At 38.6% G+C, this 57671-nt stretch carries 59 protein-coding genes, 2 tRNA genes and 2 pseudogenes (1 of these 63 running past the window's edge); 29 read left to right on the forward strand and 34 right to left on the reverse strand.

The genetic code is table 11. The features are described 5' to 3' along the window. Positions 1-33: 33 nt before the first annotated feature. From QE382_RS14050 to QE382_RS14070, 5 genes are all read right to left on the reverse strand, one after another. On the reverse strand, positions 34-261 hold the full coding sequence (locus QE382_RS14050; protein ID WP_307186454.1) for a hypothetical protein: 228 nt from the start codon (positions 259-261) through the stop codon (positions 34-36). Between the two features lie 35 nt (positions 262-296). Beyond that, positions 297-806, reverse strand: a complete 510-nt coding sequence (locus QE382_RS14055; protein ID WP_307188030.1) for a PepSY-associated TM helix domain-containing protein — start codon at positions 804-806, stop codon at positions 297-299. Positions 807-867: 61 nt separating this feature from the next. Further along, positions 868-1503, reverse strand: a complete 636-nt coding sequence (locus QE382_RS14060; protein WP_307186455.1) for a flavin reductase — start codon at positions 1501-1503, stop codon at positions 868-870. A 311-nt stretch (positions 1504-1814) separates the two neighbouring features. Then, positions 1815-2228: an MBL fold metallo-hydrolase gene (locus tag QE382_RS14065; RefSeq protein ID WP_307186456.1), complete on the reverse strand. Its 414-nt coding sequence runs from the start codon at positions 2226-2228 to the stop codon at positions 1815-1817. Then, positions 2225-2491 (reverse strand): MBL fold metallo-hydrolase, encoded by a 267-nt coding sequence (locus QE382_RS14070; RefSeq protein ID WP_307186457.1) that lies wholly within the window; start codon positions 2489-2491, stop codon positions 2225-2227. Before QE382_RS14070 ends, QE382_RS14065 begins: the two co-directional genes overlap by 4 nt. 605 nt (positions 2492-3096) lie before the next feature. On the opposite strand from QE382_RS14070, the gene QE382_RS14075 reads away from it, so the two are divergent. Together QE382_RS14075 and QE382_RS14080 are read left to right on the forward strand one after the other, a co-directional pair. Beyond that, positions 3097-3504 carry a winged helix-turn-helix transcriptional regulator gene (locus tag QE382_RS14075; protein WP_307186458.1) on the forward strand — a complete coding sequence of 136 codons (408 nt, stop codon included), beginning with the start codon at positions 3097-3099 and terminating at the stop codon, positions 3502-3504. Positions 3505-3912: 408 nt separating this feature from the next. Beyond that, entirely contained in the window at positions 3913-5490 is a 1578-nt protein-coding gene (locus QE382_RS14080; protein ID WP_307186459.1) for a Na+/H+ antiporter, read from the forward strand. A gap of 235 nt (positions 5491-5725) precedes the next feature. On the opposite strand, the gene QE382_RS14085 is transcribed toward QE382_RS14080, so the two are convergent. The 3 genes from QE382_RS14085 to QE382_RS14095 are packed head-to-tail and all read right to left on the reverse strand — an operon-like array spanning position 5726 to position 7584. Beyond that, positions 5726-6631 carry an oxidoreductase gene (locus QE382_RS14085; RefSeq protein WP_307186460.1) on the reverse strand — a complete coding sequence of 302 codons (906 nt, stop codon included), beginning with the start codon at positions 6629-6631 and terminating at the stop codon, positions 5726-5728. Between the two features lie 44 nt (positions 6632-6675). Next, a complete protein-coding gene (locus tag QE382_RS14090) occupies positions 6676-7191 on the reverse strand; it encodes a helix-turn-helix domain-containing protein (protein WP_307186461.1) in 516 nt (171 codons plus the stop codon). Between the two features lie 15 nt (positions 7192-7206). After that, positions 7207-7584 (reverse strand): hypothetical protein, encoded by a 378-nt coding sequence (locus QE382_RS14095; RefSeq protein WP_307186462.1) that lies wholly within the window; start codon positions 7582-7584, stop codon positions 7207-7209. Positions 7585-8066: 482 nt separating this feature from the next. Between QE382_RS14095 and QE382_RS23580 the strand changes: the two are divergent. After that, positions 8067-8165, forward strand: a pseudogene (locus QE382_RS23580) (GNAT family N-acetyltransferase); the annotation flags it as partial. A gap of 214 nt (positions 8166-8379) precedes the next feature. On the opposite strand, the gene cuyB reads toward QE382_RS23580, so the two are convergent. Beyond that, positions 8380-9252: a cysteate racemase gene (cuyB, locus tag QE382_RS14100; RefSeq protein WP_307186463.1), complete on the reverse strand. Its 873-nt coding sequence runs from the start codon at positions 9250-9252 to the stop codon at positions 8380-8382. A gap of 125 nt (positions 9253-9377) precedes the next feature. Between cuyB and QE382_RS14105 the strand changes: the two genes are divergently transcribed. After that, on the forward strand, positions 9378-9746 hold the full coding sequence (locus QE382_RS14105) for a hypothetical protein (RefSeq protein ID WP_307186464.1): 369 nt from the start codon (positions 9378-9380) through the stop codon (positions 9744-9746). Between the two features lie 594 nt (positions 9747-10340). On the opposite strand, the gene QE382_RS14110 is transcribed toward QE382_RS14105, so the two are convergent. Continuing rightward, positions 10341-12773: an outer membrane beta-barrel family protein gene (locus QE382_RS14110; RefSeq protein ID WP_307186465.1), complete on the reverse strand. Its 2433-nt coding sequence runs from the start codon at positions 12771-12773 to the stop codon at positions 10341-10343. 425 nt (positions 12774-13198) lie between these two features. On the opposite strand from QE382_RS14110, the gene QE382_RS14115 reads away from it, so the two are divergent. Next, positions 13199-13948, forward strand: coding sequence for a sensor histidine kinase (locus QE382_RS14115; RefSeq protein WP_307186466.1), 750 nt, complete (start codon positions 13199-13201; stop codon positions 13946-13948). 1 nt (position 13949) lies between these two features. After that, positions 13950-14666, forward strand: coding sequence for a LytR/AlgR family response regulator transcription factor (locus QE382_RS14120; RefSeq protein WP_307186467.1), 717 nt, complete (start codon positions 13950-13952; stop codon positions 14664-14666). A 198-nt stretch (positions 14667-14864) separates the two neighbouring features. On the opposite strand, the pseudogene QE382_RS14125 reads toward QE382_RS14120, so the two are convergent. Together QE382_RS14125 and QE382_RS14130 are read right to left on the reverse strand one after the other, a co-directional pair. Next, positions 14865-15023: pseudogene (locus QE382_RS14125) on the reverse strand (IS66 family transposase); the annotation flags it as partial. 250 nt (positions 15024-15273) lie between these two features. Continuing rightward, on the reverse strand, positions 15274-15786 hold the full coding sequence (locus tag QE382_RS14130) for a ClbS/DfsB family four-helix bundle protein (RefSeq protein ID WP_209579653.1): 513 nt from the start codon (positions 15784-15786) through the stop codon (positions 15274-15276). A gap of 552 nt (positions 15787-16338) precedes the next feature. On the opposite strand from QE382_RS14130, the gene QE382_RS14135 reads away from it, so the two are divergent. From QE382_RS14135 to QE382_RS14150, 4 genes are all read left to right on the forward strand, one after another. Next, a complete protein-coding gene (locus QE382_RS14135) occupies positions 16339-16764 on the forward strand; it encodes a DUF1810 domain-containing protein (protein WP_307186468.1) in 426 nt (141 codons plus the stop codon). A gap of 257 nt (positions 16765-17021) precedes the next feature. Then, positions 17022-17618, forward strand: coding sequence for a TetR/AcrR family transcriptional regulator (locus tag QE382_RS14140; protein ID WP_307186469.1), 597 nt, complete (start codon positions 17022-17024; stop codon positions 17616-17618). Positions 17619-17680: 62 nt separating this feature from the next. Continuing rightward, the gene (gene lpdA / locus QE382_RS14145) at positions 17681-19084 is read left to right on the forward strand and encodes a dihydrolipoyl dehydrogenase (RefSeq protein ID WP_307186470.1); all 1404 of its coding nucleotides are present in this window, start codon (positions 17681-17683) and stop codon (positions 19082-19084) included. Positions 19085-19281: 197 nt separating this feature from the next. After that, positions 19282-20088, forward strand: a complete 807-nt coding sequence (locus tag QE382_RS14150; protein ID WP_307186471.1) for a class I SAM-dependent methyltransferase — start codon at positions 19282-19284, stop codon at positions 20086-20088. A 49-nt stretch (positions 20089-20137) separates the two neighbouring features. Here the strand turns inward: QE382_RS14150 and QE382_RS14155 are convergent, their stop codons facing one another. The 3 genes from QE382_RS14155 to QE382_RS14165 all read right to left on the reverse strand — a co-directional run bounded on the left by QE382_RS14155 (position 20138) and on the right by QE382_RS14165 (position 21958). Further along, positions 20138-21031, reverse strand: coding sequence for an alpha/beta fold hydrolase (locus QE382_RS14155; protein ID WP_307186472.1), 894 nt, complete (start codon positions 21029-21031; stop codon positions 20138-20140). Between the two features lie 7 nt (positions 21032-21038). Beyond that, positions 21039-21464, reverse strand: coding sequence for a hypothetical protein (locus QE382_RS14160; protein WP_307186473.1), 426 nt, complete (start codon positions 21462-21464; stop codon positions 21039-21041). Between the two features lie 80 nt (positions 21465-21544). Continuing rightward, positions 21545-21958 (reverse strand): MarR family winged helix-turn-helix transcriptional regulator, encoded by a 414-nt coding sequence (locus QE382_RS14165; RefSeq protein WP_209579637.1) that lies wholly within the window; start codon positions 21956-21958, stop codon positions 21545-21547. A 402-nt stretch (positions 21959-22360) separates the two neighbouring features. Between QE382_RS14165 and QE382_RS14170 the strand changes: the two genes are divergently transcribed. Then, positions 22361-22975, forward strand: a complete 615-nt coding sequence (locus QE382_RS14170) for a hypothetical protein (RefSeq protein ID WP_307186474.1) — start codon at positions 22361-22363, stop codon at positions 22973-22975. Here the strand turns inward: QE382_RS14170 and QE382_RS14175 are convergent. Both QE382_RS14175 and QE382_RS14180 read right to left on the reverse strand, forming a co-directional pair. Beyond that, positions 22972-23904 carry a helix-turn-helix domain-containing protein gene (locus tag QE382_RS14175; RefSeq protein ID WP_307186475.1) on the reverse strand — a complete coding sequence of 311 codons (933 nt, stop codon included), beginning with the start codon at positions 23902-23904 and terminating at the stop codon, positions 22972-22974. The two genes, QE382_RS14170 and QE382_RS14175, sit on opposite strands and share 4 nt — an antisense overlap. 50 nt (positions 23905-23954) lie before the next feature. Further along, on the reverse strand, positions 23955-24854 hold the full coding sequence (locus tag QE382_RS14180; protein ID WP_307186476.1) for an SDR family oxidoreductase: 900 nt from the start codon (positions 24852-24854) through the stop codon (positions 23955-23957). Positions 24855-25038: 184 nt separating this feature from the next. Here QE382_RS14180 and QE382_RS14185 point away from each other — a divergent pair, with 184 nt between their 5' ends. The 3 genes from QE382_RS14185 (at position 25039) to QE382_RS14195 (ending at position 26587) form a co-directional block, all read left to right on the forward strand. Further along, positions 25039-25767, forward strand: a complete 729-nt coding sequence (locus tag QE382_RS14185) for a DUF3267 domain-containing protein (protein WP_307186477.1) — start codon at positions 25039-25041, stop codon at positions 25765-25767. Between the two features lie 194 nt (positions 25768-25961). Further along, positions 25962-26360, forward strand: a complete 399-nt coding sequence (locus tag QE382_RS14190) for a hypothetical protein (RefSeq protein ID WP_307186478.1) — start codon at positions 25962-25964, stop codon at positions 26358-26360. Between the two features lie 5 nt (positions 26361-26365). Beyond that, positions 26366-26587 carry an SDR family oxidoreductase gene (locus tag QE382_RS14195; RefSeq protein ID WP_307186479.1) on the forward strand — a complete coding sequence of 74 codons (222 nt, stop codon included), beginning with the start codon at positions 26366-26368 and terminating at the stop codon, positions 26585-26587. Between the two features lie 40 nt (positions 26588-26627). Here QE382_RS14195 and QE382_RS14200 read toward each other — a convergent pair. Beyond that, positions 26628-26707, reverse strand: a tRNA-Leu gene (locus QE382_RS14200). 182 nt (positions 26708-26889) lie between these two features. Here QE382_RS14200 and QE382_RS14205 point away from each other — a divergent pair. Then, positions 26890-27840 carry an aldo/keto reductase gene (locus QE382_RS14205; RefSeq protein ID WP_307186480.1) on the forward strand — a complete coding sequence of 317 codons (951 nt, stop codon included), beginning with the start codon at positions 26890-26892 and terminating at the stop codon, positions 27838-27840. 243 nt (positions 27841-28083) lie between these two features. Here QE382_RS14205 and coaD read toward each other — a convergent pair whose 3' ends face one another. Genes coaD through QE382_RS14220 form a run of 3 tightly spaced genes read right to left on the reverse strand, consistent with a single transcriptional unit; the run spans position 28084 to position 29886 of the window. Next, positions 28084-28557 carry a pantetheine-phosphate adenylyltransferase gene (coaD, locus tag QE382_RS14210; RefSeq protein WP_307186481.1) on the reverse strand — a complete coding sequence of 158 codons (474 nt, stop codon included), beginning with the start codon at positions 28555-28557 and terminating at the stop codon, positions 28084-28086. A gap of 1 nt (position 28558) precedes the next feature. Further along, positions 28559-29098, reverse strand: coding sequence for a 16S rRNA (guanine(966)-N(2))-methyltransferase RsmD (rsmD, locus tag QE382_RS14215; protein WP_307186482.1), 540 nt, complete (start codon positions 29096-29098; stop codon positions 28559-28561). Then, on the reverse strand, positions 29089-29886 hold the full coding sequence (locus QE382_RS14220; RefSeq protein WP_307186483.1) for a DUF3822 family protein: 798 nt from the start codon (positions 29884-29886) through the stop codon (positions 29089-29091). Before QE382_RS14220 ends, rsmD begins: the two co-directional genes overlap by 10 nt. 85 nt (positions 29887-29971) lie before the next feature. Between QE382_RS14220 and QE382_RS14225 the strand changes: the two genes are divergently transcribed. From QE382_RS14225 to QE382_RS14245, 5 genes are all read left to right on the forward strand, one after another. Continuing rightward, on the forward strand, positions 29972-31396 hold the full coding sequence (locus QE382_RS14225) for an ATP-dependent DNA helicase (protein WP_307186484.1): 1425 nt from the start codon (positions 29972-29974) through the stop codon (positions 31394-31396). A 91-nt stretch (positions 31397-31487) separates the two neighbouring features. Continuing rightward, positions 31488-32117, forward strand: a complete 630-nt coding sequence (locus tag QE382_RS14230) for a hypothetical protein (RefSeq protein ID WP_307186485.1) — start codon at positions 31488-31490, stop codon at positions 32115-32117. Continuing rightward, positions 32095-33150, forward strand: a complete 1056-nt coding sequence (locus QE382_RS14235; RefSeq protein ID WP_307186486.1) for a DPP IV N-terminal domain-containing protein — start codon at positions 32095-32097, stop codon at positions 33148-33150. The genes QE382_RS14230 and QE382_RS14235 overlap by 23 nt, the downstream gene beginning before the upstream one ends. Next, positions 33068-33976, forward strand: a complete 909-nt coding sequence (locus tag QE382_RS14240) for an alpha/beta hydrolase family protein (RefSeq protein WP_307186487.1) — start codon at positions 33068-33070, stop codon at positions 33974-33976. Before QE382_RS14235 ends, QE382_RS14240 begins: the two co-directional genes overlap by 83 nt. Positions 33977-33983: 7 nt before the next feature. Beyond that, positions 33984-34526, forward strand: coding sequence for a HEAT-like fold family protein (locus QE382_RS14245; RefSeq protein ID WP_307186488.1), 543 nt, complete (start codon positions 33984-33986; stop codon positions 34524-34526). A 20-nt stretch (positions 34527-34546) separates the two neighbouring features. On the opposite strand, the gene ruvB is transcribed toward QE382_RS14245, so the two are convergent. The 5 genes from ruvB to pdxH form a co-directional block, all read right to left on the reverse strand. After that, positions 34547-35569: a Holliday junction branch migration DNA helicase RuvB gene (ruvB, locus tag QE382_RS14250; RefSeq protein ID WP_209580257.1), complete on the reverse strand. Its 1023-nt coding sequence runs from the start codon at positions 35567-35569 to the stop codon at positions 34547-34549. Positions 35570-35582: 13 nt separating this feature from the next. Further along, the gene (locus QE382_RS14255) at positions 35583-36320 is read right to left on the reverse strand and encodes a polyprenol monophosphomannose synthase (protein ID WP_307188031.1); all 738 of its coding nucleotides are present in this window, start codon (positions 36318-36320) and stop codon (positions 35583-35585) included. A 365-nt stretch (positions 36321-36685) separates the two neighbouring features. Further along, the gene (locus QE382_RS14260; RefSeq protein WP_370877877.1) at positions 36686-37882 is read right to left on the reverse strand and encodes an NADH-quinone oxidoreductase subunit D; all 1197 of its coding nucleotides are present in this window, start codon (positions 37880-37882) and stop codon (positions 36686-36688) included. A gap of 5 nt (positions 37883-37887) precedes the next feature. Next, positions 37888-38376, reverse strand: coding sequence for an NADH-quinone oxidoreductase subunit C (locus QE382_RS14265; protein ID WP_307186489.1), 489 nt, complete (start codon positions 38374-38376; stop codon positions 37888-37890). Between the two features lie 2 nt (positions 38377-38378). Beyond that, positions 38379-39032 carry a pyridoxamine 5'-phosphate oxidase gene (gene pdxH / locus QE382_RS14270; RefSeq protein WP_307186490.1) on the reverse strand — a complete coding sequence of 218 codons (654 nt, stop codon included), beginning with the start codon at positions 39030-39032 and terminating at the stop codon, positions 38379-38381. A gap of 153 nt (positions 39033-39185) precedes the next feature. On the opposite strand from pdxH, the gene QE382_RS14275 reads away from it, so the two are divergent. The 3 genes from QE382_RS14275 to QE382_RS14285 all read left to right on the forward strand — a co-directional run bounded on the left by QE382_RS14275 (position 39186) and on the right by QE382_RS14285 (position 42132). Continuing rightward, the gene (locus tag QE382_RS14275) at positions 39186-39749 is read left to right on the forward strand and encodes a YqgE/AlgH family protein (protein WP_307186491.1); all 564 of its coding nucleotides are present in this window, start codon (positions 39186-39188) and stop codon (positions 39747-39749) included. A gap of 171 nt (positions 39750-39920) precedes the next feature. Next, entirely contained in the window at positions 39921-41810 is a 1890-nt protein-coding gene (gene htpG, locus QE382_RS14280) for a molecular chaperone HtpG (RefSeq protein WP_307186492.1), read from the forward strand. Between the two features lie 248 nt (positions 41811-42058). Then, positions 42059-42132 (forward strand) — tRNA-His (locus tag QE382_RS14285). A 112-nt stretch (positions 42133-42244) separates the two neighbouring features. On the opposite strand, the gene QE382_RS14290 is transcribed toward QE382_RS14285, so the two are convergent. Further along, positions 42245-43405: a beta-1,2-mannosidase gene (locus tag QE382_RS14290; protein ID WP_307186493.1), complete on the reverse strand. Its 1161-nt coding sequence runs from the start codon at positions 43403-43405 to the stop codon at positions 42245-42247. Positions 43406-43786: 381 nt separating this feature from the next. On the opposite strand from QE382_RS14290, the gene QE382_RS14295 reads away from it, so the two are divergent. Beyond that, the gene (locus QE382_RS14295; protein ID WP_307186494.1) at positions 43787-44815 is read left to right on the forward strand and encodes a Gfo/Idh/MocA family protein; all 1029 of its coding nucleotides are present in this window, start codon (positions 43787-43789) and stop codon (positions 44813-44815) included. Between the two features lie 57 nt (positions 44816-44872). Here QE382_RS14295 and QE382_RS14300 read toward each other — a convergent pair whose 3' ends face one another. The 5 genes from QE382_RS14300 to QE382_RS14320 form a co-directional block, all read right to left on the reverse strand. After that, the gene (locus tag QE382_RS14300) at positions 44873-45766 is read right to left on the reverse strand and encodes a cation diffusion facilitator family transporter (protein ID WP_307186495.1); all 894 of its coding nucleotides are present in this window, start codon (positions 45764-45766) and stop codon (positions 44873-44875) included. Between the two features lie 93 nt (positions 45767-45859). After that, positions 45860-46435, reverse strand: coding sequence for a TlpA family protein disulfide reductase (locus QE382_RS14305; protein WP_307186496.1), 576 nt, complete (start codon positions 46433-46435; stop codon positions 45860-45862). Between the two features lie 326 nt (positions 46436-46761). Continuing rightward, positions 46762-46983, reverse strand: a complete 222-nt coding sequence (locus QE382_RS14310; protein WP_307186497.1) for a cation transporter — start codon at positions 46981-46983, stop codon at positions 46762-46764. A 142-nt stretch (positions 46984-47125) separates the two neighbouring features. Continuing rightward, positions 47126-49543: a heavy metal translocating P-type ATPase gene (locus QE382_RS14315; protein ID WP_307186498.1), complete on the reverse strand. Its 2418-nt coding sequence runs from the start codon at positions 49541-49543 to the stop codon at positions 47126-47128. 149 nt (positions 49544-49692) lie between these two features. After that, positions 49693-49953, reverse strand: coding sequence for a hypothetical protein (locus tag QE382_RS14320; protein ID WP_307186499.1), 261 nt, complete (start codon positions 49951-49953; stop codon positions 49693-49695). Between the two features lie 693 nt (positions 49954-50646). Between QE382_RS14320 and QE382_RS14325 the strand changes: the two genes are divergently transcribed. Together QE382_RS14325 and QE382_RS14330 are read left to right on the forward strand one after the other, a co-directional pair. Further along, complete coding sequence (locus QE382_RS14325) at positions 50647-51015, forward strand: response regulator (RefSeq protein WP_293883619.1); 369 nt, start codon at positions 50647-50649, stop codon at positions 51013-51015. A 12-nt stretch (positions 51016-51027) separates the two neighbouring features. After that, on the forward strand, positions 51028-54123 hold the full coding sequence (locus tag QE382_RS14330; RefSeq protein ID WP_307186500.1) for a lantibiotic dehydratase: 3096 nt from the start codon (positions 51028-51030) through the stop codon (positions 54121-54123). Here QE382_RS14330 and QE382_RS14335 read toward each other — a convergent pair. Both QE382_RS14335 and QE382_RS14340 read right to left on the reverse strand, forming a co-directional pair. After that, the gene (locus tag QE382_RS14335) at positions 54116-54820 is read right to left on the reverse strand and encodes a LytR/AlgR family response regulator transcription factor (RefSeq protein WP_293883621.1); all 705 of its coding nucleotides are present in this window, start codon (positions 54818-54820) and stop codon (positions 54116-54118) included. The two genes, QE382_RS14330 and QE382_RS14335, sit on opposite strands and share 8 nt — an antisense overlap. A gap of 28 nt (positions 54821-54848) precedes the next feature. Beyond that, the gene (locus tag QE382_RS14340) at positions 54849-55958 is read right to left on the reverse strand and encodes a sensor histidine kinase (protein ID WP_307186501.1); all 1110 of its coding nucleotides are present in this window, start codon (positions 55956-55958) and stop codon (positions 54849-54851) included. A gap of 273 nt (positions 55959-56231) precedes the next feature. Here QE382_RS14340 and QE382_RS23585 point away from each other — a divergent pair, with 273 nt between their 5' ends. The 3 genes from QE382_RS23585 to QE382_RS14350 all read left to right on the forward strand — a co-directional run. Continuing rightward, positions 56232-56411: a DinB family protein gene (locus QE382_RS23585; protein WP_370877878.1), complete on the forward strand. Its 180-nt coding sequence runs from the start codon at positions 56232-56234 to the stop codon at positions 56409-56411. After that, positions 56389-56871 (forward strand): OsmC family protein, encoded by a 483-nt coding sequence (locus QE382_RS14345; RefSeq protein WP_307186502.1) that lies wholly within the window; start codon positions 56389-56391, stop codon positions 56869-56871. The genes QE382_RS23585 and QE382_RS14345 overlap by 23 nt, the downstream gene beginning before the upstream one ends. Before the next feature lie 84 nt (positions 56872-56955). Continuing rightward, a protein-coding gene (locus QE382_RS14350) for a TCR/Tet family MFS transporter (RefSeq protein WP_307186503.1) crosses the window boundary here: on the forward strand, positions 56956-57671 show its 5' portion. It continues 520 nt past the right edge of the window; 716 of the gene's 1236 nt are visible here — the first part of the coding sequence; it begins with the start codon at positions 56956-56958; its stop codon lies beyond the right edge, outside the window.

The raw sequence follows: 57671 nt of genomic DNA on the forward strand, positions 1-57671 counted from the left end.
AATAAAATATATTCGGCATCTACTGCCGAATATTTATTCTCCGTGATGTGCGGTACTATTGATGTTTCTTGTTTTAATCAAAATAACACCAAATAAAATATAGACTAGAAATCCCAATGCCGCTATCAGTAATATAATGGGCCAAGTAGGATCAACAGGGCCCCCTATCTGCAGCAAGATAATATGGATAGCAAACAGTATCTTTGCGGAGATCGCTGTAAGGTTACCAGTATGTATTACATATATTAATGCTTCAATCATCTTTTTGTATAAGGTTAATATCTGCTGCTTTTTTATTAAAAAATTAAAAACAGCAGTGGAATAATAATGCCTAAGGCGAATTCTATACCACAAATACCGAATAAACCTCGATCCCCCTTGTTCATAATTAATCCGGTAATGATGACAATGATGATGCTAATCGCAAAGGAATCGGAAAAATATCTCCAATATTTACCTGGATTATAGTGCAAAAAGGATAACTGGAAAAGAAACGGACGTCTTTTGATCCCTTGATATTCCACTTTTCCACTTAAGGTGTTAACGGTAAACGAGGAACCAGTAGAAAGGAATACTTTTAGCGTCTGGGAATTGGGATAAAAATGCTTTTTGTAATGATGATGTTCGGACACAGGTTCAAGTAGTTTTAAAATTTCTTCTTTCGTAAAATTTGCACCGTGCGGAAATTGTCCTTCAGCTCTGTACTGTTGGACGGAAACGTCATACTGCGGGTTAAAAAGGTTCTGGTGGTTCATCGCCACTCCAGAGAGGATGTAAATGAAAAGTACTCCAGAAAAAAAAAGGATAAGTGACCATGAAGATCACGGCTGTATTTACGTAAACTATTTCCCCAGGTTGAATTATTTATTATTTCTTTAGCCATATATTTGTAATTTCAGAGATAAACATATTGTGGTGCGAGTTGGGTGAATTTTTGTACATATCAGCAATTTGATAAGACGGAGACGCCTTATTATAGTCTAAATCCTGGATCATTATATTTTTACATTCGATAATCATCCTCGCTTCTTTGTATGCCATGAGGCCTGACGGTGTTTTTATGGGTATAAGACCTGCTTCTTTCACTTTGTCATTAGATTTTCCGGATTTATTACCTAAAATTCGTAATGATCGCCGGTATTTTTCAGAGAAGACACTCAGTGTGTAACTATTCTCCTGCAGTAAAAATTGATAAGTATATCTGCTGCTGTTTATAAAAGTAAAAGCTACTGGTTTTTCCCATATAAAACCTAATCCTCCCCAGCTGATCACCATGCTATTAAATACGTTTTCTTTGCCTGCCGTGACTACCATCCATTGTTCACTGAAAAGCTCGATAACATTGTCAGGCAAATCTTTAGGATCTATATGATCGTACTGTGATTGCCATCCAGAATTTCGCTTGATGCTGTTCGTTGGCTTGATAGGCGGCTTTATACCATTTCCACAGCTTGATAATACCAAAATTAATGGTAAAAGACGCCATAGCATTTTTATCTTCATTTTTATCATATTTTTAAGGGCTAAGCCCGTCTATTGGTAGATTTCAATGCTACTTCTATTGATAAGCACTAGATGCTAAGATTAGAGGTCTACGCTATTTTTCAGCAATCTATGGCAATATTTAAGTGGTACTTGTGAATAACAGCCGCAGCATTATTCAGAGATCGAATTTCTTTATAAGGAAAGTAATTTAATAAGTCAAAACTAATTGTTTTGACTTATCGTATGTATAGAAATGAATAGCAGAATGCCTATTTGCAGAAAATGTACTGACAAAAAGCGTGCTGCTTGAGTGAAGGATCTAAGTATTGTCAAATTTCTAAAACATCACCAACATTTAATAGTATCAGCTCTTTTCCTCTATCCGCAAATTTTTTAATAGATTCTTCATGATTGATTTTAATGTACGGATTACTATCATAATGGTATCCCAAAATTTTATTGCATTCTACAAAATCCGAAGCAGTCATAGCGTCTTCTACGTCCATTGTAAAATTGCTCCCAATCGGAAAAATGGATAGATCCAGTTTGGTACGCAGAGGAATCAATTTCATATCGTAAGTTAATGCAGTATCACCTGCAATGTAGATATTCGCGGAATCTGTTTCTATCACGAAACCTCCGGGGTTACCTCCATAGCTTCCATCTACAAAACTGCTCGAATGGGCGGCATTAACATATTTTACTTTTCCGAAATCGAAATTCCAGCTTCCGCCATGATTCATAAAGTGCGATTTAAACCTTTTTTATCGTAATAGGTAGTAATCTCAGCATTTGAAACAATCACTGCATCCGTATTTTTAGCAATAGCTTCCACGTCTAAAACATGGTCGGGATGAGCATGGGTTAAAAGAATATAATCTGCTTTAAGAATATTGATGTCAATTGCATCTGCAAGAGGGTTTCCAGTGATGAATGGATCCACTATAATATGCTTTCCTCCTACTTCAATTTCTAACGAAGCGTGACCGTAAAATGTAATTTTCATCTTTATGAATTTAATATCGTAATTATTATATCAGCCATAATGAACTTACAATAAGTTTTGAAAGTTTATTTTCCTGAAGTTTTCGATATCAAAATTACAGCCTCTAAAAATTAAAAACAATAACGTATTTGTGAGTTCGTTAGTCACTTAAAGGTTAGTTTTTTAATATTAAGGTTATTAAATTAGGGCTATTTATTAATAAACATAATTTGGTTTTTTTAATGATAATCCTTTTAATTTAATTTTAATCCTCACTTCCATAGGTACAGATCTACAATAATTTCAAGAAGATAGCCTTGATAATAATAGCTTACCTATCTCAAAGTCAAAAACAACCTTCAAAACTTAGCAGTTTGACAGCAGCTTTATCCAACTTATTAATACATTCACAACTATTTATTAATTTTATCAAAGGTGATTCGCCGTGATGCAATCTACTCTTTTTCAATTGTTGATTGACTGGGAATATGCGTTTGATCGTCAATTTATTTATGTATATTAAATATCCTTTTGTGTAAGCAAATTTTAAAGAATGGTACTTAAGGTTTAACTTTGCGGCAGAGATGAACTTCATGGGTTTCATCTTGAGATAACAAAAATAATATATGGAGAGAGATATGACTGATGATCAAATTTTAACCGCATGGGATGACATCTGTAAAGTTTTAAATAAGGATAACGATCAGCTTAAAACTGACATCCTAAATCATGTGGGCAATAAATGGTCGTTATTTGTTATACAAGCTTTAGGTGTTAAAGGAAAGATGAGATTTTCTTTTCTTCAGAAGCATATTAAGGGAATAAGTCAGAAAATGTTAACAAAATGTCTAAGGGAGCTTGAGCGGGATGGACTAATTTCCAGGACTATTTATCCTGAAGTGCCTCCGAGAGTAGAGTATCAGTTAACTCCTTTAGGTCGCGGTTTATTAGTTGAGGTTACACCGCTATGGTTTTGGATTGCAAAATCTATTGATGAGTTTAAAGAAGCAAGGACAAATTTCGAAAAAACGTAGTGACTATGAAAGGACTTATAAGGATGAATAATAATTGCACAAAAGTCTTTACAAGCTATTAAATTATATTAAGTCTTCTAGCGTTATCAAGCTCCTGCCTATGTTGCGCAATCCATAGCCAAATTTACAATTAATGCTAAATATAAATGTTTTAAAACATAATATTTCAGTCATTTACAATAAAAGTTGGTTGCAGACAACAGTAAATCTCTATTATGTAATACGTTATAAAAAAATAATCTACTGGAGATCATAAAACTAACATGCATGTTAGTAAGTTACATCGAAGTACGATATTGTTTACAGCATGTATATAATTTAAATTTGTTTGCTTATTATGAATTAACTGAAGGATTATCAGTTAATTTATACCTCAGCTACGTAGAATAAAAAACAAAAAAACTGTATATGCTAGAAAACTTCGAATTTTATCTGTTTTTGGTATTTGTCATTTCCGTGCTGATCATGTTGGCTAAGAAAATTAAAGTAGCGTATCCGGTTTTACTGGTAGTAGCTGGACTGTTAATTAGCTTTATCCCTGGTACCCCAAAAATTAAAATTGAGCCTGATTTAATATTTATTATTTTCTTGCCTCCTCTACTTTATGAAGCTGCATGGTCATCATCATGGAAAGAACTTTGGAGGTGGCGTCGTATCATTTTCAGTTTTGCTTTTGTAGTCGTATTTTTTACGGCTTTATCGGTCGCTATCTTTGCAAATTATTTTATTCCGGGATTTTCCTTGGCCCTCGGTTTTTTACTGGGCGGTATCGTTTCTCCACCAGACGCAGTAAGTGCAGGAGCAATCTTAAAATTTGTAAAAGTACCTCGGAGATTATCTTCTATTCTAGAGGGTGAGAGTTTGTTGAATGATGCATCTTCCTTGATCATACTTAAGTTTGCAATGATCGCGGCGGCAACGGGCCAGTTCGTATGGCTTCAGGCTGCCGGAAATTTTGCCTGGATGTGTTTTGGTGGCATAGGTATAGGAATTTTAATCGCGTTTATCTTTATGAAAATGCATAAAATTTTTCCTACAGATTCCAATATAGATATCCTAATGACTTTTATAGCTCCATTTGCCATGTATCTGGCTGCCGAGCAGTTGCATGCCTCAGGAGTTTTGGCAGTAGTATCCGGCGGATTATTTCTTTCTTACCGCAGTCATGACTTTTTAAGTAGTGCTTCCAGAATACGTACATTGACAGTTGGAGAGAGTTTTTGTTTTCTATTAAATGGTACCGTCTTTATACTTATAGGATTAGATTTGCCTGAGATAGTGTTGGGCCTCGGTGAAACAAACATTTATACGGCCATCGGATATGGTATCGCGGTCACAACTGTTCTTATAATTGTGCGGATTGTAGCGGGATATGCAGCGGTTATTACAACAATAGTTATGAAAAATTTTATTAATGTTGGAGATCCTGAACCCCCAGGCTGGAAGACACCCCTTATCATTGGATGGACTGGGATGCGAGGAGTAGTTTCGCTGGCTGCTGCACTTTCAATACCAGTAACGCTGACGGACGGAAGTCCATTTCCCCAAAGAAACATGATTCTCTTCATTACATTTATCGTAATTCTCTCCACTTTGCTTATACAGGGACTCACACTCCCCTTACTTCTTAAGAAATTTCCGCTAGTGGATAGGGACTTTACAAGAAGTGAAAAGGAAATTGATCAGGAGATTCTAAACAATTTGGCAAAAGTCGCGATTGATAAAATTCACCATGATTATGCGGATAAAATTGAAAGTCTGCCAGCTCTGAAAGATCAATTGAAGAAATACGAAAATCAGGTAAGTAGTTCCGAAATTATCGTTAATTTCAGAGAGTATAGAAATATTTACATTGATATAATTAACGAGCAACGAAAGTGGCTCATCAAAAAAAACCGAAACGAACTCCTCTTAGATGAAGAGATCATCAGAAAACATCTTAGGCTGCTGGATCTTCAGGAGGAAAGACTGAGCATAAAGTTGTAAGAATACTATACATTATTGGTAGATGGAATACAGCAGTAAGATTGACGACACCCGATAATATTGGCAAACTTACCGCTGAGATTTTCTTTAAGCCATTGATTGAAAACGAAATTGTTTATATTGCAGGTGATACCATCACTTATGGTTGAATTTACGATTTAAACATATAAATTCCGCCTTCATAAAAACAGGCCAGAAAAGTTTCATATAAACATAAGTAAGCTTTTTTAAACCATTAAAATTTATATTTTACACCAGTCAGATCTTCTGCAACCTTCCAGAGCCTGCTAGCTGTATTTAAATCCTTTGCCTGTTTGGGAATAGATGCAGCTCCAGGTGAACCTTTAACATGCATAAAGCCTGAGGGCGCCCAATATGTACCATTTTTAACCATAGGGTCTGTAGCCGCAAGCAGAGATGCTAAAGCGGCCTTGTCAGCCGGTTGCGAAATTAGGGGCGTAATGATTTTCCCAATCAGAAAACCGCTTGTCCGTTGTAAATTAGTGGGTGAAACTCCTGGATGGACGGCAACAGAGATCGTCTTTGAGCCAGATGCTTCCAACTTCCGCGCAAGTTCTAATGCGAATACTAGGTTTGCTAGTTTTGCCTGTCCATAAGCTTCATAAGGCTTATACTTTTTGCGTTCAGTCAGGATATCGGCAAAATCGATCTGTGCAAAATTAGCTGCTGAACTTGAAAGCGACACAATACGCGAACCTGGCGTTGATTTTAAGAGTGGTAACAATAAACCTGTTAATGCATAGTGTCCCAAATAATTGCTACCTAACTGTATTTCAAACCCTTGCTTTGTTGTGGAATACGGAGTAGCCATCACGCCTGCATTATTGATGAGCACATCAAGCTTTTGATGTGATTTTAGCACAACATCCGCGCATTGTCTCACTGAGTCTAGGTCTGCTAGATCTAAGGTAACCAAAGTAATTTTGGCATCCGGAACGATGTCAATGATCTTCTTTTCTGCTTCCTCTGCCTTTTGTTGATTACGGCAGGCCATAATTAAATGAGCTCTCTTTTTTGCCAATACGACACTTGTTTCAAAACCAATCCCAGAATTAGCCCCGGTAATGAGTACCCTCTTGTTAGATAGATCCGGGATGTTATCTGCTGTCCAATTTTTCATGATATTATGTATTATATATTGTTTCTATTGTGATTGAATGAGATCTAATTAAAACTTGCCCGAAATGCAAGCGGAGTAAAATTCGTTTTGTTCTTAAACAACTTATTAAAAGATTGTGGCCGCTCAAAGCCTAGCTCATATGCAATCTCTGCAACAGAAAGGTTGGTGGTCGAAAGCTTTTCTTTAGCCTTTGTAACAATTATATCCTGTATGTGCTGCTGGGCGCTCTGCCCGGTGAGTGTGCGAAGCATATCGCTCATATATCTTGGAGATATGTTGACTTCTGATGCAATATCTTCCAACGATGGTAAGCCTCTCTCCATAGCCTTGCCTGAATCAAAGTAGCGATTTACTATTTCTTCAAACCTTACCAGCAATGTGCTGCTGGCTTTCTTTCGAGTGATAAACTGTCGTTGATAATAACGGTCACAGTATTGAAGCATCAACTCAATCTGTGTCAGGATAATGTTTTGCGTATGGATGTCGATAGATTGATACTCATTGGTGATCTTTGTAAAAATCTCCGTAACGCTCTGTTCTTCTTTTTCTGAGAGATGCAAGGCCTCATTGAACTCTTAGGAAAAGTAACCATAATTTTTGATGGTGCTGCCGAGAGAATGCCCATATAGGAAATCCGGATGAAACAAAAGCATCTTTCCACTTCCGAAATCCTGAACTGGCTTAAGAGGATCAAGTTCAACGGCCTGCACCTGCTTCGGGGATGAAAAGGTCATTACTCCCTTATCAAAATCATAATATTGCTGACCGTATTTTACTTTTAGCTTCACATCATGTTTTATAGAAACGGAATAGAAATTGACAGCGAACTTCGCCCAAACTCCACTTTCCAATGGATTAACTTCCGTAATATCGATCACGCTCACCAGTGGGTGTAATGGTGCAGGAAGCGAAAGTAAATTGTGAAATTCTGAAATGGAGTTTATAAGTTGCATTAGTATTATTTTTAATAATTTTTACCGCTCTACTTCGACTTTTATACAATGGTTTCTGTTGTCATATTAACATACTTCTTGAAATCTTATTATCTCATATGGCAAAGATGCACTAAAAAACGAATTGAGTTGTTTCCAAACCGATGAAGATTGTTTCCAAACTGACAAAAACATATCTTTTTTTGTATTAATAAAAAATAATAGTCTAAAGTAAAGCCATAATCAATGATCCTTCCACTCCTTCAGCAAATTTTGTCTATATCAATAATAGCCTATCAAATAACTAGATCTCATAAGATTTTCAAATTTATTCCGTACACATTGCTCGCACTACAGTGTTACATAGCATTCTCCGTTCCAAAAATCTACATGGTTTGATAATGATAGCTAAAAATGAGGATGGTCAGGAAATAGGAGGAATTTTAGGTGGAATAGATTGTTAACTCGGGCTTGAAATAAACATTCTCTGAGTCCATTATGACTACAGAAACAAGGGCTTGGGTTCCAAACTTCTTAAACACATTGAAAATATTGCAGAAAAAACTTTACAGATCATAACTATCATTGTCCAGAACCATTAATGATTATTATTAATGCCTGCTGCGGGTTAATCTATGGTGTTGCTATTTTCTATGGTTTGTCGCTGATCCACTGCTGCTTCTTTTCACCAATCATCAAAAATTTCGCCAACGAAAAGTAGATAAATTTTTGATTTAATAATGTCGCCTAAAAGTGATAATAACTTATCAAAAGCAAAAAGAGAGATCACCTATAATGGGCGCCGTCTTTGCATTTTTAAATCGCCATACTCACGATTTTCTTCGCCAAGACCAATGTAGGGTCAATTAATGGTATTTTTCCGCAATCTTTTATAATGTCACTTTCGTTTGGAAAGATTAGCGGGAGTTCAGTACATCCAAGTATAATAACTTCAGCACCTTTATCAATTAGGAAATCTGCTGCTTTTACAATGTTATCCCTGCAATTACCATCGGTATATCCTGCTTTCACACCATCGTTTCCATAGATACTCTCCATTACATAGCCCTGATGCTGCACATCCGGCACAATCACATCAAAACCGAACTCCTTTAGAACATCGTAATAAACTTTACTCTGTATGGTTCCGCTTGTAGCCAACAGTCCTACTTTGATTTGTAGCCCAAAATGTTCCCTTATATGTTCTGCCGTTGTGGTAAGCATATTGATGATGGGAATATTAAGATGCTCCTGAATGCTATTTACAAAGGCATGTGCGGTATTGCATGGAATAGCGATTGCATCTGCGCCCTCTGCCTCCAGTCTTTTGCAGGTAGAGAACATAGCTATTGTTGGGTCTGTTTCATGATACACGAGGTTCGCCGTTCTGTCTGGAATTTGCGGGTTTTGCTCCACGACCATCTTTATGTGTTCCTGGTCTTTTTTGGCAGGCGTGTTCTGTATTATCTTGCTCATGAAGTCTACAGTTGCAGAGGGTCCAACCCCGCCCAAGATACCCAACTTGAACGCCTTGTGAGGATTGGCATTTTCATTCACTAACGCATAATCTGCATAAATTTGGTTTACATCGACAATCGGAATCCCCCTTTTCCATAGCTGTTCTACAATAAGGGAAATTTCGGTGATACCCGGCAAAATAATCTCGCAGCCCTGTTCATTCAATTCCATACAGGCTTCATACAGATATTCCAGCGCAAGGCCATCAAAATGCCCACTATGCTCATAATATTTTTAGCTTAAAATTTCGCTTTTCATTGCTTATATTTAAGTTTCATATTGTAAACACAAGGATTATGAGATTTATTATTTTAATTTTATCAGCCATAGTATTAATTTCCTGCTCTACGCGAAAGGAATATTATAAGTTTCAAGATAGCAGTGTTTTTGTTAAGGCTGATGAACTAGGATCGAATAAAGCTGCGTTTATTTCCAAGTATGGACAACCCATCAATAAAGATTTGAAAAAGGAAGGTAATGATATTATTGAAAGTCTCTATTATTTAGAAGATATTAAAGGAGTAATGGTTACTACTAAAATGAAATTTGTGAATGATAAATTGGTAGAGCAATCCAATTATAAAATTGATACTGTAGATAAAAAGTTAGAAGAGTTGAGAACACAATTAGAAACAAACGGACGAAGAATTAATATGCTTCGATGAACAAAATAAAAGTTGCTTTCTAGGTCTTCAACAATTTTATGAAAATTTAAATTTTGCAGATTATAAAACAGAATGATTTCATTTTAGTCTTTCCAAAAGGGAGCAGGCAATACAATTGGATGACATCAAATGAGGACTTTTTTATAATTCCCGAAATGCTTGAAAGTATCAAGAAAGCAGTAAACGTTGATAAAAATATAGTTTTCATTTCGTGACATTTTAACGGAGCAACAGGGTCGTTTTCATATCTGATGAAACAACAAACACAATTTGAAAGTTTTTACGGATTTAACACTTATCCAAAAATTTTCACGGCTGGTACTTTCGTTGAAAATATTAAAAACCGTACATCTATAAATTTTTCAACACATGAGGATTATTATTATCAACCAAACGCAAATGATGATTTGGCAAAATTGATAAACGTAATAAATGCCGATTACAACGATTATCGCTACAATGAATTGCCAAATCATTGGTTTCCACGATTTGACGAATCTGAGCCAGCTTATCAGATTTTTTTTTACGACCTAATAACCCGGAAGAGAAATCCCCTAATAGTCCTCTACGACAGCTTACTTTTCATAATATCGACTATGTTGATAATTTTTGATCATCATTTCTTATTTGCTTCTCTTTCGATTGATATGCATTTGATTTATTTTTACCAAATTGCCAGGATAATGAAAGCCCAAAAGAGCGGAAAGGTATGGAAAAATTCCCCGTTTGAATAAAGTTTAGTGACTCCGAATAATTTCCTAAGTTCTTAATATTATTAAAAGGATCAACAATTGTAATTCCAACAACTGCCGCATCTTTCAAAATCTTTTTCTTGAATGAAATATTCAGTAAGTTGAACGCTGCGAACTCACCTTGAAATGTTCTTTGCGGAGAATCATAAAATAGATATGAATCAAAGGTATAACCTCTTCCCAAATTTATATCCATTCCTATAAAGGTTTTATAAATTATAAAGGTTTTATTCAATTCTTTTATGGAATGTAAAAAATCTTTATAGGGAGAGTTTGCATACGTATAAACATCCAGATTAGCCTTTAAATTAAACCTCTTGAGAAATTTTAAAGACCCATAAAAATTGGTTCCAAAATTTTTGTTTCTTCCAATATTTTCAAATGTTTGCAACATTACTATATTACCATTTTCAATAATATTTTGTGCAACTGGCTCAATTATATCGTTGGTGTTCTTATAATAAAGGGAAACATTAATTTGTCCATTATCCTTAAAGAAATTAAAATCTCCACCAATCTCGATATTATGAATAATTTCTGATTTAAGCCTTGGATTACCCTGAATCTGATTTGTTCTATCCGTATTATTTCTGAAAGGATTTAGATAATATAAGCTAGGTCGCTGTATTCTTTTTCCGTATAGAATTTTAAAGGTTGAATTCTTCGAATATGAATAGGAAAAAGCTATATTAGGAAATAGATTATCCGATTTATTTAAAAAATCAGATGAATTACTCGTTTCGTCTCCTTTTAAAATGGTTTTTTCCCATCTTACTCCCCCACTAATATGAAATGACTCTCCAATCGGCATTCGAGCTGTAGCGTATCCCGCCATAACATTTTGATGATATTTAAACGAGTAACTTCGATTACTATCATGCTGAATACTTCCATCTATGTCCGAGGTATTTATGTTAACGACTGAGTTAATATTTCGATCTACTATTTTTGCTCCAAAATCTAGCGAAAGAGAGTTAATTGGATATTTAAAGTCCAATTGTGCTGTATATTCATAATTGCTCCCAAGATTTCTGCCAGATTCTACCTGATTGCCATAATTAGAATCGTACTTTAAGTCGTTCCTACTTTTTAGGTATTGAAATGACAAACTCATTTCTCTACCACTAGATCCGGACTTTCTAATATAATCTGTACTAAAATCAAAATTTCCTATAGGTTGTTTATTATCTACATTTCCGTCAAATTCATTTTCTACATATTGACTATGAATCTTGTTATTTGTTACGATAATTAGATTATTAAAATTTACATTCGCAACTAACATATTAAGTGAATCCAAAGAATAATCCATAGCAATAGCAAACTGAGTTCCATTCCTTCGATTTCTACTATCATTTTTTTGAGAAAAAACTCTTTCCTTCTGGGGTGTTAAATTCTCAGTCGTAAATACACTGGCAATTGGATAACTCCATGAATTACCGAAACTACCTGTAATTCCGAAATGGCCAATGCGTGCTGCTAAATTACTACTCTGGTTACTTTGTCGCGTTCCAATTGTTGCGGCCACTCCGCCGTTCAATCCCTGTACCGTTAATCGGTTTGTAACGATGTTAATTATTCCCCCTCCCCCCTCAACATCGTACTTTAATGAAGGATTGGTCATAATTTCAACTGATTTAATTTGACTAGAAGGTATCATGCGTAGGGCATCAGATATATTTCCACTCATAATTCCTGATGGCTTACCATTAATAAGAATTTTCACATGTTGATTACCCCGAAGTGCAACTTTTCCATCATAACCAAGTGACACCATTGGTAACTTTTTAAAAACATCCTCACCTGTCGTTCCTAGCAAGGAAGGATCATTCGAAACATGATAGATCATTTTATCTAATTTGTTCTCAATGACTGGAACTCTTTTCGTAATAAAAACTGTTTCCAGCACATTCTCACTTTCAAGATATATCGTACTTAAACTCAGTTTGATGGTATCATTTGTTATTTTAATATTTTTCAAATATTTCTCCCTATAACCAACTAAACTAATTTTTACATCGACATACTCAACTGAATCTAATCGAAATTCAAACTTCCCAGTATTATCGGACACCACAGAAATTAGACGATTTCCTTTATGAGAGACAGTTACATTTGAAAACTGTAGAGGTTGTTGAGATGTCGAATCCTCAATATGTCCGTATACTAACTTTTCAGTTTTCTTAAGCATCCGCTCCTGCGAAGAGGATCTTATGGGCAACAAAACAGTAGATAAAATAAGAAGTGTAGAAGCAAAAATAAATCTGATAGCCATTTTTATTTTAAAATTAGCTACGACCATGCTTAGGATTAAAATCTTTTACGTTAACATAGCAATATTTTACGCAAATGGTGAATTGAATTATTTTTTTCCTATTAACTTTAAACACGATATCGTGCATATGCTAACCCCTATTAATTTATCAAACAACATCTGCAATTATGATTCAAAAAAAATATGAAATAGTATTATTGGTTTGGATCTTATCATTCCTGTATTTGCTATTTGGCGCTATTGTATTTAATAAAGCCTCTTTGATAGGCATCACTTTAATTATAGAATCTCAGATAATTTTATTGATTATCATATTATTGACTTCGATGTATATATTCCCAAAAAATTGGGAAAGAAAGCGATGGGGGCTAATAGCTGTTCAGATAATAAGCTTAAATCTAATATGTGTACTAATTAGATATGTGATGGAAGAGAAAATTTTTGTGAGATTTTTAAACTTTCCTAAAAGCCAGAATTTAAATCCTCTATTTTTTGTTTATGATAATTTTTATTACTCGCTACCAAGCTTTTTCATTGGCTTTATCACATTCCATATTTTTAGAACCTTCACAATAGAGAAACGTAATAGTGAATTAAGGGCATTAGTGCATGAAGCAGAATTACACCTTTTAAAATCACAGATCAACCCACATTTTCTTTATAATGTGCTTAATTATATGTATGCTATCTCGCTACCGCTCTCGGCAAGGCTATCTAATACCATTTCAAAATTGGCGGGTACAATGCGATATACTATAACTAAATCTGAGGTTCAGACCTCGCCTTTAAATGAGGAAATAGAATTTGTTCAAGACTATATTGACTTACAATCGACTCAGTTTGATCATGGAATATATTATAAGTTTATTAAGGCAATCGATGATGACCAGATCCTGGTTCCGACCATGATTTTAGTTACTTTTATCGAAAACGCTTTTAAACATGGAATTGTTGATGACCCCAAATTTCCCCTTAAGATCAAAATAACGGCAATAAAAAATACGATGGAATTTGAGATTCTAAACTATATTAATCAAAATTTAAAAGACGTCACTAACGGAATTGGATTGGCTAATGTCAAACGTAGATTAGCACTTCTATTACCTGACAAGCATTTTCTGCACATTTCAGCAGAGAATGATCTTTATTCTGTCCGTCTTAAATTGATTTTATAACATGAAAAATAGAATTCAGTGCGTAATAATAGATGATCAAATGTTTGCCATAGACATTTTAAGAAATCACTTACTCCAATTTCCAGAGTTTTCATTGGCATATTATGGCAGCGACGTGTATGAAGCTTTAAGAATTATTGAAGGTTCAAAAATAGACCTGATTTTTCTTGATATCCAAATGCCTGAAATGAACGGTTTACAATTTTTAAAATTATGTAAAAATAAATGCAAATTCATCTTCACCACAGCTTATTCTCAATATGCTATCGATGGATATGAAAACGACATTATTGATTTCTTACTAAAACCCATAACTTTTGAACGCTTCGAAAAATCAATAGCTAAATTCTACCATCTTTTACAGATTGGTTCAAACCAGGAAACCGAATCTCTAAAAGAGTACATATTGATTAAAGGAGACTCTAAACAGAAATATTTCAAGGTAAAATTACAAGATATATTGTATATAAAGGGCTTAAACAATTATATATGTGTCTATACAACCACACAGTCCATTATTACATACTTGAATCTAAAGGATTTTATAACCACTTTACCGTCTCATAAATTTTGTCGAATACATAGATCGTATATTGTGTCAATTGATCGGATTATATCTGTTGAGAAAGATACCGTTAAGATCTCCAATGAGGTAATACCGATCGGTTCTTCCTATAAAAAAGAATTTTTTCAACTGTGGAAATTAAAGGTCTTATGAATAATTATCTCCTGCAAATCCTCCGATTCAAGCTTTTTTCCCAAAAACCTATGTTATCTCAGCTGTTTCTTTATTAATAGGTTCTACCGATTTTTAATTTTCTAGGATGATATCTGCTCGGACATTTTGCTGAATCAGTTCGCTGTCCAATAGATGTATACGCCCTATGAACTACATTTGTGTTGATTTCTTAAAGTTCTACGGATAGAGATCACTGCTATTTTTATGATTGGTGGATGCTATGTTGAGCAAAGTTTGCTTTAGCCATTGATATGGGTTTACTTCAGGTTTTTTGCAGATCGCAAAGAACGATTAGATCATTGCTGAACGCTGTGCTGCCCCATGGTTGCCGCTGTAACTCCAATACAAGCAATCTCAATTCAGAGCGCATCAATATTCGTTAAGTTACAATACCTTGTGGATTGTCGATAAAAACGAAGAAAGTGAAAGTATTATAACCGTAGCCGGTTATGAGTCATTGGGGTGGAATGGTGGCGGCTGCTATTGCTCAAACAGCAATGAGTTCCGAAGATAAAGACAAAGAAATCCCTTAGTAATCAGGATTGATTTTCTGAATGTTTAAATCCTGTCAGCTTGGACAGGATTTTTATTTAATGTTACGTTCTTTTTTCCACTTACGAATTCTCCCTCTTGCGTTGGTATAAGGCGAAGACGTGTTAAACTGAATCATTCTTCCTAAAGTCCATTTCTCATACCAGGAAACCTCATATAATTCAGCATTAGATTTTTGCTCAATTAGATTAAGAATGTCAGAAACCGTTTCATATAATTTACTACACAATGTATTAAAGTCAATGTCTTCATAATCTTTGTAAAACTTCTGAGCCAACTTACCAAGTTCATTCCATTTATAACCTGTTTCAGGAAAATCTACGAGCTCATTATTATCTTTTTTTCGATTCCATTTAAGCACTAATTCTCCCCACCCTATCAAATAAGAAATAAGATTATTGATACTCATTGTAGTATCCTTTGCATGTCCTTCTAAATCTGTGGTGGTAGTTAATTCAACAGGAATGGTCGATAATTCCTTTTTCAGTTTGTTGTAATTCGTTTCAATTGCCTTTTGTAATTCTTCTTTATTGACAGGTACAGCCATAATCTGCGAAAATAGATTTTTACCAAATTTACAAAAGCTATAAAAGAGTTTACTTAAAATAAGACATGATTTGCTTCAACCGTTTTTCAATCTGGTGCAGTTATGTGTTCTTTATATGGCATACATTGTGCTTATAAAGGGTAAATCAAAAGGCTATCTTTTTAAGTGTCTTGCAATGTAAATGCGTTTCAATTCTGAAATTAAAAGCAATTTTTCATACATTGCACGCTCTTTTTGCTCTAAAGCTTTAACTTTTTGAACATCATTTGTGAAGACTATGTCATTGGCTATTTTGCATAATGTTATTATAGGACATTTTTGCGTTGGCCTAGTCGCCTATAAGCGTGGGAAAATGTACTATAATGCCACATTATATAACTTAGCTTCCGCCGATTTGCATACTATGGCGCACCAGAATCTGCGCGAGAATGTCAGCATGATGCATCGCGCGCCATATCCGCAGAAGCATGAAATCGGGCTTCCAAGGCAAAAGTTGGAGAAATAATTTTCTTAATTTTGTATATTGGAATTGATATTAAATCGCAAACTTATATGGAATTAAAAAGATTTTTGGATGCCCAAAACCAAGTTTACCTGAAGGCACTTTCTGAAATCAAAAATGGCAGGAAGACTTCCCATTGGATGTGGTATATCTTCCCGCAGCTCAGTGGTTTGGGAAGTAGTGCAATATCCGACGAATATGGCATCTCCGGTGTATCTGAAGCAATCTCATATTTGGCCCACCCCGTTCTTGGGAAGCACCTGATTGAAATTTCAGAAGCCCTCCTACAGCTCGATGGCTTTACGGCAGAGGAAATCTTCGGATATCCCGATTACCTCAAGTTGCGCTCCTGCATGACATTATTTGCAATGGTTAGCGATACAGAAAATATATTTAATGAAGTCCTCAAAAAATATTTTGACGGTGTTGCTGACAAGCGGACAGTATCGGCGATCAGGGCAAAAAATATAAGCTAATTTAATCTCCATACAAAAACCTGCTATTTTTATATATTAACTTTTTCTTTGAATAAGCAATATTCCAGGACAACGAGTAACCATTTTAACTTGATTATATGGACCTTACCGGAATAATAAGACGGACCGATTATGTTTTCACGGCTGAATATCCTGAAATAAGGATACGAGACAAGACTGGGATTTGATTAAATTAAAAAAAGACCGATTGTTTTATTTTTTTGTTTACCTTTGTCATAAATGATAATTTATGCTGCATGAAAACTACAAAATCTGAAAATACCAAGCGCCTGATTATCGAGAAAACCGCATCCGTATTTAATACAAAAGGCTATGCGGGCACATCGATAAACGATTTAATGAACGCCACAGGGCTTTCAAAAGGCTGCATCTACGGTAATTTCGAGAACAAGGACGAGATCGCATTGAGCGTGTTTGACCATAACTTCGCCAGGATCACTCAGCATATGAAAGAACGCATACTCGCTACGGAGCATTCAATAGAACGGTTGCTGGTTTATCCGCATACCTATAAAAATTATTTCAGGTATCCTTACCTTCAGGCAGGCTGCCCCATTTTAAATACCGCTACAGAAGCAGATGACACGCATCCTAAACTGAAAGAAAGCGCACAGAAAGCACTGGGGTTCTGGAAAACGTCTATTGAAAACCAGATAAAGCGGGGCATAGAAAGGAATGAAATCAAGGCAGATACCGATCCAACTGAAATGGCCGTGATCATGATTTCAATGATCGAGGGGGCGTTCATGCAGGCGAAAGTCAACAGCCATATGGCAGAGCTTACTATAGCCATGTCCTTTTTAGAAAAACTGATTAAAGGCATTGAAGCATAATTTTTTTTACCTTAAAAAAGACCAATCGGTTTATTTTATAGATATAATTTTAGATCAATACAATGGAAGAATTTGATATTACCGTTATCGGGTCAGGTCCCGGCGGATATGTAGCTGCGATCAGGAGCGCTCAATTAGGTTATAAAACAGCTTTGGTTGAAAAATACAGTACATTGGGAGGTACCTGTACAAACGTTGGCTGCATTCCTACCAAAGCATTGCTGGACAGCACGCATCATTATGCAGAAGCCGCAAAGAGCTTTAATGCGCATGGAATTGAGTTTTTTGGCCTAGGGCTCAATTTTGAACAGATGTACAATCGAAAAAAAGAGGTAGTGGCTAAAAATATACAGGGGCTTGATTTCCTAATGCGAAAAAACAGGATCAAAGTTCTACAGGGATCGGGATCTTTTCTCAACAATGATTCCCTGAAGATATTACATGCTGATCAGACGGAAACCGTAATAAGGTCACAGAAATTCATTATTGCTACCGGATCAAAACCCGCCACGATTCCCGGGGTCGCCATTGATAAAAACAGGATCATTACCTCTACCGAAGCCCTGGCTCTGAAGGAACAGCCTGAGCGCATTGTGATCATCGGCGGAGGTGTGATTGGTGTAGAAATGGCGTCCATATTCAATAGGATCGGCACAAAAACAACCATTGTAGAATATGCTGACACGCTGATTGCCAATATGGACCGTGAACTGGGAGTAACCTTAGCAAAAATATTAACAAGAGAAGGCGTAGAAATACAATGCGGAAAAGCCGTCTACAAAGCCGAAAACCTCGGCAAGGCGGCTAAGGTTTATTTCAGAAATAAACAAGGTGAAGAGCAGGAACTTACTGCCGACTATATCCTCGTTGCTGTCGGAAGAAAGCCTTATGTGAATGGTCTGGGGCTGGAAAACACCAATGTAGAATTGAATGCCGACGGTACAATTAAAGTCAATGAACTGCTTCAGACAACAGCTTTAAATATTTTTGCCATCGGAGATGTGATCGGCGGCGCCATGCTGGCCCATAAAGCAGAGGAAGAAGCGGTATTTGTGGTGGAAAGAATCAATGGTCAGAAACCTCATATCAATTATGGCCGTATTCCTTCGGTAGTATACACTTGGCCGGAAGTTGCTTCTGTAGGAGCTACGGAAGAAGAATTAAAAAAACAGGGACTGGAGTATTCTATTGGTAAATTTCCATTTGCCGTAAATGCCAGAGCAAGGGCGGGTATGGAGCCTGACGGTTTTGTAAAGGTGCTTTCCGATCCGAAATATGGAGAACTTTTAGGAGTACACATTATCGGCGCCCGGGCGGCGGACCTGATCGCACAGGCAGTTGTCGGCCTGGAATACGAAGTAACAGCCAGTAATATGGCTTCCCTCTGCTATGCCCACCCGACGTATTCAGAAGTGCTGAAAGAAGCCTATACCATCGCAGCCGGGAAACCATCTTTGAATATTTAAGTATACCATCAATTTTAGTAGTATGTCACAACAAATCAGGCTCGCAACTTTTGACGATTATCCCAGAATGCTTTTTATCCGTGACGGAAAGCGTGGAAAGGGCTACGGGAATAAACCCCATCATCCACATGCTTCTCCGTGATAAAAAAAAATAACCTATTTTAGTAATTTAAGAATTTAACCCATCAGAATAAATCATGAATATCGAGGATAATTACGTAGAAATCAACCGGACATCATGGAATGACCGCACAGAAACCCATATCAAATCCGATTTTTATGATGTGGACGGTTTCTTAAAGGGCAAAAATTCGCTAAAGGATATCGAACTGAATATACTGGGAGATCTTTCCAATACCTCTGTCCTGCATTTACAATGTCATTTCGGGCAGGACAGCATATCATTAAGCCGTCTTGGAGCTGAGGTAGTGGGTGTTGATCTATCGGATGTGGCGATTGCGAAGGCCCGCGAACTGGCAAAGCAGGCCCACTCCACTGCATCTTTTATCTGCAGCGACGTCTACGACCTTCCCAATCATCTGGATCGTCAGTTTGACATTGTTTTTACGAGCTATGGGACCATCGGCTGGCTTCCCGACCTGGATCGGTGGGCGAAGGTGATTTCAAAGTTCCTGAAACCCGGCGGTAGATTTATTTTTGTGGAGTTTCATCCTGTGGTGTGGATGTATGATTCCCGGTTTGAAAAAATCGAATACAAGTATTTTAATTCCGGTGCCATTATAGAAACGGAAAAAGGAACCTACGCAGATAAAGCGGCGCAAATTGAAGTAGAAACAATTGGTTGGAACCACAGCTTGGGCGAGGTAATCAGCAGCCTGATACAAAACGGCCTCGGCATAACCTATTTTGAAGAGTTTGACTATTCACCATATAATAACTTTGATCTTTCGGTAGAGTCTGAGCCCGGTAAGTTCAGAATTGCTCATCTGGAAGATAAAATCCCGATGGTTTACGCGTTGTCAGCAACAAAAACCGATATATGACAACACTGATTTTTAGTCTTTATTAATTATCTAATCATGATCCGGCACATTATGATACAACTATAAAATTTGAAATATCCTGCACCAATGATGGAAACAGTGCTTCCGGTATCGCGTGCCCCATACCTTTTTTGATGATAAGCTGACAGCCGGGTATATTGTTTTTTAAATCAATCGCATGTTCAATACTGAACAATGGATCTTCGTCCCCGTGTATAACCAGTGCAGGTACCTGAATACCTGTGAGAAGACCTGGATTAAATACATAACTGATGAGGGCAATGATCTGACGATAAGGCCTGACTGCATAAGATTGCCGGACTTGATCTTCAATAATTAATGTCCGTTCTTTTTCTTCATTGAGAATATATCTGCTGCCGTAAATAGCTTTCATAAAGTCTATTCTTTCTTTCAGGTATGCTTCCAGATTATCTTCAAAATTTACAGATGAGCGGGTCATTTTTCTTACCAGTGCATCATCAGGTTTCGGAAGAGCCGGATTAAAGCTTGAAGATATCAATAACGTTAGTGTCTGAGTCATTGCCGGATACCGTGATGAAAATAACTGCGCAATGATCCCTCCCATGGATCGGCCGACAATGTGCGCCTTTTTAATATTCAGCGATTGCAGCAGATCCCTGATGTCATCTGCCATATCATGTAAAGAATAAGCAGGAGGATATTTTTCGGGGTCCTGTAAAAAACTGTTCAGCGAAAAATTGAACGTATCGCTATGGCGATCTATTGTAAACGTACTTTTTCCGCAGTCCCTGTTATCAAAACAGATAACCAGGAACCCTTCGTCGGCAAGCATCTTAACGAATGTTGCTTCCCAGCGGGTCATCTGCGTATTCAGACCGCTAACCAATACAATAGTATCCTTGTTTTCAGCACCGTATAACTGATAATATATAGCGGCATTTCTTAGTTCAATATAACCCATCTATTGTTTAAAATGATAGCATTTCTAAGGGCAAAAGTCTGGAATCCAATATAGAAGCCGAACGATGCCCTGTAATCTTCATATAATCTGGGTTCTGCTCGAAAGCGAAAAAATCTGATACGCTTTTTTGCTTGATCAGCATACAGATATCCCACTGCTCATTTTCCGGGCCGATAAGAAATCGGCCTCCCTTTCCTACCAAAAGTATCTCTCCTCCAGCCTGCTCCACAAATGGTTTGGCGAGTTGTATGTAACTCATAAAAGCTTCATAACCGGAAATCGTTGTTTCCGGAGCTATATCGGGAAAATCGGAATAATCTGCGAACTCTTTTAACCGGATCAGGTTCAGGTTCACAATGGAACCCTGAATCTTCTTTAACGCCAAATGCCTTCCGGCTTCATACGTGGGGTAAGTATAGGTTTTGTTTAGCATATCAGTATATATCAATCGTTCTACTCAGCTTTTCTTTCATATCGTTTCCGGCTTTTTGGACATGTTTTTTATATTTAATATTAGAGGTCTCCTCCTAACCCTTTCAAATGAGAAGCGAAAACTTTTAACTCATTCTTGGATATTCCAGCTAACATATTTTTAGAAGTTTGAGTCGCAGTAACCTTTGCTTCCTTAAACACACGCTCGCCGGCACTGGTGAGTTTCACATAGCTGACTCTGGCGTCTCTTTCGTTTGCTTCTTTTACAACAAGCCCCATCTTTTCCATAGGAGAAATAATCCGGGTAATGCCGGATGCCGTTAAACCAATGCCTTCTGCCAGATCAATTCTCTTTAAGCGATTGCCGGGAACACTGCTTAGGATATGCAGGATCATAAAATCTGTAAGGCTAATTCCATGAAGGCTTAGGCCATCAAATTTCTTTGTGATGAGAGACTGAACTTTCAGTAGGTTTAATATAATATTGAGTTCCATATTTTAATTTGCATAACACTTGATTAGTCAAGTATCATGCAAATATAAAATAATATTCCAACATTTCTACCTCTACTTTAGACATGACCTATTTTCCGGGGAGGTCAGTTGATTTATTGTATCAGCCCTATGTACTACAGGCCAGCTGATTTTTTGAAATTCTACCGTTAAAGATCCTTTAGGTTTTTTGGTTTATGGACATAATGTTTTCTAGTGTATGTTTTAACCAAAGGAAAGGGTTCACTAGTGGGATATTTTTTGGTTAATTATAACCATTGGCAATATTTGCTGAATTAGGATAAATTTGCGCTAAATAAAAAGTCACGCTGCAATCATCAAATATAGACGTAAGCACAAGGAAAGGACAAATTAATCGGCCTAACCTAATATCTGTTAAATAATATGTTTTATAAATTACAACAAAATAAATTTATCCAATGGACGATTATTCATATCAGATACCTTGTCGCATTGGCATTCGTCCCTTCCGGATTTACAAAAGTAGTTGGTGAAAGATTTACTCAATTACCTACAACCAGTACCATAGGGCAGTTTTTTGAAGTACTTTATCTTTCCGGTATCTATTATAACTTTCTAGGTGTCATGCAGATAATTACTGCAATCCTTCTTATGACGCAGCGATTCGCATTAATTGGAACATTTCTCTTTTTGGCCATAACAGCCAATATCTGGATGATTACAATTTCAATGCACTTTAAGGGTACTTGGATAATCACTAGTTTGATGATGCTTGCGGGTTTAATTCTCCTTTATTGGGATAAAAATAGAATCTCAGAATTGAATTCGGATTATGATTCACCAAAAAAAATGTATTCTCCAAAGGTATCAAGAATTTGGGTTAATGCGGGTATAATTTATATAAGCAGCCTACTCATTATTTGCTTTGTTGGTTCGAAAAACGATATGCTATCTAAAACCATTTATGTCATCGCACTATTTATTTTAGTAGCCACTACGCTTTACTCCAATTTTGTTTTCTGGAAAAAATCACATTAAATAGAATTAATGCTTTTAAAGGACTTTCTGAACCCCAACGGAGTCATATTGGTCTTGGCCTTAAATAGCTTATTAAATGATTGTGAATGTTCAAAGCCCAGTTTATAGCCGATCTCACTGATGGTTAGTTCAGTTGTGGAAAGCTTTTCTTTAGCCTTTTCAATCACTTTCTCATGAATGATCTGCTGGGGCGTGTGCCCAGTCAAGGATTTGAGTAGGCTTCGCATATACTGTGACGACATATTGAGCTGCTCGGAAAGCAGCTGTACCGTTGGTAATCCACTCTGCATGATGTTTCTGTCTTCAAAATACTTATCGAGAAAAATCTCAAGCTTTTCCAAAAACTGGTGGCTTGCTTTCTTGCGGGTGATGAACTGACGCTGATAAAAACGGTGGGAGTAATTAAATAAGGTTTCCAATTGAGAGATAATAATATTTTGGCTAAACCGGTCAATATTGCCTTGATATTCTTGTTTGATATTTTCGATGATCTGCTGCATCTTCAGTTCCTCGTCTTCTGAAAGGAAAAGCGCTTCATGCACAGCATAATCGAAAAACTCATATCTTTTGATCGATGTCGCCAGTGGCGAATCATAGAGAAAATCCGGATGGATCATCAGCATCCATCCGGAAGGATTTTTCCCTTGCTCTTCACGTACTACACTAAGCACCTGATGCGGTGCCATGCAGAACATCACTCCCTCGTCAAAATCATAATCTTGCTGCCCATATCTATACTTGTGATCCATATCCCGTTTAACAGAAATTAGATAAAAGTCGAAAAGCAAGCTTTGTTTTCCAATCCTCGTATTGTCGGTCATATCTTCAAAATTTATCACGCTGATAAGTGGATGCTTTGGTGCCGGCAATCCTCGAAGCTTATGAAATTCGGAAATGGTCTTTAGTCTTATCGGTTTATTATCGGACATGGCATTACAGCATTTTTAGTATATGTGGATCGGAACAAAAGTACAAATATTTAAAGCCCAGAAAAATAATATGAGCCTTTTAAATCTTCCAGTAAAGTCGGATGGACCGGGGTCCAGTCCAGCATTTCCCTTGTTAGCGTACTTGAACTTTGATTGTCCAGTTTTGCAAAATGCGTAAACCAGGAAAAATGCTGTTCAGCTTCTTCGGCATTCAGTGAAATGAGTGGGATGTTGAGACGCTCGGCAATTTCAGCAGCGATTGTCTTAAGCTGAATTCCTTCTTCCGCTACAGCATGATATCTAGTTCCTTTTTCAAATGGTTTTTCAAGGGCTAGGCGGTAAAGCTTTGCTGCATCTAGGCGGTGCACAGCTGGCCAGTGGTTCTTTCCTTCGCAAATGATGGCTGAGACGCCTTTTTCTTTTGCTATTTTTATAAATAATGGAACAAAACCTATTTCATCCGCCTCACCGTGCACTGAGGGAGATAATCTGATCACCGAAACATTTACGCCTTTCGCAACCTGATCATCCGCTGCATTTTCAGTAGCAATCCTTGGATGCGGATGGTTCATCGCTCTGTCATTCTCCGTTGTTATTCCATCTTTTGAAAACAGCGCAGTTCCAGAAGTAATCAGAAAGGGTTTATCAGTTCCAACCAGCGCATCTCCGATAGCTTCGATCACTTTACTATCTAAAATGCACATTTCGGGAAAACGATTAAAATCGTGAACAAATCCTAAATGGATCACAGCATCGGAGAGTTTGGCTCCTAACTTTAAGCTTTCAAAATCCATCAGGTCACCAACATGGGGCTCTGCTCCTGCGTTAATTAATTTTTTAGCAGATTCTTCTGATCTTGCCAAACCTAGAACTTTGTGACCAGCTTTTAATAATTCCTGTACTACAGCTGTTCCTACGAAACCTGTAGCGCCTGTAACAAATACTTTCATATCCTAAATTATTTATAAACCAAAGTTCAGATTTGACAAACTTATAAATGTAGCCGAAAGTAGTTATGTTGTAGCCATAACGATATTGTTTGTATAAATATTTCGTCCTCTCAGCCTTTTAATCTGTAAAATTTTTCTCGAAAATGTTTTGTTTTGATCGGTTGCTGAACTGTATACTCTATAATTGAAATATTCTGTAGTCATTTGTAGATTTCCTCGATATTATCATATCAGTACAGATCTTTTGCTATTGAATGTTGTTCGCTTTAAGAATTTAGAAAGTAAGGACTTTCCACTTTTTTTTCTATTTTTAAGTATGAAAGAATCCAATCCAAGTCTTGGAAATGCTCAGGAGCTAACGATTAATGCCGTTCAGGCGCAGCTTAGGTCATTTGCCTACTTCTTGCCATTTGCGCTGATCTTTGGTTTTGCCTTTTACGCTCTATGGCCGCAAAAGCTTTCTATTGCGAATTATAAAGCCGCTTTTCCGTCAGGTACAGCTGGGATTGCCTCGCTGATACTCATTATTATCGCGGGGGTGATTGTACATGAGCTTATTCATGGCATCATTTGGGCTAGATATGCCGCCTCGGGATTCCGGTCCATTCGCTTCGGCATCTTATGGAAATCCATCACGCCTTACTGTCATTGCAAAGAACCGCTGAAGGTGAGAGATTATCAGATCGGTGCGGCCGCTCCCGGTATAATCCTAGGCATATTACCTTCGGTAGTCGCCCTGTTTTTAGGCAATATATTGTGGCTGGCATTCGGACTGTTTTTTACGATGGCAGCAGGTGGAGATTTAATGATTATACTTGTGCTCAACAAGCAAGGTAGGGCAAACTTAGTACAGGACCATCCCTCCAAAATTGGCTGCCTGATTTATCCCAAAGAGGGCCTGAACCGACAATAGAGTTGTCCAGCACGGAAGATTGTATGGAGATATTAGATGCGATATGCGAGTAATGAACCTACATCCGGTGCATATTGCTATACTTTATAATCTCGCATAGCGGTAGGATTTGGCTTACCGGTGCTAAATACGGTGTTATAGTTTCACTTATGGTGAGATATTTTGTAGTTTTAATGTAAAGTGAAAATATTTATATGAAACTGAATGTACCTACAGATTGCGATAATGCACCTAAAAGGAGATTAATCAAAGATTTTATAATAGCTCTGTATAAAAACGAATTTGAAACTATTGCTAATGGGATTGAAGATGAGTTTGAATTTAGAATAATTGGTCATAAAACAATTTCAAACAAAGAAGAATTAAGAAAGTATCTGAATAAAAATGTGGAAGCGCTTGAATTGACCTTAGATGAAGTATTAAGTCACGGTAAGTTTGGTGCTTGTAATGGAACGTATAAGACTAAAAAAGAAGAAATGTTTTTTGCCTATTTCTTTGAGTTTAAATCTGCAGGAAAAAATACAATTAAAATAATTTCTGAATATAAGATTGCCAATCATATCTACTCAAAAAATCCTCAGAGCCAAGAATAGTCAACTTGAGTACCAGCGTCGGCTCTCTTTCATTACTAAGTAATCCTGATTGGCCTGCCTACAACTATGCTAAATACGGAGTTTACGAAATATCAAAAGCGGCTCTAAAAAGGTACACAATCCAGCTAGCATATGAACTTTGTGATACAAATATTAAAGTAAATGCCGTTTATCCCGGACTTACGAAAACCGATTTTACATACTTTAATGGCGGCGAAGTCAATTAAAACATAAAATCCTCTTTACTGAATGCAAAGAGGATTTTTGTACCCGGAGCCGGAGTCGAACCGGCACGGTTTCCCACTGGTGTTTGAGACCAGCGCGTCTACCAATTCCGCCATCCGGGCATATCCGTTTGGGATGATGCAAAAGTAAGCAAAGTTTTTATTATTCCAAATTACCCTACCAATCATTTTTAAAACCCACTGATAATGAATAAGAAAATTTAAAAAAAACTTTTAACTGCCCTATCAATAGATTTAAAACGGCCTTTTTTACCTAATTTTAATTAGGAAACAATCAAATGATCATGGAAAAAGTAAAACTCGGAAATAGTGAAATTGAATTCAAACCGCTTGTCTTTGGTGGAAATGTATTTGGGTGGACCATAGATGAGAAGCAATCCTTCGCTCTTTTGGATGCCTTTGTCGATATGGGATTCAGCCTGATCGATACATCTAATAATTACTCGCATTGGGTGCCGGGGAACAGCGGATCTGAATCAGAAACAATCATTGGCAAATGGATCAACAAAAGAGATACGCGTGATAAAATTCAGATTGCTACAAAAGTCGGTGGACGCCGAATAGATAATAGCAAACCTAATCTGAAAAAAGAATATATCATTAAATCTGTGGAAGATTCGCTCTTGCGCCTGAATGTAGATACAATTGATCTTTATCAATCGCATCACGATGATCTGACAACACAAATCGATGAAACACTGGAGGCTTACCATCACCTGATCCAGACTGGAAAAATAAAATGGATCGGTGCATCAAATCTCAGTCCGGAACGTATTGAGGAATCGCTCCGGATTGCTGAAGAGCACAATTTGCCCGCTTATATTGCTATCCAACCGGAATACAACCTTTACGACCGAGTGAAATATGAAGAACAGTACGAACAATTGGCCATTGACAATCACCTGGGTGTAATCAGCTACTATTCGCTCGCCAGTGGCTTCCTCTCGGGTAAATACCGCTCTTTGGATGATATAAAAGAGGTAAAGCGCTACGATGCATTAAAAAACAGGTTTAATGCCCGCGGTCTACGTATTCTAGATGCCCTGGCTGAAATAGCCCATAGCCAACAAGCAAGCATGTCAACCATTGCATTAGCCTGGATTTTACATAGACCTTCGGTTACAGCGCCTATTGTAAGTGCAACCAGTATCAAGCAGCTCGAAGAACTCAGCAGAGCTGTCGAAATCAAACTTACACCTGAAGAGTGTTACCTATTGGACAAAGCAAGCTCTTAGTAAACTAAAATACAGGTAAATCAGGTTAATGACTTGAAAACAAATACATTAAACATTAAACAATCGCATTACCAAATAATATTTGGCCTAAAAGCATAGCGGACAATCAGACTGATTTAAATAGTAGAACATATTATTCACATAAAACACATAAAACCCTGTCTACCAAGAACAAAAAAAGTGCAGCAAAATAATATTTTGCTGCACTTTTTGATTCAATCGGGCTTTATTGATTTTGATTATTTATTTTTTTGCATTCAACAGCGACAGGACGGCAACGGGCACCATTGCACTGATATCGCCTCCATTAAACCAGACATCCCTAACAATGGACGAAGAAATATGAGCTGTTCCGGATCTACTCATCAAGAAATAACTTTCCACCTCATTATTGAGCAGCAGATTATTTTGAGCAATGGCATTTTCAAATTCGAAATCACTGGTATTCCGGAGCCCACGTAATATAAAACGGGCTTCAACCTGCCTACAGAACTCCACGGTTAAGCCTTTATATTTATGCACCTCAACCCCACTTACGTTGTTAAAAACACGACTAATTGAATCTACCCGTTCGTCGTGATCTAACATTCCTTTTTTATTGGCGTTATAACCTACCGCAATAATAATTTTATCAAATAGCGGCATTGCTCTTTCAACAAGATCTTGATGAGCTAAAGTAAAAGGGTCAAATGATCCCGGAAAAACAGCAATTTTCATATTAGTTAGTCTTAGCGTAAAAAGAAAATGATGAATACCCGTATTTTCTAGTTTCTATAAAATTTGGATGATCTTCCATCTGCCTTGTTGACGGATGCTCAACAACAAGGAGCCCACCTTCACGCAGTAATTGTTGGTCAAAAATTAGTTTTGGCAATTGTGGCAATTTAGGAATATCATAAGGTGGATCGGCAAAAATAAAATCATAAGTATGCTTACAGCTAGCAATGAATTTAAACACATCGGATTTCCTAGCTTTAATCTGCTCCAATTTCATCTTCTCCGCTGTATCAATGATGTATTGCACGCATTTGAAATGAAGGTCTATCGCATCGACATGCCCTACATCCCGCGATGCGAGCTCAAAACTAATATTCCCTGTTCCTGCGAAAAGATCCAGACACTCTAAACCATCAAAATCCAGCTTGTTCTGTAAAATATTAAACAGTGCTTCTTTGGCGATATCCGTGGTTGGTCGCACAGGTAAATTTGTTGGTGGATTGAGCCTTAAGCCACCTAAACGACCTCCGATTATTCGCATAGTATAGAATCAAATAATACATTATACGGAGTCAGATTTGATTCCACCTCCCTATCTGCCAATACAACTTTTGTTTTCAAATCCAATATTTCGATATCAGCAGTATACGTTGAGATACGTTTATAATAAGATTCATTTGGGATTTCCCCTGAAAGAAGCACTTTATTAATGGAATCGCCAAGGTTGAATTGCGTTAAGATATTAAGCACATAATAGCTAATATCATCCAGCGTATGAATTTCAAAACTATTATAGAGCTGAAAAACTCCGTTTTTAAACAGATAAAAGTCAACCGTATTTTCAGCCACAAAATGAATTCCTAAGACGCTGCCTCTAATCGAAACGCGCTCCTGTGCGCGGTCAAGCACAACAGCGAACTCGGGAAGTATCACAGCATCAGGAAACAACCTCTTCCATCTATTTAATAACAATCCATCAAACTGATATACAGCAACTAAATTAAGATTATCTAAAGAATAGCTAAATGTGTTTTCAAGATCGGATGTACCTAAAAATTGTAGATAATCGCTAATATTATCGCTTAGAAAAAATTCTTTTGGAATAAACGTAAAAGTCTGATGGGGTATCACAACGCGGACAAATCGAAACGGAAGGCTCATAATGCGTGTCGCATCCAAAATCGGCTCTTCTGACGGATACTCGATTACAATGGGGGCGACTGATTTTTTATCAACCACCGCCAACACATCTTTCTGAAAGCCGGCCTTGACCAAAAGATTGTACTCCGGTAAATAATGGATATTAAATTGTTTTGAAATATAATTCATTCGCTGAATTGTAAAGATTAAAACTTCTTAACGCAAAAATAGCTTTTTCTAGAGGATAAGACAAACCTTTTAAATAACTTTGAGGGTGTTCATCAAAAATCTGTTAATACAGCAATTTCCATGGCAGGCCACCGATCAGCAGTTGGAGGCCTTCGGATTACTGGAAGAATTTCTACTCGCTTTTGACAAGCAATCCTGCTTTGTCCTGAAAGGGTATGCTGGTACGGGAAAGACAACGTTAATTTCGACGCTGGTCAAAGTATTGCCAGCATTACGCAAAAAAGCTGTCCTGCTGGCTCCAACGGGCAGGGCTGCAAAAGTGATTACCTATTATTCGGGTCGCAAAGCACTCACCATCCATAAGAAAATCTATCGAAAAAAATCTGCTGTTTCATTTCAGCTGGATTTCACTTTAGCGGAGAACCTTTATGAAGATACGCTATTTATTATCGATGAAGCGTCAATGATATCCAATGCTCCTGTCAATGCATTTTCAGGAAGTCTTTTGGATGACCTGATCCGCTATGTGCAATCCGGGAAGAACTGTACCCTACTGTTTGTCGGAGATACCGCCCAGTTACCACCTGTAGGACTCCTGGACAGCCCCGCATTAAACCCAAGTTATCTTGAAAGTGAATTTCATCTCTGCGTTTATCCGTTTGAGCTGACCTCCGTTGTCCGGCAGTCCAGAGATTCCGGTATACTGTATAATGCGACAAAAATACGCGAAGAGATAACATCTGCAGAAGAAGATCAAGATAACTTTCCTTTTCCAAAATTCATAACTAAAGGATTCAAAGACCTTTACAGAATGACAGGTGAACGGTTAATAGAGGGGATAAACTATGCCTATGACAAATATGGACTCGAAAATACAATGATTATCTGCCGTTCAAATCGCTCAGCAAATTTGTACAACCAAAACATAAGGAACAGGATTTTGTTTCGGGACGAAGAACTGACCGGCGGAGATTATATTATGGTGGTGAAAAACAACTACTTCTGGCTGCAGGAAAACAACATGGGCGATGGGTTTATTGCCAATGGCGATATGGCCAAAGTACGAAAAGTAAGTAACATCCACGATCAGCATGGTTTTCGATTTGCAGATGTCACACTTGAATTTGTTGATATTGACGAAATAGAACCGATCACCTGCCGCGTGATCCTAGACAGCCTCTATACGGACAGTCCCAATCTGCCTTATGAGACCCAGAAGACACTCTACGAAGAGATTGCCTTGGATTATGCCGACATTATGGATAAAAAAGACCGCCTAGAAGCGATCAAAAAGGATCCCTATTATAATGCGCTTCAGATTAAATTTGCATTTGCAATTACCTGCCATAAAGCGCAAGGGGGCCAGTGGCCAATTGTCTTTGTCGACCAGGGGTATATAAACGATGAGATGTTGGATCTTGAATTTTTAAGATGGCTGTATACCGGAGTGACACGGGCAACAAAGGAGCTATTTCTCGTTAATTTCAATGAAAACTTCTATCCATCATAGGATTATTACACAAATCATTCGCAAAAGAACCTAATTATAGATATTTTTACAGCAAAAACCATTATTACACGATTATCTATATCATTATTTAATGCATAAGTTCTACTTTATCTTAGCAGCCAGCTTATTACCCTATATTGGCACTGCTCAACAGGCGAAAGAGGCACCTATAAAAGCCAACTATCAGTTGGCGGCAAAATTTTCCCCTGAAAAATTAAAGAAAATGATTTTTTCAACGAGTATCAAACCAAACTGGATCAATTTTTCTGATCGATTTTGGTATGATTATGCAAGCCCGCAGGGAAAAAACTGGTACATTGTTAACCCTGCCCTGAAAAAGAAAGAACTCCTTTTCAATAATGACGACATCGCCGCTCAAATTACTAAAATCGTTAAAAACCCTGTAGATGCGCAACATTTGGAATTACAAGGGCTTCGATTTACCAAAGATGAAAAGAAATTAAGATTTCAGGTTCAGAGTACGCAAGATACCGTGAAATCCAAAGATGAAATACAAAAACTCAAGAATAAGTCCGATACGACCAAGAAGAAACTCTTTTATCTGGAATACGATCTGGCAACAAAGTCTGTCTTAGAAATCAGTGATTCGACAAAAGTAAAACCACCGTTGGGTTGGGCGAGCTTCTCCCCCGATACCAATACAGTTTACTTTGCAAAAAGACTACAATTTGTATTGGATGGACAGATCCAATTACCTTAAAGCGGTAAAAAATGAAAAGGACAGCACAATTGTAGAACACCAGATTACAAAAGACGGTGTACAATATTATGCTTGGGGCGGCGATGAATACAGCACTACTACAGGTGAAGAAAAAGATAAAGACAATGAACCTAAACGTAAGCGGGTATGGATCAGCTGGTCGCCAGATGGTCGTTATTTTACCTTGAGCAGAAAGGACAACCGTTCATTAAAACCTTTGTGGGTAATCAATAATGTTGGCTCATCCCGCCCAACACTTGAATCGTATAAATACCAAATGCCAGGTGAGGTCGATTCGACAGAGACTGAACTCTATATCTTTGATGCAAATGCAAAAACTCCACGCCGCATCAATGTTTCCGCGTTTAAAAATCAGACCCTCTCAACCTGGACAAAAACTCCGGATAAAAATTCGTATAAGGAAGATTACTTTATCAACTACTGGTTAGGCACTAATGAAGAGTTTTACATTTCACGTTCTAGCCGCGACCTCAAACGGATTGACCTCCTAAAAGTCAATATAAATGGTACGGTAAACACCATTATCCAGGAGCGTTCCAATGTATATCTGGATGTTCAAAAACCATTGTTGATTGAAAATAAAAAGCAATTAGTCCACTGGTCAGAAAGAGATGGCTGGGGCCACTACTACCTTTACGACACGAATGGAAAATTGATCAATCAAATTACAAAAGGTGCCTTTCATACGGAGGAAATTACCGGTTTAGACCCTGCTTCAGGAACACTATTTTTTACCGCATCGGGCCGTGAGAAAAACGAAGACCCTTATTATTTACATCAATACAGTATAAATACAAATGGCGCTGGCATGAAACTTTTAAACCCGGGGAATTTTGATCACCAGGTGGAAATGAGTGAATCTTCAAAGTATTTTGTCAATAATTCCTCCAGGGTAAACACAACGCCCGAATCTGTCTTATACAATAGCAATGGACCAAAAAGTAATGACATTGGAAAAGGCCGATCTGTCGTTACTTTTTGCTGCAGGTTACAAATTTCCGGAACCTTTTAAAGTGAAAGCTGGGGATGGAACCACGGATCTCTATGGGGTGATGTATAAGCCATTTGACTTTGACAGTACCAGAACGTACCCCATTGTCGAATATGTTTACCCTGGGCCTCAGACCGAAGCGGTCAATAAATCCTTTGGAAGAAGCATGGACAGAATCGACAGGCTAGCACAGTTTGGCTTTATCGTCATCACCGTTGGTAACCGTGGTGGACATCCTTCACGTTCGCAGTGGTACCACACCTACGGTTACGGTAATCTACGCGACTATGGTTTGGAAGATAAAAAAGTAGCGGCAGAACAGCTTGCTGACCGTTATAAATACATCGACATTAACCGTGTGGGTATAACTGGCCACTCCGGCGGTGGATTTATGTCTACGGCAGCGATGCTTGTCTATCCTGACTTCTTTAAAGTTGCGGTGTCTGGTGCTGGAAACCATGAAAATCAGATCTACAACCGCTGGTGGAGTGAGCGTCATCATGGCGTCACAGAAAAAGTATCCGCAAAGGGCGATACCACATTCTCGTACCAGATCAATAAAAATACAGAGCTCGCAAAAAACCTAAAAGGCAGACTACTTATCGCTACCGGAGATATTGACAACAATGTACACCCGGCTAACTCCATTCGAATGGTCGATGCACTCATTAAAGCAAACAAAAGATTTGATTTCCTGCTGTTACCCGGACAAAGACATGGTTTTGGCGATATGACAGAATATTTCTTTTGGAAAATGGGCGATTACTTTAGCCAGTATCTGTTGGGCGATTCCAAAATGAACGAGGTTGACATGACCGAAATAAATCGAGAAAAACCACAAAAATAACGGTTGCATGACCTACGATGAAAAATTGGCATTTTTATCCGTTACCTTGAGATCTTTCGAGGTAACGGATTTTTCTTTGGATATTCTTCAAGGGATAACCCTGGCCGATCTGTTGAAAATCTCCTTAGAGAAAGATAAAAAGATAGCCTTTCGCGCCGCATGGGTTTTTGAAACCATCGTTTTAAAAAATACGGCACTGCTAAAACCGGTTCTTCCACAATTCCTGAATAATTTAAAAAAACAAAAGTATTGGAGCTGCCTTAGAAGTTACACGAAGGTTCTGCTATTTTTGACGTCGAATAAGAATAAAGAATATTCACTTGGGAATGAGGCAGAAGAAGAAATCATCGAGTACTCCTTCCAATGGATGATCGACCCTCCGTGTCCTGTCGCTGTACTGGTCAACTGCCTGGACATTTTAAATAACCTACGGAAAAAGCATCCTTGGATACAGGAGGAGTTACAGGCGCAGATAAGCTATTTTCAACGAACAAAACCTAGTCCGGCTTTAATGAGCCGGACCAATAAAATTATGCAGCAAAAAAACTAAAATATACTTTTCATTCGTGCTTAAAACAATGTATTTCCTTTCGAGTGATTGACACGGCCCAAATGCTTATAAGCAGCTTCTGTACATTCGCGACCCCGCGAGGTCCGCATGATGTATCCTTCTTGAATCAGAAAGGGTTCATAGACTTCCTCAATCGTACCTTCATCCTCCCCAACAGCTGTCGCTACAGTTTTTAGTCCGACAGGTCCACCCTTGAATTTGTCAATAATGGTTGTTAAGATTTTATTGTCCATCTCGTCTAAACCATTCTCATCCACATTAAGCGCGTGCAAAGCATATTTCGCTATTTCTTTATCGATGCTTCCGTTACCCTTTATCTGTGCAAAATCCCGTGTACGGCGCAGTAAAGCATTGGCTATCCGGGGTGTCCCCCTGCTCCTCCGCGCAATCTCGTAGGCCCCTTCCTCAGATATCGGTGTGTTTAAGATATGAGCCGAGCGCAGCACGATAGTAGTCAGCAGTTTTGCATCATAATATTGTAAACGTGAATTAATTCCAAAGCGTGCGCGCAGGGGGGCCGTCAACAGACCCGAGCGCGTGGTGGCACCAATCAAAGTAAACGGATTCAGCGAAATCTGTACAGACCGTGCGTTGGGCCCTGTCTCCAGCATGATGTCAATTTTGAAATCTTCCATTGCCGAATAGAGATATTCCTCCACCAAAGGGCTTAAACGGTGGATCTCATCGATAAACAAGACATCTCCTTCTTCCAGATTTGTCAATAACCCCGCTAGATCACCGGGTTTGTCCAATACAGGTCCTGAAGTAATTTTGATACCAACCCCCATCTCATTCGCAATAATATGCGACAAAGTCGTTTTTCCTAAGCCCGGGGGGCCATGCAGCAAAACGTGATCCAGCGCCTCGCCTCTCAGCCTGGCCGCTTTCACAAAAATATTGAGGTTTTCTAATATTTTAGCCTGTCCCGTAAAATCTTCAAAAGCCTGAGGCCGCAATGCCCGTTCAATATCACGGTCGGTATTGCTGAGACGTTCTGCATTTGGATCTAAATTCTCATTCATGGTGGCAATATTTTTAATTTCTCTTATAGCGTTTCCCGATACTACCTAATTTTAATTGGATAACTCCGAAAAAAGCTTCCTTAAAGATACTGGTGCTCATCTTTGATGTACCTTCGGTCCGATCTGTAAATATAATGGGTACTTCAACCACTTTAAAGCCATATTTTATGGCGGTGAATTTCATTTCAATCTGAAAGGCATAACCCACAAACTTAATCTTTTCGAGTGGGATTGCACGGAGGACATCTCTAGTAAAACACACAAACCCCGCGGTAGCATCCTGGATATTTATCCCCGTTATAAAGCGAACATATACCGAAGCGAAATACGACATCAGCACCCGGCTCATCGGCCAATTGACTACATTCACGCCCTTGATATAGCGCGAACCTATACTCATATCAGCACCATCCACACAAGCCTGCCGTAAGCGAAGCAGATCCTCCGGATTGTGACTGAAATCTGCATCCATTTCAAAAATATAGTGGTAATGTTCGCGCGATAGCGCCCATTTAAATCCATGGATATATGCCGTTCCCAACCCCAGCTTCCCGATCCGCTCTTCAATAAACAAACGGCCGTCAAATTCATTAAGCTGTAAATTCTTGATGATGGTCGCCGTTCCATCCGGGGAACCATCGTCAACAATTAAAATATCAAATGCATGTGATAAGGAAAAAACTTTGCGAATGATTTTTTCAATATTTTCCTTTTCATTATATGTTGGAATGATAACTAAACTATCCGTCACTTTATTATATTTAAGACCAGTAAAGGTAATCATTTGCGTTAAATTCTAGTGCAGGAATTCGATGAAATATACAGGATAATCAACATTGCTCCGATGAAAAAGCAGTAAACCCTTCAAGCTCAAACCAACACACAGGCATCATAAATAAACGACATCTAGTAGGTTGCTCGCCATAAAAAGAAAAGCCCGTTACTTTGGGAGTAACGAGCTTTCATTAACCAATTATAAACTTAAATTATGAGACTGCAAATATGATTAAAATTGCTCTCAATTACAAATTTATTTGCGTTTTCATGCAACATTTTCAATACAATGTATATTTTAAATGTGCTAAATCGTTAATAAAACACGCATACTACCGCAATTTAACGATCTACCTCACCCAAAACAATATCAATAGACCCCAAGATCGCAATCAAATCAGCAATCAGCACGCCTTTTCCGAGTTCCGAAATCACCGATAGGTTATTGAAACTCGGCCCCCGCGACTTTACACGCAATGGAATATCTGATTTATCTTTTGTGACAAAGTAAAAACCCAATTCTCCTTTCGGATTTTCAGCACGGACATAATAATCCTGCGCTTTCAAATTTACTTTCTTCGGAACCAGAGCTCGCGGATCAAATTCAGCTGTACGTTTAAAGTCTTTCTGTAAACGTTCAAGACATTGCTCAACAATGCGAACGGATTCCTTGACTTCGTCTACCCTAACTTTATACCGGTCCCAACAATCGCCGATTGCGCCCATTTCACCTTTCCCGACAGGTATCTCAAAATCAATTTCGGGGTAAACCGAATAGCCATCTATGCGTCGCAAATCCCATTTTATTCCTGAAGCCCGCAGCATAGGTCCCGATACACCATAATTTATTGCAACGTCAGCAGGAAGTACCCCTATTTTAGCCGTACGCGAGATAAATATTTGATTCTGAGTCAATATCTCATCCAGTTCGACCAGTTTAGGTTTGAAGTAGGTAACAAATTCTGCACAGCGCTCTTCAAAGCCGACAGGCAAATCGTAAAACAAACCGCCTACCCAGATATAGTTGTACAACATCCTGGAGCCAGAAGCCCACTCGAGCATATTCATAATATGTTCACGGTCACGGAAACACCAAAGGAACGGAGTTGTTGCACCAATATCAATACCATATGTTCCAATAGCAATCAGGTGCGACGCAATTCGGTTGAGTTCACATACCAGCACCCGGATATACTCTATCCTTTTAGGTATTTTACGATCAAGACCAAGCATGCGTTCGACACCCATCACGAAAGCATGGCTATTGTTCATCGAGGCGAGGTAATCCAGGCGATCAGTAAAAGGAATTGTTTTTGCATAATTTAACGACTCGGCATGTTTGTCAAAACAGCGGTGCAGATAACCCAAATGTGGAACAACCTCTTTCACAATCTCTCCGTCGGTAATCAGCTGAAGCCGGAGCACGCCATGCGTTGATGGATGCTGAGGCCCCATATTTAACACCATTTCCTCACTGGATATCGTTGTAAGGTGTTTTTCATACCGCACTAACGCCTCTTTATATTTTGGATTCGCCATTTCGATCAATTAATATGGATGCCATGATATGTTTCTGCCTCTTGATAATCCTTGCGCAGAGGATGCCCTTCCCAATCGTCGGGAAGCAGAATCCTTCTAAGGTCCGGATGTCCCTCAAAATAAATCCCCATTAGGTCAAATGCTTCGCGCTCATGCCAATCTGCCGTACGCCATACCGAAGTAAGCGAAGGAATCTCAGGTAATTCGTCCAGTGAACGATGACCAGACAGCTCAACTTTTAAGACCAAACCGTGTTGATAAGGCAATGAATTGAGATGGTACACAACAGTAAAATGCGTTTGATAGTCCACCGCAGTAAGATTGCTCAAAAAATCAAAATACAAACCCTCCGTATCCCGCAGGAATAAACAGACGGCTACGATATCTTCCTTATCAATAAATAATGCAGGCTGCAGCCCATTGCGATCTTCTTTAAGAATAACTTGAGTTCCAAATCTGGAAACCAACATCGATTTAATTTCGTCAAATGTCATATTTACGGAGCTATACGCGTAATCTTCCAGGAATCAGACACTTTTTTATAAACGATACGATCATGCAGCCGGCTTGCACGTCCCTGCCAGAACTCGAAATAAATCGGTTTCAGTAGATAGCCGCCCCAATGTGAAGGTCTAGGTATAGCGTCGCTTCCAGTATATTGGTGTTCGAGTTGTTCCACCCTATTTTCCAAGAAACTGCGGTCGGGAATTTCGTGGCTCTGTGGGGAAGCCAGTGCCCCGATACGGCTCCCTTTAGGCCGTGATTGAAAATATTCATCCGAATCGGCCTCACTTACAAAATCAATAACACCTTCGATCCGGACCTGCCGCTGCAATTCAGGCCAGAAAAACAATAATGCAGCATGCGGATTAGCTTTCATGTCCTCCCCTTTACGACTCTCATAATTTGTAAAAAAGACTAAACCTTCTGCTACTATATCCTTCAATAGCACAACTCGTGAGGATGGCAAATGATGGGAAGATACGGTTGAAAGCACCATCGCATTGGGTTCGTTCACCTCGCTGTGAATAGCCGCATCAAACCATTTTTTAAACTGGTGGACTGGATCACGATCCACATCCGATTCAGATAGGCTACCTAATACGTAATCCTGTCTGATTGCTGCAATATCTTTGTGTTGAATGGACATAGAAACCTATATTTATGTCCTACAAACTTACTAAAATCATTGCTTTTTCTCTATAAAGTTAGTAGAAATTGACAAAATCCCAATTTTGGCACAAATCTCGCATAGTTCTTATTAAAAAAGATTAGATCAACAACTCATTAAAATACGCGCTATATGTTTACCGAACTTGACCCACAAAAAGGAAGTCTGTTAATTTCCGAACCGTTTATGTTAGACCCAAGATTCCTCAGATCCGTGATATTGCTATGTGAACATAATACGGAAGGATCTCTCGGGTTTGTTTTAAATAATCAAACCAATGTGCGCATAGGCCAATTATTGGAATCTATACCGGATTGCAATTTCCCCATCTACATGGGTGGCCCCGTGGCTCAGGAAAGTCTCTTTTTTGTACATAACCGTTTTGATTTGTTGCTGAGTGGCGAAGAAGTTGCTCCTGGAATCTATTTCGGGGGCGATGAAGAGAAGCTTATCGAAGCCATCCAGACGGATAGCATTAAAGCTGACGAATTAAAATTCTTTATTGGCTATTCCGGATGGTCTGCAGGTCAACTTGACGCTGAAATTAAAGAAAATAGCTGGGCTGTACAGAACAAATACCACCATCAGCTTATTTTTGAAGGTAACGGTGAATTGCTGTGGAAGGATGCCATTATTGGACTTGGACCCAAATATGCACATGTTGCCAACTTTCCACAGAGCCCTAGCCTGAATTAGGCTAAAGGGCTTTTGCTTGCTGACAGTCTACTTTAAGATACATTCAACGCAACACATGGACTTATGACAAAATAGGACGTTTCCTGCCATCATGTCTTATAGGAGCGATTTGGAACATAGATTGTATGTTGTAAACAAATCATAAAATTAAAAAATAGCGACATACAAATTATGAATCCAGAAAAAGGTAGTATTTCAATTCACACGGAGAACATATTTCCCGTAATCAAAAAGTTCTTATATTCCGATAATGAAATTTTCTTGCGTGAACTGGTATCTAATGCCGTTGATGCTTCTCAAAAAATCAAACGCCTGGCTTCTTTAGGTCAATATCAAGGTGAAACAGGTGAATTGATTGTAGACGTAAAATTTGATGAAGCTGCCAAAACCATCACTATTTCCGACAATGGTATTGGTATGACAGCAGAGGAAATAAAAAAATACATCAACCAGATCGCTTTCTCCGGAGCGACAGAGTTTATGGAAAAATTTAAAGAAGCAAATGATGCAAACGAAATCATTGGCCGTTTTGGTTTGGGCTTCTATTCCGCATTTATGGTGGCCGATACGGTGGAAATCGAATCCTTATCCTATCAGGATGGAGCAGAACCAGCCCATTGGACTTGCGATGGTAGTACATCTTACGAAATCTCTACAGGCACAAGAACCACTCGTGGTACTGATGTCATTCTACATATTAACGAAGAATCCACTGAATTTTTAAGCCAGGCACGTTTACAGACGATTTTAGATAAGTATGCTAAATTCCTTCCCGTTCCAATCCGTTTTGGTACAAAAACAAATTCTGAGCCGGATGGTGAAGACGAAGAAGGAAAACCAAAATACAAATCTGTTGCGGTAGACAATATTATCAATAATACTAATCCAGCATGGACAAAGTCACCGTCTGAATTAAAAGATGAAGATTATTTGGCATTCTATCGCGAGTTATATCCTTACTCCATGGATGAGCCTTTGTTTTGGATTCACCTCAACGTAGATTATCCATTCAACCTGACCGGTATCCTTTACTTTCCTAAAGTTAAAAATGAACTGGAGATCCAGCGTAATAAAATCAAACTGTACTCGAGACAAGTGTTCATTACCGACGAAGTGAAAGATATTGTTCCAGAGTTTTTGATGTTACTTCACGGTGTAATCGATTCTCCAGACATTCCGTTGAACGTTTCCCGTTCATTTTTGCAGGCGGACAGCAACGTTAAGAAAATCAATAGTTATATCACCAAAAAGGTGGCTGACAAATTGAACGAAATATTTAAGACTGACCGCAAAGGCTTTGAGGAGAAATGGACGGATATCGGCTTATTTATCAAGTATGGTATGCTAAGCGATGAGAAATTTGCTGAAAAAGCAAATGACTTCTGTCTGGTAAAAAATACGAAAAACGAAAGTTCTACCATCAAAGAATATTATGAGAAAGTCAAAGATATCCAGGTAGATAAAGATGGAAACATTATCTACTTATATACGCATGATGCTGCCCAACAAGATGGATTTATCCAAACTGCATTAAACAAAGGTTATGATGTACTGACACTCGATGGTCCACTAGATACGCACTTTGCGGCTTATATGGAGGAAAAGGGTGGCGAAAAGGTGCAACTGAAACGTGTAGATGCTGACGTTATCGATAAATTGATTCAGAAAGATGAAAAGGTCGACCTGGCTCTTTCGGAAGAAGAATCTAAAAAAGCGCTGGAAGTTTTCGAAAAAGCAATTTCACGCCAAGATATGAAAGTTGAAGTTGATGCGTTAAATGAGGGTGATCTGCCTGTATCGGTAACAATTGATGAATTTATGCGCCGGATGAAAGAGATGGCTAAGACAGGTGGTGGTATGAATTTCTATGGTTCATTGCCCGACAATTATAAGGTAACTGTCAACGGTAACCATCCATTGATCAAAAGAATTTTATCAGCATCGGACGAAGAGGGCTCAAAACTAGCAAAACAGGCTTTTGATTTAGCACTTTTATCCAGAGGTTTATTGTCTGGGGCCGATCTAACATCTTTTGTAAAGAGAAGTGTAGAAATGATATAAGGGCATTCCTTTTACAAAAAAAGGCGGTTTCTTTCATAAGAACCGCCTTTTTTAATAAAAATTGGAAGTAAAATGTAGCTTTGGGCGTAGCGAAATGCTTATCCGCACCGCTATGCACGCATTTCGACGTTTTTTATCAAAATTTAATAAACTAATCTTCACCTAGTTGGCTTTAAACGCTGTTTTTTTTTAGTCAAATATTTGGAGGGAATAGGGTTTAATCGTACTTTTGTATCATCAAAATCACGGTAGGTATAGCTCAGTTGGTTAGAGCACTAGATTGTGGTTCTAGGGGTCGTCGGTTCGAGCCCGATTACTTACCCAAAAAGGCAGATCAAATGATCTGCCTTTTTTAATTTTACAGGTTTCTGCAAAACATATGCTCCTTGACCAGCTACCCAATATCCGAACAAACTTCAAAGACACATCCTTCTCTATTTCAATCCAGGTACAGGATCCATTAGCCCCGGATGTCGCGGATCATAAATAGCCACAGCAACTTTAGAGTCTGCACAGCCGTAATATAAAAACCATTTTTGTTTAAAAAACACTAACCCTTCAATAAAAACCGTCCCGTCGATATATTGACCACTTTTTTCGAAAGGTTCCATGGGGCGTAAAAAAGGAACATCCATTCGAGCTAATACGCTTGTCGGATCTCGCGGATCAAATAGAACCTGACCTGCGGAATAGCTCTTTTTAGCAAAACGCATATCTCCTTTCTCAGCATGATTCTTACCATTGTATAACAACAAAATTCCTTTATCAGTCAAAACTGCCGGAGGACCGCATTCAGTCAATGCGCTATCGAAATAGCCATGCCTGGGCGAGATGAAGGCTTTCATCGCACCTCTATGGTCCATTATGGGTTCCCAGTCAATCAGATTATCGGATGTGGCACCATACACACCGTATTCCCCCCAGTACAACCAATATTTTCCGTTGATTTTTGAAATCACCTGCTTATTGCCTTTCAATACGGTCACAATTGAAGCCGATTTATGCGGTTCATTGATTAAATTGGGATTATTTTTCGATTGTTTAAAAATGGGGCCATACTTCACCCAGTGTTTCAGGTCAGTGGATATTGCTACACCGAGCCGAGGTACCTTTCGGTTCCACTGGGTGTAAAACATGACAAAACGCCCATCCTCTGTTTGCGCTATCCGAGGATCCTCCGTCCCGCCAGGCCATTCGTTATCCTGTTGGTCATCAGGAGCTGGGTAGAATACCGGTGTTTTGAGTCGTTCGAAATGAATGCCATCCGCACTGGCAGCGAGTCCCAGCCTGGAGGTACGGTGGCCAATCGCCTTTCCTGTCCGATCCTCCGCGCGATAAATGACATATACACTATCTCCCTTAACAACCGCTGCAGGATTGAAGGTATCGTTATCCTCCCATCGAATTTCCTTTCTCAGCATTGGATCATAAAATACCGAACTTGTATCAGGCTCAATAATTGGATTTACTCCTTTGGGCCGCTCAAAGCCCCCAAATACCCAATGTCCTTTTCTAAATTGGGCATCACGATGTACGTTACAGCCGCTTAAAACGACCACCAAAACAACGCCTGCAAATTTTACGATAGTATTCATAATTTCATTGATTTTTTAAACTTTGTATTACTTTTACCAATAACCTGTAAAAGCGGAAATTATAATTGGTCTCATTCTGTTTGCAATAGCCTGTTAATCTTTAAAGAAATAGAAAGCTGGATATTGCAATACATAGTATAAAAGTATATATTTATACCATGATCTCAAAACAGGAATGCCACTATTCATTACAGGTATTTTAGCACATCCGTTTTTCTTCAGCGCTCTCCGGTTTATCAACTTACGACAAAAGAATGGCGTAATCGGCTACCTAAAATACGTTAGAAATAAAAAGTCGGTGTGGGCGAGATAATAAAAAAAGCACTTGAGCTGTCTATAAATGAATTAATAACTGGCGTAATCTGCCTTAGTTTAAACACAATGAAATATACTCAAATTAACACAGGAATACTTAGTTTTGGCATGTCTGGACGTGTCTTTCACGCACCATTTATATATACAAATCCACATTTTAATCTCAGTGCTGTTGTGGAACGCTCGAAAAAGAACGCGCATCAATTCTATCCCGGAATCATAAGTTACGATACTATTGCGGACTTACTAGCTGACGAAACTATAGAACTGGTCATTGTGAACACACCAAATTATACCCATTTCCAATATGCCAAAGAGGCGCTAGAGGCAGGAAAACATGTATTGATAGAAAAGCCTGCGGTGGATGACACTACACAATTCGACACGCTTCTTGCCATCAGCAAAAAACAAGGTAAACACTTATTTTTCTATCAAAATAGACGCTATGATAGTCATTTTTTAGATCTTAAGAAAGTAATAGAAAGTGGAGAATTAGGAAAGCTGATTGAAGTGCATTTCAGATTTGATCGCTATAAAATGGAATTGGGACAAAAATACTTTAAGGAAGATACGCAGTATATTTCCAACGGTATCACTTATGACCTAGGCCCGCACCTTATTGATCAGGCAATCTCACTTTTTGGAAAACCGGTTAAATTTACCAAGACAACATCCATCAACAGACCCGATTCTAAAGTTGCAGATTATTTTCACTATCATCTTTATTATCCAGCTGGACTGAACGTGTATTTAACAGGCAGTTTACTTGTCGCCTCTCCGCAGCCCGCCTTTGTCTTACATGGTACAAAAGGGAGTTTTATCAAGAATATGACGGATGTGCAAGAACAGCAATTGCTAGATGGTATGCTGCCCGACGATCCATCTTATGGCCTTGAGCCAGCCGGCCTCGAGGGAAAACTTGTTACGATAGACGTATCAAATCAAAAACATGAGTCTTTAGTAACGCCACATACAGGAGATTACAATCAGCTGTTTGAAGCCATTTATGAAAGCTTAAGAAATAATATCGATTACCCTATTAAAGCGGATCAGATTAAATGGCAGATTCAATTGCTTGAAGCTGAAAACACCTAAGTTTTTAAACAATCAAATGGCAGCACGGTTCAAGAAAAATAATAGGTGCTGCCATTTTTAATTTGATTCCCAAAGGCATTCGTTCGGTTCAATATGGATCATCACATGACCAAGATCAGGAATATGCGCAACCAAATGGTCTTTGAGTTTATGCGCCAGCTCATGCCCTTCTCTTACCGTAATTTCACTATCGACAATAGCGTGCAGATCGACGTGATATTTAGCCCCCGATTTGCGGACAAAACATTTTTCCGTGGCCTTTATCCCATCTACTTTTAATGCTTCTTGCCGGATATTGTCAATGACCTCATCGTATACATTTTCATCCATGATCTCGCCAAGCGCCGGTCTGAAAATATGGTAACAGTTATAAAGTATAAATCCAGCGGCAAATAATGCCGCGTAATCATCCGCATTTTCATATCCCTTTCCGAGCAACAATGCAATAGATATCCCAATAAAAGCCGCAACTGACGTTATCGCATCGCTTCGATGGTGCCAAGCGTCTGCACGCAATGATGAACTATTTGTTTCTTTACTTTTCTTCATAACGATCCTGTAAGAAATTTCTTTCCATACAATGATGCCGCCGAGAACGATTAAGGTCCAAGGTTTTGGCAAGTCATGTGGCGTTCCTATATTCTCAATACTTTCATAAGCGATTATAGTTGCCGAAACAATAAGAAAACCGACGACAATAAATGTAATAAGGGGTTCTACCCGACCATGACCATACGGGTGATTGTCGTCAGCAGGTCGTTGCGCATATTTTAAACCCAGAAGGACGAGAAATGAGGAGAAAATGTCCGCTGTTGACTCAATTGCATCCGCAATCAGCGCATAGGAGTTTCCGAAGAAACCCGCTAGCCATTTTAATAAGGCCAGTAATGCATTACCCACAATACTAAAATAAGTCGTTCTGACTGCAGTCTGCTCTTGAAGTTCGGACATCGCTATAAATTAACTTGACACCGCGAAATTACTGTTTTTCTTTTCAAATTCTACTCTCCAGCTATAGAAAATAGTGATCACAACCTTCGAGCTTTAGCTACCGCTCGCGATATCCTCCAATGCTTTTTTTATCTCAGGGGCACCATAGTCACGGCTTCCTTCCAGACGCTCCACGATCTTACCCGCTTTATCCAAGATAACCGTTGTTGGTATGGACTGCCCCAAGAATTCAGCAGGAATATCACCCTCTGCTATATAAAGAGGTAGGTCATACTTATTTTCTGCCATGAACGCTGAAGACTTCTCCATGTCGCCATCAACATCTACCAGGAGAAAAACGATATCGTTATTATCTTTAAGGGATTGCTTAAGCTGGTCAATAGAAGGGAGTTCATGAATACAAGGAGGACACCAGGTCGCCCAGAAATTGATAAACACGACCTTACCTTTTAAAGTGCTTAATTGAAGCACCTTACCCTCTTTATCTCTAAAAGATAACTCCTGTGCCGTGGGTGCAGTAGCTTCAGCAGGTTCCTCCACCTTTTCGGTCTTGACCTCATTTTTGGTTCCTGTATTTCCACAGCTAAAAAATAAACTTGCAGATAACGCAGCAAAGCCAAAAAAAATAGATCTGCTATTCAACTTAATACGCATTGTTTTTTGTTTCATTAGATTATTTTATTTACAATATAAATTGTACCTCGCTAAGCGTCAACCCTACCGTCCTCGGGGGGAAAATTTTCAAAGCATGAGCTAATTTAATCTTAATTATCCGTGACCACAAGTGGCGGCTACCCGCATGCAATATAAACTACTGAAAACAAAGCTAGTACTCAACAATAAAATCTCAAAACTAATCAGCAACTTCCACAGGGTTAATCAACAAACATAATGATTGTTTAACATCACAGAAATGATAACCAAAATTCACCCTAAAGTTGATATAACTTTAGGGTGAAATTCAATCCGGATGTCTCTATGGCGTTATTGAACAATTAAGCGGAGCAGGCCACTGCATCGAAGCCCTTTCTTTTAATAATTTCAACAACTTCTTCTTCCGAAACACCTTCACATTTTACAGTCAATATCTTGTCTGCATTCGCAGTGTCAACGCTCCACTCAAGGATACCGTCCATATTATCCAGATCAGCACTTACTTTGGACACACAGCCTCCACAGTTAAGGTTGGTTTTAAATTGAAGTTCTTTGCTTTCCATGTTATTTGATTTTAATATGATCAATCTATTTCATTATTTATACAAATATCCCTATAATATAACGGGTTGTACTTACAGTTTTTCTGTTTTTTTTTACAATATTTACCGTTTAAAACAACGCCTACCGCTCAGCCATAATTAGCTATTTTTTCCAGCGAAGCCGCAAGCTATTACTGACGACACTTACACTGCTCAATGCCATTGCTGCGCCAGCTATCATCGGGTTTAAAAGAAAACCGTTGAATGGATACAGAATACCTGCAGCGAGCGGAATGCCAACCAAATTGTAAATAAACGCCCAAAACAAGTTTTGCTTGATCGTTGCGACCGTTTGTTTCGAAAGTCGGATTGCCTGTGGTATTTTCGCTAGATCAGAAGAAATAATGGTCATTTTGGCTACGTCCATTGCGATATCGCTTCCTTTTCCCATGGCAATACTGACATCGGCTGTTGCTAAGGCTGTGCTGTCATTGATACCGTCCCCTACCATAGCCACCACCTTCCCCTTCTGCTGCAATTTTTTAACAAAATCGGCTTTGTGCTCTGGTAATACCTCCGCTTTGTAATGCTGAAGACCTGTTTCTGAAGCGATAGCCCTAGCCGTAGCCTCGTTGTCACCAGTCAGCATGTATAGTTCAATTCCCATTGCTTGCAGCTCCTTGATGGCACGTACAGAAGTTTCCTTGATTCGATCTGCAATGGCAATGACCGCTAAAGCAGTCTGACTATCGGCAAACCAGATCACTGTTTTAGATTGATTTTCCCATTGCGTGGCATGTTCCATCAATTCCGTCGAAATTGTAATCCTGTTTTCCTCCAACAACCTTCGGTTCCCCACATAATACGTTTCGATTCCTTCACTGCCCTTGATACCTTTACCCGTGATACTTTCGATAAAAGATATTGGTGTTGCTTTTACATTATTGAAATAAGCTACAACAGCTTCTGCCAAAGGATGTTCCGACTGTTTCTCCAAGCTCAACAAGATGCCCTTTAAATCATCCGTATTATCCTTCCAATACACATCAGTAACCACTGGTTTTCCCGCTGTAATGGTTCCTGTTTTATCCAAAACAACTGCATTCACCTTTTTGGCCAGCTCTAGACTTTCCGCATCCTTAATTAAAACGCCCTGCTCGGCTCCCTTACCCACTCCAACCATGATGGCTGTAGGCGTTGCTAAACCCAGTGCACACGGACAGGCGATCACTAAAACCGTTACTGTAGCCAATAATCCTTGCGCCAGATGATTTTCTCCACCCAATGTAAACCACAATAGAAAAGTTAAAATAGCAATCCCAATGACAACAGGAACGAATACAGCAGCAATTCGATCAACCAGCTTCTGTACCGGAGCCTTACTTCCCTGTGCATCCTGTACCATTTTAATAATATTTGCCAGCATGGTTTCTTTACCCACTTTTGTCGCTCTGAACTGAAAGCTACCTTTCTGATTGATGGTCCCCGCGAACACGTGCTCATTTTCCACTTTTAAAATAGGCACCGGCTCCCCGCTTAACATACTTTCATCGACATAGGAATTTCCACGGATAACAATGCCATCGACAGCGATCTTGTCCCCCGGTTTCACCAGAATAATATCGCCCGTATTAACGCTTTCTATAGGAACCTGACGCTCAGTTCCATCCGCTAGAATTACCATAACCGTCTTAGGCTGTAGTCCCATTAGCTTTTTAATAGCCGATGAGGTATTGCCTTTTGCCTTTTCTTCCAGTAATTTGCCCAATAAAATAAAAGCAATGACAACTGAAGCGGCCTCAAAATATACATGTGCATGTAATCCGCGTTGATGCCAAAAGTCAGCAAAAAGCATGTTGAATACACTGAAAATATAGGCTATTCCTGTACTTAATGCAACGAGTGTGTCCATGTTGGCGGAACGGTGTTTTGCCTGCTTCCACGCATTGACAAAAAAATCCTTACCTAGCCAAAGAACCACTGGCGTGGAAAATAGCCACATGATAGGATTAGCGTAAGGCATATTCATAAAAAACATACCAATGATCACTACGGGAAGTGATAGCAACACTGCCCAACGAGTTTTGATCTTTAGCTTACGGAATTTCTCTGCGTGAATAGCCTCCAAAGTTTCCTGCTGTGTGGATTCTTCTTCGATTAACAGATCGTAGCCACCAGCTTGGACCGCCTTTTGGATTTTTAAAGGATCTGTCACACCGGAAATATATTCAACAGTGAGATTTCCTGTTGCAAAATTTACAGCTGCATTAACAACCCCCTGTTCATATTTCGCCATACTTTCGGCGCTACTGGCACAGGAGGCACAAGTCATCCCAAGAACTGGAAATGTTTTGGTCAATGTACAAACACCATAGCCAAGGTCTTTGATCGCCTTTACACTGCTAATGACGGCTTCACTATCCTTCGGTACGATAGCAGCTCTGTGATTATTCAATTCCACCCGGTAGCTCGCTAGGCCTTTAACCCGGGCTAGTCCTTTTTCGACAATTGATGCACAATGTTCGCTTTCAACATCTTCCAAAGGTATATAAACTGTATCTTTATAAATATCTGTCGCCATAACGGATTGTTTGATTTTGTACAACAAATTTGGCCACAAAAAAGATGCAAATCATTACATAATTAAGGGATTGATTTGTAAGATTTACTCCATATAAAATAGGAAAGGTTAAATTCAACGGAAAAAATTAATCTCGTTGAAACTCTTCTTTACATGTCCACTTCTTCAACAAAACCGTAAATGATATAATCACCACGTTGTTCGAATTTAATCGTTTCCACGTTATTCCCCATGGATGCATTGGTTTCTTTATCCATAAAATTTTGAATCCGGTCAAATGCGACACCGATTTTTGTTTTCCCGTCCCCATAGATCTGATATTTCGCGGAGGTTTGCCAGCTTACTTTTTTTCTAAATAACCGTAAACCTTCTCTTTTCAAAAAACAGTGCATTTCATTAGATAAATTCATATTCTCATTTGTTTCGATCGCTCACACTACTCACCTATTCATTTGGTAGACGCTTTTATCGTTTAAGGAATTACCTTAAGACTTTTATTTAGCTTATCTAGTGATGCCACAAGATTTTAATCGCTAAAGAAATGGTTTTCCGAAGCTAAAATAGATAGGTCTAAGATAAACACCCCAACAGAATTCTACAATTAAGCTACCGCTATTTCATCGTACTCAAATGCGATTTCGTCGAATATGATAACAGCGTACAGTTGCCCTTCATTCACGCCAATCATCTTCTGACCGGTTACATCGAAAAGGTTTAACATCAATATAAACTTAAACAGAAATAGCAACAGACGCTATTTTTTCGTCGAATGGATTCTTTAGTTCGTCGGCTTCATTTCCCATTCCGTCGATATTTTTCGTCGTTCTCTTCCGTAGAAAGCACATTTGTTTACAATTTAAACGTATTACCTATGGAAAACATTGAAAATTTTTTAGCGGAAGATTTTGTACTGGATGTACAAACTGTCTGCGTGGTCGAACCGATCTCATTTTTTGATTTTGATGATATGGAACTGATAACAATTAGGACGGTTACATCTTCAAAAGTAATATAAAAGAGGATAAAGCTGTAAAGGCGTTCTGGTAGGCGCCTTTATAGCAATCGTCTTTGCGCCCCCCATATAAAAAAAACTAACCAAATACATGACTTCACCCCAACTCAAATGTTTTCTCATAGAGGATGAACCACTGGCAACAAAAAAAATGGTTGAATACATCCACATGTTTCCAGATCTTCAATTGATAAGAATGGTCGAAGACATTGAAAACCTAGCATTATTTAGGCAAGATCTAAAATCTGCAGACATCCTATTCTTAGATCTCATTGTTAGCGGCGGTAATATCAATACGCTTGCCGAATTGATCGTCGATATTCCTATCCTAATTATTACCTCCGCTTTGTCACGTTGGCAATATCCCGAATTTATCAAAAATAGGAAGCATTTTGCACTGCAAAAACCAATTTCGCCCGAAATGTTTCAGTCCTGTATAAAACAGGTCATGAAATACTAGTCCCATCTATCCATGTCATTATTCCAGTTATCCGATTATTTTCTGCTGCGCACACCATTACTTCCCACGACAGTTGCCGTTGATCTGTTAAGGATAAAAGAGGCAGATGTTATGGAAGAGAAACTTCGTCATCTGTTTCAAGGTGAGCGATTAAAAGAAGCACTATTTTTAGCAAGTCCGACCTTCTCGGTTGAAGTCGAAAAATGGATTGAATACAAAAAAGAGAGCAACCCAAAAACAATTACTTCGCTACTCAAATATGCGATTCGGATGAGCACAAGGAGTACGCCTTTCGGTTTATTCGCAGGTGTATCTTTGGGGAACGTTATCGCCTCCGAAAAAAAAGTGTCATTAATCAGGGGTAATATCCATAAAACTGTATTGAAACTGCATGCATCCATTCTGACAGGGATTATTGCACAGGTATCCAAAGACAAACGAATTTATAGTCAACTCTATTATCGCATTAATCCAACCCTATACGTAGATGGCAAATATTACAAATACTATCAAAAAGTAACCAATGGGAAAAAAGGACAGAATATACTGAAACGCATTAGGCTTACCCCTGTTTTGCATCGTGTCGTCGATTATTTCGAAAGCAATGAGCGAACTGCCCACTATCAATCATTGACCGATTTGCTGCAGCGTTTTGGGGCTTCAACAGCGCATGCTACCCTATTTGTCAATAACCTCATCAGTCTCGGGATTATATCCTCCGAATTACAGCCCAATGTAATTGGTCGAGGTTATCTGTACAGTTTGATCAAGACTCTTGAAAGAGTGGATAAGGAGAAATATTATTTAAATGCTTTATCAACGATACAAACACTACTGCATAGTTCTCAATCTGCAGTTAACATAGAGAATGACATTGTAAAATTATTGCAGCCTATCATTCCAGACCTCGACAGGACCCATTTGTTACAGGGAGACCTCCTTATTGAAATGGAAGACAACAAATTACCCAATACTGCATTAAATCACCTCAGAGATCAATTTCAGGAGTTACTACCACTTTGCACTCAGGCAAAGTTGGCAGATTTTGACCGGTTTAGAACTGCATTCTCTGATAAATATGAAGATAGAATGATCCCATTGACTACGGCCTTGGACCCCGATACCGGTATTGGTTATGGCCGTCAGGAGGGTGTATACAATGTTACCGATGAAATACTTGGGGAAGTAAAAAATATAGCCGCAACCGGAGAAAAAAAATATGAGGACCACCATTATCAAGACCTGGTCATTAAAAAATTTGTAGAAAGTGCAAAAAGTCATTTCACTGAAATTCAGCTGACCCGTGAAGATCTAGATCATATTGCTAAACAGCGCAAACAGACTCCCAATGCCATTCCTTCCTCGTTCTATGCCATCGGCAATCTCCTTAGAAGTTCACGTGAGAAAAACTTATGCTTCAATCTGGGTACTATTGGTGGTTCGTCATCCGGAAACTTAATTTCCAGATTCGCACATCTGGATGAAAAATTGAATAAAAAATTAAAGGAATCTGCCAACAGAGAGCAACAGCGATTTCCCAATGCAATACTCGCCGAGATATGCCATTATCCAGATAACAATGCTGCAAATATCATTTCTAGACCAGCACTCCGAAGAGCTTCCATTTGTCTGACCGCAACTATTGACAAAGAACAAGAACAAATTGACGTGAGTGACTTATATCTGTTTGTCAAAAACAATCGCTTAGTGTTGTGGTCCAAAAAATGCAATAAAATGGTTATCCCCCGTTTGACGACAGCCCATAATTTTGGGCAGGGTATGAATATCTATAAATTTCTTGCAGATTTCCAATTCCAAAATAACAGGCTGGATCTCTCCTGGAATTGGGGAATTATGAAAGAACAGCCTAGGCTCCCGAGAATAAGCTACAAAAATATTATCTTATCCCGAGCGCAATGGCGAATTCAAAAACTCGCAAAATACCCAAGTGACCCCCACGATTTCGTGAAAAATATGCAGACAGCGCTCGATATCCCAACAATGGTTGTCATCAGCAGCGGCGATAATGAACTGCTGATAAATTTAAACAATCCTTTTTGCGCGGAAATACTATTGGATCATATCTGTAAAAGAGAGACGATTTTAGTCGAGTATCTCCTGAATGATTATTCATCTATCGCGAGCGATAAAGACCAAAATGTTTTTGCCAATGAGATCATTATTCCAATAGAAGCACAGCATAAGACCTTCACAGATGAATCGGCCCCCCAAGAAAATAACCTAAAAAGATGTTTTCCCTTGGGAACTGAGTGGCTTTACGCTAAAATTTATTGCGGATTACATTTTGAGGACACCCTATTAAAGGATCTTTTCCCCTCGCTCATCGCGGCTATAAATCGGCAAAAAGCTATAAAAAAATGGTTTTTCATACGTTATAACGATCCAGCGCCCCACATTAGATTTAGGGTGGAACTCTCCGACCCAAACCATTGTTCTTTCGTTGTATCCACTATAAATAACCTATTGGAACAATTTGTTCAAGAGGGTCAGATTTCATCAATATCCTTTGATACTTACAAACGCGAGATTGAACGATATACTCCATTATGCATGGAACTTAGCGAGGAGTTATTCTTCCGGCAGAGCGAAATCATATTAATGACAATGCAGCAAAGCAGTTCAATAAACGATCGCTGGCTTTTGGCTTTTCAACATATGGAATCGCTATTCGAAGCCGCAGGTTTTACGATGATCGAAAGAAAAGATTTTTGCATACGGATGAATACCCTTTATCAGCAAGAATTTGACAATAATAAAGATCTTAGGGTTCATCTAAACAATAAGTTCAAAGATAGAAAAGACTGGTTCGCTAAACCATTAGACAAACTGGGAGAAACCAACGAGAGACTAAGTGCAGTCCAATACAGCATATTCGCCACTTTACGGAAACATACAGCTCAAGAAGAATTCCGATCAACCCGGACCTCGTTATTGTCAAGCTATATCCACATGTTTATTAACCGGTTGTTCATGTCGGATCAACGTTTGCATGAACTTGCGGTCTATCATTTTATGGTTTGCTATTATAAAATGCAGATCGGGAAACAGAAAGAGCGTATGAACCCGATAAAGGAAACTTTTATATAAGTCCCATCTTGGCAAAAAGCTGATTCCGATATTGCAAACCTATACCGAGTTCTGTTCCATTTTTCAGAACTACTTTGCTTGCCTCAACCCCCTTGATCTGCTTGATATTGACGATATAAGATCGGTGCATACGGGCAAACATATCCCAAGGTAGTTCTGCTTCCATATCTTTCATGGTAGACAATAAAGTTTGCATGCCTTCTACAGAATAGATCTGTATATAATCCCCCCAAGCTTTTAGGTAGAAAACATCCGTTGGGTCTATAAAAATAGTCTTATTCCGATCCTTTATCTTAATCGCCTTTCGTTCCCCATGTGCGGCCCTTCTAGAAAACAGCATAGCCTTCTGAACTTTCTCTATTGCCTTGATTAACCTTTCTTCTGTCAGCTGTGGCTTTAAAATATAATCGATTACATCCAGTTCGAATCCATCGACGGCATATTCATAATGGCCAGTTATAAACACAACAAAAGGCGGATGAACAAGTCCTTTGAGAAAAGTAATCCCATCCATCTCGGGCATATCAATATCTGACAAAATAAGGTCTATCTCATGCTTTTTCAAGATATCAATGGCCTGCGAAGGATTTTCAAATACACCCAAAATTTCGATCAGTCCCAATTTGGAAACTAGTTTCTCCAGGCGACCTCTCGCAATTGGCTCATCTTCAATAAGGATAGTTTTAATTCTATTCATAAGTACTTCGCAATCCACAGCTTTGGTGCTACGGCTGTTCTTCAGGGAGTAAAGTTACGACAAGATTAACAGTAAACACACCCTCATTTGACTTTATTTCCAAAATGTGATGATGCGGATAGTGAAGTTCCAGTCGTTTTCTTACATTTTCTATCCCTAATCCACCGATATAATTTTCTGGTTTTGAAAGTTCTCTATACGCATTGGACACGTTCAAATGCACCTTATGGTCCTTCACTTTAATGTCTATGGATATCCATCCCGCCGAAGAGCTTAGACGAGGTCCATGCTTAAATGCATTTTCTACAAACGGAAAGAAGATCAGGGGCACCATCATACAGTTCTCGTCATCAGCCGCTAGATTTAGATTGATCTGCACGGTCTCACTATAACGCAACTTTTCCAATTCAACATAATCCTTTAGCAGTTGAAATTCGCGACTAATATCCACCTTGGGCTGATTGCTCTCGTGAAGCAGGTACACCATAATACTACTTAAACGCATCATACTTTCGCCACCTCTTTCATCACGATCGGATACCAGTACATAGATGCTATAAAGTGTATTAAGTAAAAAATGAGGGTTGATCTGGTATTTTAGGAAAGCGAGCTCCAACTGAACGTTGTTTAATTCCAATGCGGCATTTTTCAGTTCGAGCTTCGTTTTGGAATTTTTGACAGACATAAATGCCTGTACTATTTTTACGGTCAATGGTAGGGCCACTAAAAAAATAAAATCCAATAAATAATCGCTAAGGGAAGAAAGCCGAAAGGCTCCAAAGATTCCATTACTTTGTACTATTTCGAGATAACTTGCTAAACGAATATCTGGTGTCAAATATTTTAACGTTAATAGGGCGCCAAAATAACTTAGAAACGACCACCAGGCATAAATAAACAATAGCCATAACATACACAGCAAAAACTTTCCGGGAATAAACCAACGCGGAATAATAACATAAGCTGTCACATAAAATATGGTCAATAACGAAAATACGTCCTTTAGAAACAATATCCACGAATTATCAATGTCTATCCGTTGATAGGAAATAAATTGCATTCCCAAAACCAAAAACCAAAAACACAAATGGAGAATAATACGTTTTCCCGTATTGTAATTTTGGAAAAAACTGTTCATAGATAGCATACCTGTCAATAATATCAGTCTAATATAAAAATATCATTTAGTTTGTACGAATGTAAATCGTCAAGTAATGCAGCAAAAAGACATTTTTGAGACAAAAAGCTATTACTATCTTCCTTATATTTAACTTTACAGAACCGACAAAAGCAACAATTCGATGTCAACTACATTTACGCAGCTATGGTTATATAATAACTGGGCGAATACAGTACTACTGGAAAAACTGGAAAAAGAAAGCGAGAAAACGCCCCATTCTTACCTGCGGCTATGGCTTTTCATAATAAGGTCAACGATATCCTCTTACACGTATTTAATCATGGCACTTACCATAGGGCGCAAATAGCGAGTGAAATGAGACGAAATGGCGTTGAGCTTAAAGGTATACACAATTTCCAATTTTACAATCAACTCTCACTCTTATTAAATGAGTTACAAACACATTTTTAAAGCATCTCTAACTTGGCATCATGCAGAAAAGCCCAATCTTCAGGGATTAAAAATTTATAATAAAAACCACTCCATTGCAATTGAGGGAAAAGCAGATCTTCACGTCTCAGCCGCAAAAGCATTCAAGGGCGACCCCCTATTATACAATCCAGAAGATCTGCTGCTCAGCAGCCTAGTTTCTTGCCATATGATGTCCTATCTATATGTATGTTCGCAACACAGCATTCAGGTTCTATCGTATACTGATAATGCCCTTGCTACCTTGGCAACTGAAAGAGATGGCAGCGGCCGTTTTACAGCGGTTACATTATACCCTGAAGTGATTATCGCAGATGCTTCTCAAATAGACCTTGCTTTATCGCTACATACACAAGCAAACAAACTTTGTTTTATTGCCAATTCATGTAATTTCAAGATACTGCACCATCCGACATGTAAAGCCATCAATACAGCATCTTAGTGCGATCGAAAATAAAAGACGGATCACAAATTAGTAATTAAATAACATACAAGTTTTTAAGGATTTGATTATTTTTGGAACATAATGGAAAATTCCAAGAAAAAAGCAGCAATCGGATTTATATTTATCACATTACTCATCGATATTACAGGTTGGGGAATCATTATTCCTGTTGTTCCTAAACTTATTGAGGAACTGATACATAGTGACATCAGTGAAGCGGCTAAATATGGTGGCTGGCTTGGATTTGCTTACGCTTTTACGCAGTTCATATTTTCTCCTGTCGTTGGCAATCTCAGTGATAAATATGGGAGAAGGCCTGTTATATTGATTTCCCTTTTTGGATTCGCGGTAGACTATATCTTTCTGGCCCTTGCTCCAACCATAGGATGGCTTTTCTTGGGAAGAGTTATTGCCGGATTGACTGGAGCCAGTTTTACAACGGCGAGTGCCTATATCGCGGATATATCAACGGATGAAGATCGGGCAAAGAACTTTGGTTTGATAGGTGCTGCATTTGGTTTAGGCTTCATCATCGGTCCTGTTATCGGAGGTCTCCTCGGCCACTATGGCGCTAGAGTTCCATTTTATGCCGCCGCTGGGTTGTGCATGCTAAACTTCCTGTATGGCTATTTTATCTTACCTGAAAGCTTAAACAAAGAAAAACGCAGGCCCTTTGACTGGAAACGCGCCAATCCTGTTGGATCTTTTAAATTTCTCGGAAAACATCCGGAAATATCCGGTTTAATCGTTGCTTTAATTTTAATATATATTGCAGGACATGCGGTTCAGAGCAATTG

The organism is Sphingobacterium zeae, from assembly GCF_030818895.1.
Lineage (GTDB): Bacteria > Bacteroidota > Bacteroidia > Sphingobacteriales > Sphingobacteriaceae > Sphingobacterium > Sphingobacterium zeae.

Coding starts and splice junctions, on each gene's coding strand:
- QE382_RS14175 (WP_307186475.1), bottom strand. CDS start 23,904: ATGTCCGATAATAAACCGATAAGACTAAAGACCATTTCCGAATTTCAT.
- QE382_RS14140 (WP_307186469.1), top strand. CDS start 17,022: ATGAAAACTACAAAATCTGAAAATACCAAGCGCCTGATTATCGAGAAA.
- QE382_RS14115 (WP_307186466.1), top strand. CDS start 13,199: ATGGAAGAGAAAATTTTTGTGAGATTTTTAAACTTTCCTAAAAGCCAG.
- QE382_RS14170 (WP_307186474.1), top strand. CDS start 22,361: ATGTTTTATAAATTACAACAAAATAAATTTATCCAATGGACGATTATT.
- htpG (WP_307186492.1), top strand. CDS start 39,921: ATGAATCCAGAAAAAGGTAGTATTTCAATTCACACGGAGAACATATTT.
- QE382_RS14260 (WP_370877877.1), bottom strand. CDS start 37,882: ATGGCGAATCCAAAATATAAAGAGGCGTTAGTGCGGTATGAAAAACAC.
- QE382_RS14165 (WP_209579637.1), bottom strand. CDS start 21,958: ATGGAACTCAATATTATATTAAACCTACTGAAAGTTCAGTCTCTCATC.
- QE382_RS14245 (WP_307186488.1), top strand. CDS start 33,984: ATGACCTACGATGAAAAATTGGCATTTTTATCCGTTACCTTGAGATCT.
- QE382_RS14110 (WP_307186465.1), bottom strand. CDS start 12,773: ATGGCTATCAGATTTATTTTTGCTTCTACACTTCTTATTTTATCTACT.
- QE382_RS23585 (WP_370877878.1), top strand. CDS start 56,232: ATGGCTTTTCATAATAAGGTCAACGATATCCTCTTACACGTATTTAAT.
- QE382_RS14335 (WP_293883621.1), bottom strand. CDS start 54,820: ATGAATAGAATTAAAACTATCCTTATTGAAGATGAGCCAATTGCGAGA.
- QE382_RS14340 (WP_307186501.1), bottom strand. CDS start 55,958: ATGAACAGTTTTTTCCAAAATTACAATACGGGAAAACGTATTATTCTC.
- QE382_RS14310 (WP_307186497.1), bottom strand. CDS start 46,983: ATGGAAAGCAAAGAACTTCAATTTAAAACCAACCTTAACTGTGGAGGC.
- QE382_RS14265 (WP_307186489.1), bottom strand. CDS start 38,376: ATGACATTTGACGAAATTAAATCGATGTTGGTTTCCAGATTTGGAACT.
- cuyB (WP_307186463.1), bottom strand. CDS start 9,252: ATGGAATTGAATGAACAGGGCTGCGAGATTATTTTGCCGGGTATCACC.
- QE382_RS14105 (WP_307186464.1), top strand. CDS start 9,378: ATGAGATTTATTATTTTAATTTTATCAGCCATAGTATTAATTTCCTGC.
- ruvB (WP_209580257.1), bottom strand. CDS start 35,569: ATGAATGAGAATTTAGATCCAAATGCAGAACGTCTCAGCAATACCGAC.
- QE382_RS14050 (WP_307186454.1), bottom strand. CDS start 261: ATGATTGAAGCATTAATATATGTAATACATACTGGTAACCTTACAGCG.
- rsmD (WP_307186482.1), bottom strand. CDS start 29,098: ATGCGAATAATCGGAGGTCGTTTAGGTGGCTTAAGGCTCAATCCACCA.
- QE382_RS14075 (WP_307186458.1), top strand. CDS start 3,097: ATGGAGAGAGATATGACTGATGATCAAATTTTAACCGCATGGGATGAC.
- QE382_RS14275 (WP_307186491.1), top strand. CDS start 39,186: ATGTTTACCGAACTTGACCCACAAAAAGGAAGTCTGTTAATTTCCGAA.
- coaD (WP_307186481.1), bottom strand. CDS start 28,557: ATGAAAATTGCTGTTTTTCCGGGATCATTTGACCCTTTTACTTTAGCT.
- QE382_RS14160 (WP_307186473.1), bottom strand. CDS start 21,464: ATGCTAAACAAAACCTATACTTACCCCACGTATGAAGCCGGAAGGCAT.
- QE382_RS14120 (WP_307186467.1), top strand. CDS start 13,950: ATGAAAAATAGAATTCAGTGCGTAATAATAGATGATCAAATGTTTGCC.
- QE382_RS14190 (WP_307186478.1), top strand. CDS start 25,962: ATGAAACTGAATGTACCTACAGATTGCGATAATGCACCTAAAAGGAGA.
- QE382_RS14300 (WP_307186495.1), bottom strand. CDS start 45,766: ATGTCCGAACTTCAAGAGCAGACTGCAGTCAGAACGACTTATTTTAGT.
- QE382_RS14130 (WP_209579653.1), bottom strand. CDS start 15,786: ATGGCTGTACCTGTCAATAAAGAAGAATTACAAAAGGCAATTGAAACG.
- QE382_RS14070 (WP_307186457.1), bottom strand. CDS start 2,491: ATGAAAATTACATTTTACGGTCACGCTTCGTTAGAAATTGAAGTAGGA.
- QE382_RS14205 (WP_307186480.1), top strand. CDS start 26,890: ATGGAAAAAGTAAAACTCGGAAATAGTGAAATTGAATTCAAACCGCTT.
- QE382_RS14295 (WP_307186494.1), top strand. CDS start 43,787: ATGAAATATACTCAAATTAACACAGGAATACTTAGTTTTGGCATGTCT.
- QE382_RS14065 (WP_307186456.1), bottom strand. CDS start 2,228: ATGAATCATGGCGGAAGCTGGAATTTCGATTTCGGAAAAGTAAAATAT.
- QE382_RS14155 (WP_307186472.1), bottom strand. CDS start 21,031: ATGGGTTATATTGAACTAAGAAATGCCGCTATATATTATCAGTTATAC.
- QE382_RS14095 (WP_307186462.1), bottom strand. CDS start 7,584: ATGCAACTTATAAACTCCATTTCAGAATTTCACAATTTACTTTCGCTT.
- QE382_RS14150 (WP_307186471.1), top strand. CDS start 19,282: ATGAATATCGAGGATAATTACGTAGAAATCAACCGGACATCATGGAAT.
- QE382_RS14135 (WP_307186468.1), top strand. CDS start 16,339: ATGGAATTAAAAAGATTTTTGGATGCCCAAAACCAAGTTTACCTGAAG.
- QE382_RS14235 (WP_307186486.1), top strand. CDS start 32,095: ATGGACAGATCCAATTACCTTAAAGCGGTAAAAAATGAAAAGGACAGC.
- QE382_RS14290 (WP_307186493.1), bottom strand. CDS start 43,405: ATGAATACTATCGTAAAATTTGCAGGCGTTGTTTTGGTGGTCGTTTTA.
- QE382_RS14240 (WP_307186487.1), top strand. CDS start 33,068: ATGGACCAAAAAGTAATGACATTGGAAAAGGCCGATCTGTCGTTACTT.
- QE382_RS14220 (WP_307186483.1), bottom strand. CDS start 29,886: ATGAATTATATTTCAAAACAATTTAATATCCATTATTTACCGGAGTAC.
- QE382_RS14330 (WP_307186500.1), top strand. CDS start 51,028: ATGTCATTATTCCAGTTATCCGATTATTTTCTGCTGCGCACACCATTA.
- QE382_RS14315 (WP_307186498.1), bottom strand. CDS start 49,543: ATGGCGACAGATATTTATAAAGATACAGTTTATATACCTTTGGAAGAT.
- lpdA (WP_307186470.1), top strand. CDS start 17,681: ATGGAAGAATTTGATATTACCGTTATCGGGTCAGGTCCCGGCGGATAT.
- pdxH (WP_307186490.1), bottom strand. CDS start 39,032: ATGTCCATTCAACACAAAGATATTGCAGCAATCAGACAGGATTACGTA.
- QE382_RS14085 (WP_307186460.1), bottom strand. CDS start 6,631: ATGAAAAATTGGACAGCAGATAACATCCCGGATCTATCTAACAAGAGG.
- QE382_RS14325 (WP_293883619.1), top strand. CDS start 50,647: ATGACTTCACCCCAACTCAAATGTTTTCTCATAGAGGATGAACCACTG.
- QE382_RS14080 (WP_307186459.1), top strand. CDS start 3,913: ATGCTAGAAAACTTCGAATTTTATCTGTTTTTGGTATTTGTCATTTCC.
- QE382_RS14320 (WP_307186499.1), bottom strand. CDS start 49,953: ATGAATTTATCTAATGAAATGCACTGTTTTTTGAAAAGAGAAGGTTTA.
- QE382_RS14305 (WP_307186496.1), bottom strand. CDS start 46,435: ATGAAACAAAAAACAATGCGTATTAAGTTGAATAGCAGATCTATTTTT.
- QE382_RS14345 (WP_307186502.1), top strand. CDS start 56,389: ATGAGTTACAAACACATTTTTAAAGCATCTCTAACTTGGCATCATGCA.
- QE382_RS14060 (WP_307186455.1), bottom strand. CDS start 1,503: ATGAAGATAAAAATGCTATGGCGTCTTTTACCATTAATTTTGGTATTA.
- QE382_RS14230 (WP_307186485.1), top strand. CDS start 31,488: ATGCATAAGTTCTACTTTATCTTAGCAGCCAGCTTATTACCCTATATT.
- QE382_RS14180 (WP_307186476.1), bottom strand. CDS start 24,854: ATGAAAGTATTTGTTACAGGCGCTACAGGTTTCGTAGGAACAGCTGTA.